The organism is Burkholderiaceae bacterium DAT-1 (genome assembly GCA_019084025.1).
Lineage (GTDB): Bacteria > Pseudomonadota > Gammaproteobacteria > Burkholderiales > Chitinimonadaceae > DAT-1.
The window spans coordinates 288,358-346,028 of record JAHRBI010000005.1; the positions used below are offsets into that span (position 1 = coordinate 288,358).

Below are 57,671 nucleotides of genomic sequence, written 5' to 3' on the forward strand. Positions count from 1 at the left end.
GTGCAGTTTTTCCGGCGAGTATGGTGTCTGGCGCTTCCCGGTCTCCGGCGAGGTGCCTGCTCAACAAATCACGATCGGCCATACCGGCCAGCCAGAACTGGCCGCGATCTCACCCGATGGTCGACAACTCGCTTACACAGATAACCTTGGTCGCCTCTTTCTGGTGGAGGTGCATGGTACTCAGCCTGTGCCGCCCCGCCAGATTCCGCTGGATGCGCTGTCATCCTCTCCCAGTGAGCTGACCTGGTCACCAGACAATGTGTCCCTGATTCTAACGGCACCGGGCGCTGTGCCAGAGCGTGCACGCCTCCTGCATGTGCAGACTGCGACAGGGCGCCAGACCTGGCTCACCACAAGTCGCTACGCCTCATGGCATCCAGTCTTTAGTGATGATGGCAGTCGCTTGCTCTATCGAACAGAACGCGACTTCGGCGCTAGCCAGCATGCCAATCAGGCAGCTGACCGAGCCTTGAATGCGGGCCTTCGCTCATATGAACGTATGCAGATGATGGCATCCAAACCCGATACGGTGACGGGTCTGAGCGATCCGATGCCTTTCCCCTATCCATTGGCAAAAGTGCATCTCGATGATCAGCGCGTCTGGTTTGTGGACAACAACATACTGCGCACTTTTGCGCTGAATGCACCCAGTGTGATGACCGATCTGGCGCATGATGTGCAGGACTACACTCTCTCCAACGATCACACTCGCGCACTGATCAAAACCAGAGATGGCCAGCACATTCGCTGGCGCATCGTCACGCTCAACAATCATCTACCGGGCGACAGCCACCCTATCCAATTCGCAGACTGGCATCCCCGTATCCAGCCCGCCCAGGAATGGCAGGAAATTTTTGTCGATGCCTGGCGGCAACTGCGCGATCGTTTCTTTGATGCCGGTATGCGCGGACTGGACTGGCAGGCCATCCGGCAGCAATTTGAACCAGAACTGGCACGCGTCTCCACCGCACAGGAGTTGTATGATCTGATCGGACGCATGTCGGCAACACTGGGTGCCGGACACAGCACTGTATCGCCACCTGCACCACAGTTTGCGGTCAGCCTCGCGACCCTGGGCGCCTGGGTTTCACCGGTGAAGGGCGGCTGGCGCATTGATTCGATGCTGATGCACGATCCCGAACTGCCCCATCTTGCGCCACCACTCAACGCCGCACGAGAAGACATTCGTGCGGGCGACATCATCACCGCCATCAACGAACAGCCGGTCTCCGGCAAACCGCATCTCAACGAAGCACTCAGAGGAACCGCCGGCCACTCAACCACACTGACACTCATGCGCGGAGAAGACACGATCCAGCGTAGCGTTACCCCCGTTGCCATTACCGAGGAGCAAGATCTGCGTTACGCGCACTGGCGTGTACAAAGGGCACGCCTGACTGACTCCCTATCCAAAGGACGCATTGGCTACGTACATGTTCGGGATATGGCTGGACAAGGACTAGCTGACTTTGCAGATGACTTTTTTGGCGCACTCGACAAGGACGGGATCGTGCTCGATCTCCGCTATAACCTTGGGGGCGGACTCGATAGCGTGATTCTCGACCGGCTCATGCGCCAAGCCTGGGCCTTCAAACGCGAACGACTCGCCTCGTTGGGGGCACCCGTCACCAAATCCAGCCAGGCGTATCGCGGAAAACTTGCGGTGCTCATCAATGAGCAAACCTACTCCAATGGAGAATCCACCGCCGAAGCCATTCAGCGCCTGAAGCTGGGCACTGTCATCGGCATGCCCATTAGTGGCGCGGGGATGTCTCCGATCACGTTGACCATGCTGGATGGTGGCCAGCTTACGCTACCCACAATGACCAAGACCACACTAGATGGTAAAGAGCTGATCGAGGGGCGCGGCGTTCAGCCGGATATACGCGTCGACAACCTGCCTCGTGCTACCTTCAATGGTGAGGATGCACAACTGTCCGCCGCTATTGCCCTTCTATCGAGAGAATTGGCAGCGCACCCCATTCCGTCCCTGAAGGCACCGCAGTATCAGCGCCCCACAGGTCCCTTGCCACACTAGTAGCTACTTGCCGTGATGTTGCATGAATCTCCACGTGAGCAACCATTTACCATGCTTCCTGACACGGCAGTATGCTTTTGGGATAAAGTCAATTTATATGCTTTTATTTGAATGACTTGCACAATGCCCGACCATCCTCCCGCATCCGCATCAGGCGTGCTATACAGTCCAGCCGAACTCTTCGATCGCCATGCCAAACGCTATGCAGATCACTACTTCGATCTGCACGAGTACGATCGCTATTACAGCAAGTGGCTTTCCCAGGTGCGAAAAGGTGGACAGGTGATTGATGTGGCGTGTGGCCCGGGCAATGTCAGCGCCTTTATTCGGTCGGTACGACCCGATTTGCAGGTCACGGGCATCGACATCGCACCCGGTATGATTGCTGAAGCGCAAAGGAGAGTGCCCGATGCCACTTTCCTGGTAAGTGACTGCCGAGATATACCTCTGCTCGGTCAAACTTTTGATGGTGCCGCATTCGCGTTTGGATTGAGCTATCTGGATGATCAGGCTGCAGCTGCCACATTGCAGGCCATATACGATGTTCTCAGCCCCAATGCACCGCTCTATCTATCAACACTTTCGGCCACAAAAACACACACGCTGGTTCAGTCGTCCAGCGCGGGGGAGCGTATGCTGATGCACTACCGAACGCCCGATGCAATACTGGCGCACATCAGTCGAGCAGGATTTATGCTGGTATTCGATACATTGGTAGCCAGCCCCAGTACCGCACGATTTGCGACTGATGACCTCATTGCACTAGCTAAACGCGTTTAAGTGCCATTGAGCAAGTCCAGCTCATCGCATGACGACGGTACTCGAACTGAACGCAGTGGATTAACGCGCCGCTTGTCGGTGAGCCTTTGACCAGACATGCGTATGATCATCGTCAGCATCATGGCGCCATGGCTTGTGCTCTAGATGCGCCAATGCCCCACCTCCAGCGGGCACTGCATGCAACCTAAAGCGCAGCACAGATTGACCGAACGCCTGCTGACCATGCTGCACTCTGCACAAATCTTCAGCTTCATTTGCGTAAATCGGTGAATGCGGATCATAAGCTGTCAGCTTAAGCGCGGCCAGCACGGCAATCGCAGCCGCCCCCGCAATCAGCACATCCAGACCGCCTAGCTCGCCCTCTACTCCGAATAAAAGATAGGCGGCCAGCGAGCCCGGTATAGTCAGGAGAAGCAGCGTCAGAAACGGCCTGAGCCAGTGCGTTTGCCCGACCGAACTGGCGTCGGGTACCCGTTGAACATGCACGGCTTTCAATGCAGCATTCATGATGTCTCCACTGGCGCTAGGGGCGCGCCTATCTAGGCAGATATAGCCAATATAGGCACAGCAGCAGAGCAGTCAACGCAAACTTGCCGGCTGGCAAGTGCCGTTTGTCAGATACGCATAAAATGCACAAGCCGTTTACGCTTGAGGCGCCGGATAAGGCCGGGTGGGTAGATAACGCCAAGGCTGGTGCTGCTGCCAGTCCCTCACCCATACAGGGAAGTCCTCGGCAGGCATGGGTCTGGCAATGCCAAATCCCTGCACCAAACGACATCCGAGGTGCATCAGCTCCAGTCCGTGATCCATGGTTTCCACGCCCTCGGCAATCACCTGCAGATTAAATGCATGCGCCAACTGAATCACGCCGGACACAATGCCCAAATCATCGCGGCTTTCCAGCATATCACGTACAAAACTCTGATCAATCTTGAGGGTATCCGCTGGTAAACGGCGCAAATGCGTCAGCGAGGAATAGCCCGTTCCAAAGTCATCCAGCGCAAATCGCACGCCAAGCTGACGGCAGCGGTTCAGAATCAGAATGGCTTGTTCCATGTCTCCAATCGCCGCAGACTCCAGTACTTCCAGCTCAAAGTAATGCGCGGTCAGATCGCGATTTCGCTCAAGCACTGCGGACAAATGATCATAAAAGCTGGATTGCAGTAAATGGTAGGCACTGACATTGGCACTGACATTACACTGCAGCCCCTCCTCATGCCAGACAGCAAGCTGGCGAACGGATTGATCAATGACCCATTCGCCAAACGTCCGATCGAGATCGCTCCCTTCGATATGGGGAAGAAACTCAGCGGGATGAATCACGCCTTTCTCGGGATGATGCCAGCGCAGTAACGCTTCGGCGCCGTACACTGTGCCATCCACCAGATCGACCTTGGGTTGGTAATACAGACAGAATTCGCCACGATCCAAGGCCATCTTTAACGTATCCTGCTGATGGCGTCTGCTTTGCGCCTGACGATCGTTTTCCAGATCAAAGAGCTGATAGCGGTTCTTACCGGATTCCTTTGCTGCATACATGGCCTGATCGGCGTGCCGCAGCAAGGTATCGGCATCGACATGATCATCCGGATACAAAGCCACGCCGATACTGATCGACACTTGCAGGGGTTGTCCTTCGCACATCATGGGCAAGGCGCCGGCCTGAACGATTCGATCCAGAATCGTGATGCACTCCTGATTGCTGGCCAGTTCCAGCAAGATAATGACGAACTCGTCTCCGCCTACACGTGCCAGCGTATCTTCTGCACGCAGCATCGCTTTGAGATTGTTGGCTAGTGTCACCAGCATCTGATCACCGGTCGCATGGCCGTACACATCATTCACCGATTTAAAGCCATCTACATCCAGATAACAGATGGCACAGGCTCGGTTCGTTCGCTCCGAACGTGCAATCGCCTGGGTCAGGCGATCAGACAGCAAACGTCTGTTAGGCAAGCCGGTCAGGGCATCGTAGTTGGCAACGCGATCAAGCTCTGCCTCGTGTGCCTTCAGTTTACTGATATCGGTGAATACGGCGATGTAGTATTGCGATTGTCCATTTGCGTCTCGCACCGACGAAATAGACAGCATTTCGGCAAACACTTCGCCATTTTTGCGTCGATTCCAGATTTCGCCCCGCCAGAAGCCATTTGCATGGATATCTCGCCACATCCCCTCATAAAAAGCAGGGCCTTGCCGGCCGGATGACAGGATGTGCGGATTTTTGCCCAAAACCTCATCAGCCGAATAGCCCGTAATTCGCGTAAAACTTGGATTTACGCGCCGAATTGCCATATCCGGCCCGACCACCATGATGCCCTCGTAACTGCTTTCAAAGACAACGCCCGCCTCTCTCAGGAGGATTTCGTGCTGCCGCTGCACCGTGACATCGGTAATTGTCCCGACAATACGTTCGGCATGTCCCTCGCTATTGCGGCGAATGGCGCGCCCGCATAATCGCATCCAGCGCGTCTCATCAACCGGATAGGCAAGACGAAAATCAATCTCCAGCGCATCGGACTCACCCGAGATATGCATATCCATTTTATGAAGGGCTGCAGCACGATCTTCTTCAAGGATCAGATCACTGATTAAGTGCCCGCAGTTTTCTGTTGTGCGCTGCAAACCGACAACTTCATAAAAGCGTGGGGATCGATACACCTGGTCAGAGCGTACATCCCAGTCCCAGAACCCATCACTGGTCACTTCGATCACGCGCTGCAGTCGCTCCTCACTTTCGCGCAATCGTGCTTCTGCAGCTCGCATAGCCGTGACATCCTGCAACGTGCCGCGCAACCCGATCATGTCGCCGTTCGGATGTCTGATCACCTCACACAGCGACACCACATGCCTGTGCTCTCCACCGGGCTGCACAATCTCGGCATTGCACTGAAAGGACTCGCCATCACTGACCGCGCGCTCAATTGCCTGCGATAATATGCCCCAGCTTTCGTCGGTATACAGATGGCTAAGGTCGGAGTAGGCACGCGCACCGGAATCGGGCGGCAATCCGTAGATTTCATAGACTTGCGCTGACCAGATATGTTTGCCAGTAGACAATTGCCATTCCCAGCTCCCCGTGAGAGAGAGCCGTTGCGCCTGGCGGAGGGCGTCTTCACTGGTGCGCAGCGCAAGCTCGGCCTGCTTTTGCGCTGTGATATCACGCGAAATGCCGAATAAGCCGCATACCTGTCCATCCGGATCACGCACAGGCCCTTTAGTTGACAGGAAAATCCGCTGTTCACCCCGGTGAGTACACACATCTTCCTCAGCCGTTCTCACCTCACCACCTGAGATAACCGCGTGATCACGCTGACGGATCAACTCGACTGACGGCGCATTGAAAAATGCAGCATCACTTAATCCGACCATCGTATCGGGTGGGACGCCGACAAAATCTGCCCCTGCCTGATTGGCCATCAGGTAGCGACCATGAATATCCTTGATAAAAATGGCATCCGATGTGCCGGAAATCACCGCCTTCAGTAGCTGGGCGCTTTGCTTTTGCCTGCGCAGCGCTTGGCGCATCGATTCGGACGTGATGCTCACAATCCACCCCACCACAAACAGCATGGCAAGCTGAAAATGCAGGCGTGACAGGGAGTCAGCAGAAAGCGATTCGGGGGAAGCAATCACATACGCCCCCGATACGGACACCAGTGTTGCGACCCCGCCAGGCCCCAAGCCCCCGATCAGGGCACAGATGGTGATGGGTACCATGTATAGAATCAGCAAGGGGTGATCATGCAGCGTCGCGAGCCCCTTGCTACGAAGCAGCAGCATTGCAAGCGGTAACACAATTGCGTAGAGGTACGTCCCCCAGCGGATGTGGCGATGTCCGCTTGTCTCGCCTGCCAGATGGCCACTGAGCACCACTGCTCCGCCATCGGGAACATGCGCGGGGACTGAACGCAGTGCCAGATAGAACCCTGCCGCCGTGACCAGAATAAAGAATAAGCCCTTATAGGTCGATATTTTGACCAGCGCTTCCTTGCTGAGCACATTGGACAACAGCTGGTCGGAGAGTACGATCCATAGGCAGGCAAACATCACATAGCCGCCCACCGCCAGCGCGATGTGGCGGGTGCGTCGTCTGTGTCGGAATCGCCTTCCCAGTCCGCGAAACATGCGGATCCCCCAAAAAATCGCCTCCGTCGACGCACGCCACATACCCTGAATCGTCGACCAGCCAATACCTTGTCACCTTCAGTTATAGGTCAAGTCCCTGCAGACGGATGGAAGAATGGCGCACCACCCAGAAAACACAATCAACATGAATGCAACAATAGTTGCAATTTATTGCAGTGCACATTGACGCATGCCGAGGTAAAAAATATCGTCTGACACACCACCAAACCGGTGGCACACCTGAAGCTGCAATTTCACCCTGACCAAAAGAAAGGTTGTAGAAATGAAGAATCAACAAGCATCCAAGCTGTTTGCGTTCAAGCTGGTGGACAAGAAGCAAGACAAGCAAGAAGCCCAATGGCAAGTTCGCAACAACGTCTCCACCGCCGGTTGCAGTGGTCCGGATGCTCGTGCGCCACGTCCTGGTAGCCGCACCGACAACGGAATCTGGTGCTAATTCAAGCATCTGCATCAATCGAAAGCCTTGCCTGACTGGCAGGGCTTTTTGATTCTTGAGGGTCTGGAACGGAATGAAAATGGATCGGCCGCATATTCTCATCATCTCCAATAGTATGGATCTGCATGCTGACCTGGTTGAGATTCGCCTCAATGCGCTGGGCGCCCCCACCTTCCGCATCAACCTCGATTGCTACCCACGCGACTATCGCCTGAATCATGCCTGGATGCAGCATGACATGCTGCGCACCATCCGGCATTTGCCCAGTGGCCACATGATCAATCTGGATGATGTCGGCGCAGTGTGGCTCAGAAAATCCGGCGAGTTTGCGTTTACCAGCGATGATTTGGGCGCTCAGGAAATCGCGTATGCACGTCAGGAAGCCGAACATGCCTTATTCGGGCTGCTCTACACGCTTGATTGTTACTGGATGAGCCATCCACTGGCACTACGCGGAGCCATGTGGAAAGGCGAACAATTACAGCGAGCCGTGCGCTTTGGCTTTCTGATTCCGGACACACTGGTGAGCAATCATCCGGAGGCGGTTGTCCAATTTCGCTCTGCCATCCGGGGAGACATGGTATTCAAGGCACTCTCGAGTCCGCATCTTGGCGCAGAGTCTGTCCCCGAAGACGTGCAGGTCAACACGGGAATTGGCACCACCGTGGTGGATGATGACATGATGACGCACATTGATGCCGTGGCAGAGCTACCGTGCCATTTTCAGGCATACATTCCCAAGGCGTATGAACTCCGTGTCACGGTAATCGGTCAGCATGTCTTTGCGGCCAAGATTCTTTCTCAGCAAGATGAACGGACGCGTATCGACTGTCGTGATATGCATGCCGAGATCCCCTACGAGGCCTATATATTGCCGCCTGCACTCGAGCAGCGCTGCCGCGATTTCGTTCATAGCTACAAGCTTCAGTATGGCGCAATCGACCTGATCGTGACGCCCGACGGCGAATGTGTTTTTCTCGAAAACAATCCGGTCGGGCAGTTTCTCTATATCGAGGAACTGATTCCCCAATTCCGTATGATCGACACCCTTGCACATACGCTGATGGATGCCAGTACATGCACGCAAACAATCTAGATGTAAGCGCAGCGATTCACGCAATCGAAACGGCTCGCGAAAGCAAGGTACTGGTATTGGCTGCCAGTCATCTTGAAATGGATTTACTACCCACGCTATACGATGTACTCAACTCGATCGGGCGCACCAAGCGTCTGGATGTGATTCTGCAGTCGCGGGGCGGCGAGGTGAATGCTGCGCGACGGATTGCCCTGTTGTTGCGCGAGTATTGCAAACATCTGTCCGTTCTCGTGCCATGGCGCTGCGAATCTGCCGCGACGATTCTGTCACTGGCTGCAAACGAGATCCTCGCAGGCCCGCTAGCGATCTTCTCGCCCATCGATCCGCACCTGCATGGCGGTGAAGACGGGCAGCAGGCGCTTTCCAGCGAAGACATCCGCCTGTTTGCCAGAATGAGTGAACACTGGTTCGGACAGGATAGCGTTACCGCGCACGCTCAGGCTTGGTCAACACTGTGCAATCAGATTTTTCCCACCTCACTCACCGCGTTTTACAGAGTCACAGAGGAAGTGCTGTCTATCAGCACCGAGCTGCTGCAGTTTCCGCTTGCGCATCTCGACAAGCAGCAACGCAGAGCGATTGCCCAGGCGCTTGCGCAGAGCTGGCATTCGCACGCCTATGCGCTCACTCTGGATGAGATGGCCAATATGGGGCTGAGCATCCGTCATCTGGGCGATCTCGAACAGGATACGTGGCAGATCTCGCGCGCACTGCAGCGCATGGTAGGCGGTGCCTGTCGCGCGTCCGAAACCGACAGCTGGATCGACACTGCACTGATCACCCGCACCCATATGCATACTCGCGTGCGCACGCCAGACGATATGCGCCCCAGCTGGCAAACCGAGGCAGTCCAATGAGCCTGTCCCCCATCGTCTACGATCTCATCCGTTCAACAACGGGCTGTCTGCTCCTTGCGGCCGCAGGCGGCAAACTCGCGACACTGACCCAGTTTCGTCATCATTTACACGAATCCTTCCATATTCCCCGGTACTTCACAGGGTATGTGGCGAGCATGCTTGTTGCTGTCGAAAGTATGCTGGCCTGCGCCTGCATCGGCATAAACACCTCGATAGCCGTGCCTGCCTGTCTAGCACTGTTCGTCGTACTCACTACCCTGCTGATCTGGCGCTATCTGACATCCAGCCTAGTGCGGTGCAGCTGTTTTGGAGAATCAGGCAGACCACTTTCACACTGGGATATTGGACGGAATCTACTGATAATCGGACTACTCGTTTGTGCAACGCTATTACAGGCACAAGGACAGCCCCCTCTGCATCCGCATCTACTTAGTCTCGCCCTGTCATTCCCCTTGGCGCTGCTGCTGATCCATCTCCATGATGTCGCGACGATTGTCCAGCAATATATTCAGGAAGCCCACGTATGAATGCCGTCTTTCTGCTTCAAGTTTCCGTGGCTGTACTGGCTTTGCTGCTTGCATTCAATCTGAAACTCTTGCTGATCCTGCACAGTAAGGTAAGCAAGCTAACAGATCGCGCCGCCATTGAAGATGCACCCGGCACTGGTGATGCACTCCCGCTGTTTGCAGGAACGCCACTCACCGCACCCCATACGCACAGAACAATCGATACCCCCGTTGCGCTCCTGTTTTTGAGCAGTGCCTGTCCCAAATGCGAGGCAAAACTCCCGAGCCTTGATGCCTTATTGCCATACGCACATGAAGCGGGGGTTGGCATCACCTTTGTCAGCCTTGAATCCACATGGCGCCTGAAACGATTTATTGGTCATACCGCGATGGCAGATCACACGCTGCAACTGACTGCTGCCGACTATCGCATCCTGAATCCCGCCCTGCTCTCGCCAGCCTACATATTTATCAATGGCGAAGGTCGGATCGAAGCGCGCGGAATGCTGGACGATGATAACTGGCACGCATTTGTACAGCAGTTGACACAGACCCGCACTGAACCCCAGCAGGTGATTTGATACCTATGCGTCCGGGCATTTCACACTCCCATTTGTCCCGCCTGCGTATTTTGCGTCCTGTGGCTGTCCGCTTAGGGCTTGGCGGTCTATTCATGCTGATCACCGTTGCAGTTCAGATGATCTACCCCAGGGCGCTATCGCATTTTATCGATCACTTGAACACGCTGATGACACCGGCGTCAGTCCAGCCTTACCTGATTCAAGGTGCGGCACTCCTGCTGTTTCAGGCGGTGATGATGGCGCTGCGATTTTACCTGTTCGACTCTGCAGGCCACATGATAGTCACTCAGGTTCGCGAACAGTTGTTCCGGGCGATGCTGAGCCAGCACATTGCATTTTTCGACAAGCATCATGCAGCAGAGTTAGGCAATCGACTTGCTGTTGATGTCGAGGTATTACAAGAAACACTGACGATGGAGTTAGCGATTTCATTACGATCGCTGTGTGTTTTTATCGGTGGCAGCATCATGCTGGTGTCTATTTCACCCACACTCAGTTTGGCGCTGCTCGCCTATATTCCGGTATCGGTCTGGCTAGGCCAGCACATCGGTAAGCAATATCGGGCACGCAGCAAACTCACCCAAGACCAGCTTGCCTACAGCGCACGAGTAGCACAGGAACATCTCACCCATATCCGGCAGGTGCAGGCCTTCAATCAACAAGCACTGGCGCAGTCTCGCTACGAAGCAGCCTGCCGCACTACACTGACGCAGTATTTATCAAACAGCCGCTTATTCTCGGTCTTTCGCAGCTTATATGCGTTGCTGACCTTTGCGGTATTGCTGTTTACCCTCTGGCTGGGCGCACGGCTGATTGGTGAGGGGGCACTGACCGTGGGCAGTCTGACTGCCTTCATCGTATACGGCGCAATGGTGACAGAGTCGTCCGATGCGATCGGTCAGTTCTGGAACAGCTGGATGCGAATGATGGGTGCAACCGAACATGTTTTTGAACTGATGAATGAATCGGCACCTGCACCCGTACAATCCGCCCTCCCCCCACTGATGGGACAGGTGACATTCGAGCATGTCTGGTTCGCCTACCCCGAGCGCCCACAGCACATTGCGCTACATGACGTAAGTTTTGATATTCGTGCAGGCGAAAAGATCGCGCTGGTTGGCGCATCGGGTGCGGGTAAATCTACGATTGCAAGTCTGCTACTCGGCCATTATCAGGCAGATCAAGGCTACATCCGTGTCGATGGTATGCCACTGTCGCCGGATGCAATCCCTGCCCTGCGCGCGCAGATTGCCATTGTCGAACAGGAGCCCTCGCTGTTCTCAGGCACGATCCACGACAATATTGCGTTTGGTGCAACGGGAACGACGGTGAGCCGCGAAGCGGTGATAGCCGTCGCACGCGAGGCCAATGCCGACGACTTTATCCGCCAGTTTCCCCACGGATACGATACCGAAGTCGGGGAACGTGGCGTTCAGCTTTCCGGCGGACAAAAGCAGCGCATAGCCATTGCCCGCGCCATGCTGCGCAATCCGCGCATTCTGATTCTGGATGAAGCAACCAGCGCGCTGGATGCTGCCAGCGAACATCAAGTGCAGCTCGCGCTGACACGTTTGATGCAGGGACGCACGGCCATCATCATTGCACACCGCTACTCCACCATCATGCATGCCGATCGCATTCTGGTGATGGAACACGGTAGCCTGCTTGAAAGCGGCCACCATGCGGAATTGATGCAGAACCCAGATGGACGGTACGCACGCCTTATTCATCTGCAACTTGCAGGGCTCGATCATGCCGCACAGCACACGTCGCCACATCAGATCGACGACAGGGCAATACACACCTTTCAGCACTAATATGTGTAATACCCCCATTGGACTCAGGGTTGTGCTACGTGTCCAAGCTCACTATGATCGCGTAGCTTGAACTCACCACCCCGGAAACACACATGTCCGACACCACGCCTAGCATCACGACCGAGCCAGTCTCACTTCGTATCCGCCGTCGTATCGAAGCTGCGGGCATGCGTTTTCATGCCAATGACAATATCTCCGCGTTCATTGAAGAGGGCGAACTGGGTGATTTGCAAGCTGAGGTTCAAAGCAAGCTGATGGGTGTACTGCAAAGTCTGGTGATTGATGTGGAAAACGACCACAACACCCAGGACACCGCCAAACGTGTGGCCAAAATGTTTGTGCGCGAGGTATTTCACGGTCGCTATGCGCCGATGCCACCGGTCACCGAATTCCCCAACGCCGAACGCCTGAACGAGCTGATGATTGTCGGCCCGATCCGTGTACGCAGCGCCTGTTCGCACCATCTGTGCCCGATTATTGGCCGAGTGTGGGTGGGTGTCATGCCGAATGAACACTCTAATCTGATCGGTCTGTCTAAATATGCCCGTCTGATCGAATGGGTGATGGCGCGTCCGCAGATTCAGGAAGAGGCCGTATCGCAGATCGCCGATCTGCTGATGACCAAGCTGCAACCCGATGGCCTTGCGCTTGTGATGGAAGCCGATCACTATTGCATGCACTGGCGCGGTGTGAAGGATATGGAATCCAAGATGGTGAACAGCGTGATGCGCGGCTCCTTCCTGCGTGATGCCAATCTGCGCCGCGAATTCCTGAGCCTGATGAACAAGTAGTCTCCACCAGACAATCGAGGGCAACATGCTGGTACGCTTGATCTATGCAAGTCGGTCGGTCACTCCTGTGACGCAGTCGCTGTCAGACGAAATTCTGCAGGCCGCACGGCGCTACAATCCCGAACACGGGATAACCGGCATCCTCTGCTTCAATGACAGCATTTTCGTACAGGCACTGGAAGGCAGTCGCGAAAAGGTCAATGAACTCTATGTCCGCATTGCCCGCGACGAGCGGCACCGTGATCTCATCCTGCTGGAATACAGCGAGATTACCGAGCGCAAGTATCCTTCGTGGAGCATGGCGCGCGTGAAGCTGGACAAGGTAAATCTGTCAGTGATCCTCAAACGGTCTACAGGCACCACGCTCGACCCCTACTCCATGCCAGGCTGTGCAACCGCAGCACTACTGGAAGAGCTGGCAGCCACTGCAATCTTCAACGGACGCGACTGAGTCATCATCGGGCGGCAAACATATGCCGCCCGTCATTCCTGATTGTGAGGCCGTAGCCGCCCAGCTATACCGCAAAGAGCAATGTCTGTTTGCGGAGTGTCCCATGCGTTTGCCCCTGCTGTTTTCCATCGCGTTTTGCATATCGGCCAGTGTGACTCAAGCGAGCGGCTGGAGCTACAAGAAGGGTCATCATGGCCCCGAGGAATGGGCAGGCAGTTGCCAGACCGGGCACGAACAATCACCGGTGAATATCGACACCAGCAAAGTGGTCAAAGGCGGCCTGCAAGCGCTTGAGTTCGATTACAAACCCAGTGCGTTTTCGGTGTGGAATAATGGCCATACCATTCAGTTCCCCTGGGAAGCCGGAAGCCGCCTGAAGATTGGCGATGATGTCTACTGGCTACTGCAATTTCATTTTCACACCCCCAGCGAAGAGCAGATTGATGGCAAGCCTGCTGATATGGTTGCGCATCTGGTGCACAAGAACGATGCAGGCCAGCTTGCCGTAGTCGCTCTGCTCTTCAAGGTCGGCGAAGAAAACGAGCCGCTTGCGGAACTCTTCGAGCATCTGCCCGGCATGGGGGCACGCTTTGAGGTGGGCGGTACACTGGATCTAAACGATGTGCTGCCATCCAATTACGCCTATTACACCCTGCCCGGCTCACTCACCACGCCACCGTGTACAGAAGGCGTGCGCTGGATCATCCTCAAGCGGCAGGTTACGATATCCAAAAAGCAGCTGGCCATGTTCCGCAAAGCCTATCCGATGAACGCCCGCCCGGTGCAGCCACTGCGCGAGCGCGTGGTGCAGTCTTCCAACTGAGACTGACTCGACAGATTGAGTTATTCAGCCGACGGGATTGCCTCACGCAAGGCAGCTTTACGCTCGCGCTCGGCACGCAACACACGCACATCCTCTTGCTGCCAGCTGACCAGAATATCCAGCTCGGCCTGCTCGAAGCCCGCTTTCAGACGGGCTTCCACATTCATGACGCCCGGATGGCGGGGCGCATCAAAATCCCGCAGCCGCTCGCGAAATGCAACGATCGGATCGAGTCCGCGCTCGGCACACAAGTAACGGAACCAGCGATTGCCTACCGTGACATGGCCGACCTCATCGCGGAAAATAATGTCGAGCAAGGCTGCTGCCTGCGCATCGCCATTGGCCAGCAAACGTGCCTGCATGCCGGGGGTCACATCCAGCCCGCGTGCCTCCATCAGGCGTGGCACCATGGCCATGCGATCCAGCACATCACCCTGTGTTTTCTCGGCCATATCCCACAGCCCGCGATGAGCCGGGAAATCACCATATTCAAAACCCAGCGAGCGCAGATGGTTCCGCATCATCGCAAAATGCGAGGCTTCTTCATCCGCCACGCGCAGCCAGTCATCCAGATAGGCCACAGGCATGAAGGGAAAACGGCACAGCGCATCGAGCGCCAGATTAATGGCATTGAACTCGATGTGACACACCGCATGAATCATCGCCGCACGGCCTTCCAGCGATCCCAGTTTGCGGGCGCGCAACTGGTCGGGCTCCACCAGCTCGGGGCGAGCCGGAAAACCCGCTCCCCCATGCATCACGGATGCCCCAACTGGCAGCATTCCTGCCTGCCAGTCCGCGTAGCAGGCGTGGACAGCATCGACTTTTGCATCGGGGTCACTTAGCGCCAGTGCCGCAGCAGCACGCACCAGCAGGGTCATGCCTTGCCTTCGCGGATACGGCGCTCGCGCTTGGCCTGGTTGACAGCCTCTTGCGCTGCCTCGCGATTGCCTTTGAGCGCCTGATCTACCTGCTCAGCAGAAATTTCGGTAAACCGCGAATGAAACTCGGCCGCAGCCCGAACCCACACACCCGGATTGAAGGGCCAGAGGTGCTCGTAGACGACGACATCAGACTGATCATCTGCATGTCGGGCAAGGCTGACGTAACGATAGTAGCCACCATCGATGTGGCGGAAAAAGCGGGACATATCGGGTACTCCTGAATCAATCAGAAATTGTACCCGACATTGAAATGCACCATGTGATTCTGGTTGGACCAGATATAGGCCACGCCACCTCGTAGCGTGAAATTTCCCGGTTTTGATAGCGAGGCGGGACTCACAAAATACATGCCCAGTTCGTCACGTACAATGGGTGAATTGAGATCGCTGCTATTCATCCGGCTATCCAGCACATAACAGGCAATATTCCAGTTTCTTCCGGCCAGATTCCAGGCATCCGTCGAGCGCAAGGTCAGACTGGTCTGCAAGCCGGAAAGATTGAGGGAGGAGGCATCACGAACAGTCCAAGGGGAGCGCGCCAGACTGAATTGCTGCTCGACAGCCGCCACTTGCGCACCCAATTCCCAATTGTGCGTACGTGCTTTGAAGCCTGCTGCCAATTGGGCGCGAATCTGCTGCACCGAAATGCCATTGCCAGCATCCGTATTGCTGGCCCCGAAATCCGCCGCCACCTCCAGCCCGTCCATCTTGGGCGGACGGTAGGCTAACTGGGTGTCAAAATCATAGCGCGGCAAACTGGTCGTCACATCGCTCACCCCCACCCAAGCGGCACGGCCTTCCGCCACACGCTGAATGCGCCCCAGCAATTCATCATGGGTGAGCAAGTAAGCACGCAACTGCTCGCGGCTGTCCTCGCGGCTCTTGCCTTGAAAACTGAGATTCACGCCCAGATCGGCAATCTGAAAGCGCAGTAGTGTGCCACCCGCCACAGGGTAGTCCAATTGAACAGGCAAACCACTCCAATTAAATCCGACACCCATCGCTTGTGAGCCATCGTAGCCGGACAGCTGACTTTCCAGCTCGCCCGCACCCAGCCAGTCAGCAAAACGCTGAGCAGGCGCCAGCGTGCCATGGCCTGCCGCATATGCAGCGGTCCCCAGTACCCACAGTAATAATCCGGTTACGACTTTTGACATGGCAGAACCCTCCGCACACGGCTGATATTGTCGTTATCAGATCAAACAGGTGTTTCAATCAAGATTGCAGGTGCACAGGCGGTGCAGGTAGGCATGCAAAACCACAACATGTTGTTTTGCAACAACTTCAAGGCGGAGTGATGAAAGGCGGGGGAAGTTCCCCCCGCCCGATAGCAGATGTGATTAGCTACGAAGTGTATCGAGCACCGCCAGCACTGGCTGCAACACGCTCGCACCCAGCTTGCGCGAACGCTCGCCGCTCCAGCCGTATTCTTCGTCTGGCAGATTGGCGTTGTCCTTGAACGGCATTTCGATGGTATAGGCCAGACAATCGAAGTGATCGCCTACCCAGTTGGTGCCCACGGTCATGTTGGCTGTACCGAAATGATCGCGCTCGTAGCCGTATTCTTTCTGGAATTCCGGCGTGGTGGCTAGCCAGGCAGCAGTAAAGGCATTTTCCAGCGCTTCCTGACGCGGGGTGTAGCTGGCATTGCCTTCGCAGCCCGCCACGAAGTTGTACGGCAGATTTTCGTCGCCGTGCGCATCGAGGAACAGATCCACGCCGATTTCCATCATCTTTTCACGCACCAGGAACACTTCCGGGCTGCGATCCATCGCCGGCGTCTGCCATTCGCGGTTCAGATTGGCACCTGCTGCATTGGTGCGCAGATTGCCGCGCACCGAACCATCCGGATTCATGTTCGGCACTACGTAGAACACGCAGCTTTCCAGCAGCTTGCGCGCCACGCCGTCATCGCCATCCAGCAGACGCTCAAGGAAGCCTTCGACAAACCACTCGGCCATGGTTTCACCCGGATGCTGGCGGGCAATCAGCCATACCTTGCGCTTCTGCTCGAAGGGCACCGGGCTGTCTTCATCATTGATGCGCAGGAGCGTCATATCGAGACCATCCAGTGTCTTGCCCAGATGCTCGACTTCCACCAGATCGCTCTGGATCACCGAACCGATCAGGTCCAGATGACGTTCGTAGCTGTAGGGCTCGAAGTAGGCGAAGTAGATGCTTTGCGCGGCGACCGTGGTCGTCGCAGTCATCACCTGACCATCGTAAGTAGTCGGAATGCGGAACCAGTGCTGACGATCATAGCTCGCCACCACACGGTAGTTTTCCCAGCCACCCGGATAGGCAGACTGTCCGGCATTCATAAAGCGCAGGTTCACCGGGAAGCCGGATGCACCATCCAGACGAAAATGGAACCACTGCGCAAATTCGGAGGCGTTGTCTGCACGAATCTTCAGTTGAATGTCCTTCGGATCATCCAGTTTCACAACTTCAATCGCACCCGCATCAAACGCGGTAGAGATATGCAACTTGGGCATGAGGGTTCCTTATGGGTGGGGTTCGGCAGCTGTTTCGAGCAGCATTCGCCTGTATTTTACAAAACCTTGCTTGCTGGCCTGATAGCCGCAGCGTTCAACATAAAAACTATGCGCCTGTTCGCGCTGATTGCCCGAGAGCAGCATCAGCTTCGATACACCACGCGCCAGCGCCAGACGGTCGATTTCTTTCATCAGCATGGTGCCCAGACCTTGATTCTGGCAAGCCGGATCGACCACGACGTTCTCGACCAAGGCAATATCCTGTTCACCGAACATGACATCGAGGCCGAACATCAACAAAGCCGTGGCCCGTACAACGCCATCCACACGCATCACCAGCACCGATTGCTCTGGATGATCGTGCAGGCGTGCGATCCGTTCCGGACTCACTTGCGGCGGCGACGACGGTCCAAGCACGCGGTACAGGGCTTCAATCGCCGCAGCATCATCAGCTCGGGCGCGCTCGATGACGATGTCAGGCATCCGCCTCGTCCTCGCCATCCACTACGCCGTCGAGATACACCCAGCGGCCCTTGAGGCGAGTAAAGGTGCTTTTCTCGTGAATTTTGGCAGCACGCCCGCCTATTTTATACTTGGCGATAAATTCTACGACGCCTTCGCCATCACCCGGCTGACCACCCTGAGTACCGATAATCTGCAATCCCACCCACTTGATCTTCTCATCTGAGAGATCAAGATCCTTCGGGCAGGTATCGGGATACCAGCTGAAACGCAGGTAATCGGATTTGCGCATCACATAGGCGCTGTAACGCGAACGCATCAGTGCTTCGGCAGTGGGCGGAAACTCCTTCTCCATGTGATACATGAAGCAGCATTCCTTATACAGCTTGCCGGAGCCGCAGGGGCAATCGACCGGGAAAGCATGTTTACTCATCGTGCGGATTCCTCGTCGGCAAACTCGCCGATCTGTACATAGCCAAAGTCATAACAGGTAAAGAGTGCGTCGATCACCGGCTGGCTATAGCGTGCCGGCGGTAGATGGCGCGCATTGGCAAGCGTACGCAGCACCTCGAACGATTCTGGCTCTGGCGTAAAATCGTCGCCATTGATATAGAACTTCACATCGTCGTAGAGCAGTACCGTTTTCAGATCGAGGCGTGCCCCGACCTGTTCGACACGTTTGGCGAACGAAGCATGATCGTGCTCTTCTTCCGGCATGTCGTAGAACACATGCTGTTTCGGCTCGCTGAAATAGCGTCCGGCAAACTCGGCGATCATGGCGTCGTCCCACTTCACCTGTTCCAGCATGGTTTTGATCTGCGCCACGAAGTCGGCCGGCATGCGCGCGGGCTCGCTCGTCGCTTTGAGATCGGGATCGGCATACATACCCGGCAGATCAGTGATCTTGTCCCGCAGATAATCCATGAACTGCGTAGCCACTTCCTGCGTCTTGGGTGCGCGGAAACCGATACTCCAGGTCATGCCCGCTTCGATGGACACACCATTGTGCGGAAAGCGCGGCGGCAGGTAGAGCATGTCACCATGTTCCAGCACCCACTCTTCGTCCGGCTCGAAATGCTTGAGAATCTTCAGCGGTGCGCCTTCCACCAGCTCCAGATCGGAGCTGTGGGAAATCTGCCAGCGCTTTTTGCCCCCCACCTGCAGCAGGAATACATCGTAGCTATCAAAGTGCGGACCCACGCCGCCACCGGGCGGTGCCCAGCTGATCATCAGATCATCCAGCCGCACCTTGGGGATAAAGTTGATCCGGTGCAGCAGTTCATCTGCAAATGGAATATGGTGATTCACATTCTGCACCAGCACGGTCCAGTCGGTCTCGCCCAGCTTTTTAAAGCGGGACGGTTTGAACGGACCGGTCTCGCAGTGCCATTGTTCTTTTTTGAATTCAACCAGACGCGATTCGACATCTTCGTCCTGAGCCAGTGCCAGCAAGTCTTGCAGCTGCGGCAGCCAGTCAAAATGAGACACTGCGTTGCGAATCAGCAATGGTTTCTTCTGCCAGTAGTCGGAAAGAAAGGTTTCCGGAGTAATGTTGCCAAGCATTGTGTGCGACATGTTTTCTATAGTGCCGAAAGGAAGCTGCCCGATTATCTCATGCCCGATGCTTGCGCGCAGGGATAACGTTGCACCCGGTCAGCAAGGAGACCCACATGATAGAACCCGGTACACCCGCGCCCGATTTCGAGCTGCCCGACGCCTCCATGGATATGGTGCGTCTCTCGGATTATCGCGGACAGAAAATCGTCGTGCTGTATTTTTACCATCACGACAATGCGCCCGGCTGTACGCGGGAAGCCATTGAATTCTCGGATCTGGCCGATCAGTTTGAAAAGGCCGGGTCGACCGTTGTCGGCGTGAGTCTCGACGATCCGCTCTGCCACGAAGATTTCCGTGACCAGCACGGGCTGCTGGTGAGGCTGCTATCCGATCCGGATTGCGTAGCCGCAAATCTTTATGATGCAGTACGCATACTGGAACGCGATGGCATGGTAAAATCGACCTTTATCCGTTCCACCTTTGTCATTGATCGTAACGGCATTGTCAGGCACGCCCTTTACAATGTCACACCACGCGGTCATGCTGCCGAAGTGTTGAAACTCATCTTGCAACTCAACGCGGAGGCGAATTCCCTCGCCCAAAGCGCCTGAACAGGACCCTCTCATGGAAATCACTAAAGACTCGGTCGTCTCCCTGCAATACGAAATGTTCGATGCACAAGGCGAACAGCTGGACAAGACCCCGGATGATGCACCGATGGTGTACCTGCACGGCGGTTACGACGGCATTTTCCCGCTGGTGGAAGAAGCCCTGCACGGCAAGAAGCTCGGCGACAAGATCGACGTCACCATGGAACCGGACGATGCATTCGGCGAATACGATTCCGAACTGGTCCGCATCGAAGCTCAGGATGTGTTCCCGCCGGAAGTGGAAGTCGGCATGATGTTTGAAGCTGACGATCCTGAAACCGGCGAAATCATGCTGTTCACCGTCACCGACATCGCCGACGGCAAGGTTGTGGTGGATGGCAACCACCCCTTCGCAGGTCGCACCATCCGCTTCCAGGCAACCGTCACTGAAGTACGCGCCGCCAGCAAGGAAGAAATTGCTCACGGTCATGCGCATCACCCGCACGACGGCCATCACCACTAAGCAGTCTGAAGTTCATGAAAACGGCGACGCTGACCCCGTCGCCGTTTTTTATTTTTAGTCCACGCCTACGCTTCTGCAGACCCTACTTTTAACAGGGATTTTCCTGATCACTAAAAACGTCTATCAGACTTTTCGTATGTGCCAGTTTGCGACAGTCGTACAACTTGCGGCAAAGCCTTGTAGGCACAGGATTTTACCGGTCATGCCCCCCGGAAAATGACACGCGCATGGACGAAAGAGTATTGCGTGACGCGCCAGTGATCACTAGAATTAGTGCCAGAAGTTAACCAAAACACTAGATATTGTGTTTTTGCACATTTAATACACAGACTTATGCACACACCGCTCCGCAATATGCGGGCGTTCCTTTTTTCCGTGTGCCAGGACGGATTTCAGCGATTGATGGGGCGTGAAAACCCTGTTGAAACAGCACCTGAAATCCACAGCAGCACGGCATCTGAACCAGATGCTCAAAGAAGTGAATGCAGCGCAAGGCCGCAGCAATGCGGCGGCAAACAAACAGACATACAGGGGATTTTGTCGATGCAAACAATGATGGACACCGCGAGCCCGGCTCAGTACACCCCCAAGGTGGACGTGGCTGTTGAAGCCCCGGCAGGCGCCGAATACAAAACCATTCGCCGTAACGGTGCAGTTGTGCCGTTCGAGCCCATGAAGATTTCGGTCGCCGTGACCAAGGCTTTCCTCGCAGTGCACGGTGCCTCTGCCGCGCAATCCGCGTCGGTACGTGAAACCGTGCAGCGCATCACTGATCAGGTTGTGAACGCACTCATGCGTCGCAAACCCGAAGGTGGTGCCATCCACATTGAAGACATTCAGGATCAGGTGGAACTGGCCTTGATGCGTTCCGGCGAGCACGATGTGGCACGTTCCTACGTGCTGTATCGCGAGCGTCGTACCCAGGAGCGGCTTGCTAAGGGAGAGGAAGCCACTCCGGCCACCACCGGCATCAGCATTGACGACAATGGCATCAAAAAGCCATTAGAAACCGGCAAGCTGAAGGCTTTGATCCAGTCTGCCTGCAAGGGTCTGGAAAGCGTGACCAGCGCTGACCAGATCCTCGGCGAAACCCTCAAGAATCTGTACGATGGTGTACCGGCTGAAGAAGTACGCAAGTCCGCCATCCTGTCTGCCCGTCAGCTGATTGAGAAGGAACCCGCTTATTCGCGCGTAACTGCTCGCTTGCTGATGCATAGCCTCCGTCGCGAAGTGCTCGGTGAAGAAGTGACCCATGAGGAGATGGAGACACGCTACGCCGAGTACTTCCCGACCTTTATCAAGCGCGGCATTGAAGCCGGACTGCTCAACGACGAACTGGCTCAGTTCGACCTCGAGCGCATGTCCAAGGCACTGAAGTTCGAACGCGATAACCAGTTCGATTACCTCGGCCTGCAAACCCTGTACGACCGCTATTTCCTGCACGTGCACGGCGAGCGCATCGAACTGCCACAGGCATTCTACATGCGCGTGGCCATGGGCCTGGCCCTGCGCGAAATCGACCGCGAAGCACGCGCCATCGAGTTCTACAATCTGCTGTCGACCTTCGACTTCATGTCGTCGACCCCGACCCTGTTCAACTCCGGTACGCATCACAGCCAGCTGTCCAGCTGCTACCTGACCACCATCGCCGATGACCTGGATGGCATCTACGAAGGTCTGAAGGAAAATGCCCTGCTGTCCAAGTTTGCTGGCGGTCTGGGTAACGACTGGACACCTGTCCGTGCACTGGGTTCGCATATCAAGGGTACCAATGGCAAGTCGCAAGGCGTGGTGCCGTTCCTGAAGGTGGTGAACGACACCGCCGTGGCCGTGAATCAGGGTGGCAAGCGCAAGGGCGCTGTCTGTGCCTACCTGGAAACCTGGCACGCCGATATCGAGGAATTCCTCGAACTGCGCAAAAACACCGGTGATGATCGCCGTCGTACCCACGACATGAACACCGCCAACTGGATTCCGGACTTGTTCATGAAGCGCGTGATGGAAGGCGCTGACTGGACCCTGTTTACTCCGTCCGAAGCACCGGATCTGCACGATCTGTACGGCAAGGCCTTCGAAGAAGCCTATGTGAAGTACGAAGCCAAGGCTGACCGTGGCGAAATGCGTGTGTGGAAGCGCATCCCTGCCCTGCAACTGTGGCGCAAGATGCTGACCATGCTGTTCGAAACCGGCCATCCATGGTTCACCTTCAAGGACCCGTGCAATATCCGCAGCCCGCAGCAGCACGTAGGCGTGGTGCACTCGTCCAACCTGTGTACCGAAATCACGCTGAACACCAACGCCAGCGAAATCGCCGTGTGTAACCTGGGTTCCATCAATCTGGTGAACCACATGGTTGAAGGCGAAGACGGTGTCTTCCGTCTGGACAGCGAGAAGCTGAAGCGCACCGCCAAGACCGCGATGCGTATGCTGGACAACGTGGTGGATATCAACTTCTACCCGGTGAAGAAGGCACGCAACGCCAATCTGCGCCACCGTCCAGTTGGTCTGGGCATCATGGGCTTCCAGGATTGCCTGCACCTGATGCGCGTACCGTACGCCAGCGAAGGCGCTGTGCAGTTCGCCGACGAATCGATGGAAGCCGTGGCTTACCACGCTTACTGGGCATCGACCGAGCTGGCCGAAGAGCGCGGCAAGTACCCGAGCTACGCCGGCAGCCTGTGGAGCAAGGGCATTCTGCCGCAAGACAGTATCGACATGCTGGCCGCCGAGCGCGGTGGGTATCTGGAGGTGGACCGCAGCAGCAAGCTGGACTGGACCCCGCTGCGCGAACGGATCGCCCGCTACGGTATGCGTAACTCCAACTGTCTGGCCATTGCACCGACCGCAACGATCTCCAATATCGTTGGCGTATCGGCCTCGATCGAGCCGAACTACCAGAACATCTTCGTGAAATCGAACCTCTCGGGCGAATTCACGGTGATCAACGAACATCTGGTGCACGACCTGAAGGCTCGCGGCCTGTGGGACGACGTGATGATCGGCGACATCAAGTACTTTGATGGTTCGCTGGCCCGCATCGACCGCATCCCGCAAGACATCAAGGAAGCCTACGCCACCGCCTTCGAGATCGACCCGATCTGGCTGGTGGAAGCAGCAGCCCGCCGTCAGAAGTGGATCGATCAGGCACAAAGTCTGAACATCTACATGGCTGGCGCAAGCGGCAAGCGTCTGGACGAGCTGTACAAGCATGCCTGGTTGCGTGGCCTGAAGACCACCTACTACCTCCGCACGCTGGCAGCCACCAGCGCCGAGAAGTCCACAGGCCGTGGCGGCGAACTGAACGCCGTGCCCGTCAGCGGCGGCATGAGCGCCATGGCAGCCGCCCCGGTGGCCGCTGCGCCGGAAATGCCGGCAGCTGAAGGTGCCGTGTGCATGCTGCGTCCGGGTGATGATGGCTTTGCTGAGTGCGAGGCTTGTCAGTAATCAGCATGGGTGAGCGGGGGGGGGCCCCCCTCCGCACTCACCGACCCGAATTTGGCGAGATACCTTCCCGCTGATCTCGCCGCACGCCACCACACACACAGATACATGCCCCTGAACACCGCATGTATCCAGTCGAATCAAACTGTTCAGGAGAAACACCATGTTGTCCTGGGATGAAACACCCGTTGCACCCCGCGCACCGCAAGCTGCACCTCAGCCTGCTGCTGCCGCTACCCCTGTCAGCGCACAGGTTGCCGCCGAACACGCCCACAGCGGTTCGATGTCTTCGCTGAATACCGGCCGCATTTCCGCCGTGGACAAGCGCATTATCAATGGCGCGACCGACGTTAACCAGCTGGTGCCGTTCAAGTACAAGTGGGCGTGGGAAAAGTACCTCGCCACTTGCGCAAACCACTGGATGCCGCAAGAAATCAATATGCAGCGCGATATCGAGCTGTGGAAGAGCCCGAACGGTCTGACCGATGACGAGCGTCGTATCGTCAAGCGCAATCTGGGCTTCTTCGTGACCGCCGATTCGCTGGCCGCCAACAATATCGTGCTGGGCACCTACCGCCACATCACCGCGCCGGAATGCCGTCAGTTCCTGCTGCGTCAGGCGTTTGAAGAAGCCATCCACACCCATGCTTACCAGTACATCGTGGAAAGCCTGGGTCTGGACGAAGGCGAAATTTTCAATGCCTACCATGAAGTGAAGTCGATCCGCGACAAGGACGATTTCCTGATCCCGTTCATCGACACGCTGACCGATCCGAACTTCAAGACCGGCACGCCGGAAGCTGACCAGCAACTGCTGAAGTCGCTGATTGTGTTTGCCTGCATGATGGAAGGTATCTTCTTCTACGTGGGCTTTGTGCAGATCCTGTCGCTGGGCCGTCAGAACAAGATGACCGGCGCCGCCGAGCAGTATCAGTACATTCTGCGCGATGAATCGATGCACTGTAATTTCGGCATCGATTTGATCAACTCGATCAAAATGGAAAACCCGCACCTGTGGACAGAATCATTCAAGGCCGAGCTCACCGAGCTGTTCAAGAAGGCTGTCGAGCTGGAATATGCCTACGCCGAAGACACTATGCCGCGCGGCGTTCTGGGCCTGAACGCCAACATGTTCAAGGACTACCTGCGCTTCATCTGCAATCGCCGCATGCAGCAGATTGGCCTGGAAGCCCTGTTCCCGGGAGCCACCAATCCCTTCCCGTGGATGAGTGAAATGATCGACCTGAAGAAGGAAAAGAACTTCTTCGAAACCCGCGTGATTGAATATCAATCGGGTGGGGCGTTGAGCTGGGAGTAATCACTCCCCGCCGGTGACGGACAGATAGGTTTGCTTGAATCACCGTCTAGCGTGAATATGAAACAGGCCTCCGTTTTTAACGGGGGCCTTTTTTTGTTTGTAGGAGACGTTGGGATTGGTGGGGAATTGGCTGGAAATGACCTGTTGCAGAAGTTCGAGCTTGGAAAAAGCAGAAGTTTAACGTTTAACGTGAGGGGCGGCCGGAATACCCCAAGCATCAAGGAAACCTAAAGCGCAGCTTTGGGTAGTCACGTTGACCGCCTAGTTAGGCGAAGCGACGTTTCAAGGTGCGGGTTCACAGTGTTTCGTACCCTTCCTGCCAGTGATCTTGATCGACGACGTACTCGTCAATATAGAAGCCATCGGGCTGTTCATCTGTGTCTGCGTTGACGATGCGCGGGAAGTCGCGAAAGCCAGACTGATTTCTCAGGCGCTCAACTGCAACTCGCGCAGCCTCTTTTGACGAATAAATTCCAATGACCTTCACGTCATCACAATGTGGCAATACGTGCAGATGTTGGAGTAGATAGGCTCGTTTCATGGTGGTGCCTAACTATTTACTAATGGGCAGGCACGAAGTGCCAGCCCCGCGGAGCCAGCATTTGCTGGCGTAGTAAACTTGAGCAACTTGTTAGGTACGCGCTTCAAGATTGTTTCTCCACTGCTTAGCCAACGAAAATGCCTTGTGTCTAATTGCTTGTGAATTGCGCTTTGTTGACGCAAAAGCTTCAAGCGCATCGGCAATTTCATTATCTAATTCAATACCTTCTTCAAGCCAATTTAAAGCCATTTTCGCCCAACCATCAGTTGGCCAAGTAAGAGCAGCAATAACAACTTGCTTGGCCGAGAACTCGGTGGTGTTCAGCTCTGACAATGGTCTTGTAAGCTGCGATACAAGTTGGCTCGGATTCACCTTTAGCACCTAACTTTGAATACCCTGACCCATTAGTCAGTCATAAAATTATTATAATGGCATAGGATTATGCCCTTAAAGCCCGCGCCACGCTTTTATAATTCCAAAGTTTCGTCAGTATAACAATAGACGCAGGTGAATAATAAATGACTGCACAATTGGGCTGATATTCTGCAGGCATGTTGGCCCTGAATGACTACTATGCAGCGCATCCATCTATCGTCCGCTACTGGCCGATTTCTGCCTTCACACCCCAAATCGAAGTTAGCTCCCTACCGAAAATCAAATTCCAATCACTTGACCGGAATTGACCCCGAACAAACATCACCCTCCGGCGTGCCATCTATCCACTTGCGAAGCTGCTTAATTCGCTCTTCTGTAATAACTGCCAACTGGCTGCTCCAGCACATTGGAAAGACACTGCCATATGCATTGGGGTCGTCTTTATCGGGATAGATCGCTTCCATTTCAGCATCGCGCCACTTTAACCATGCCCTTTGCGCAATTTGAAGTTTCTTTATAAATGCTGCATCAGCATGATGCTTTTTAATGACGGCTTGGTACACAGCATTGATCTCATCATCAGCCCGCTTCTGGTCCATACCCCCGCAACGATTCAACTCGCTTTGTGTTTTAGCGCTGTCATAGCAGGCTTGAACAGCATCCGCAGCTTGGACATGAATGACCGAAATCATGACTGATAACACCATACAGGTGAATTTCATTTGCATATCTATTTAGTGATTTTAATGACTTATCCTGACCAGCTTGACCTATCTGTCAGGATAAAGATGCTATTCAAAAGTAAAAATGTACCACCACAACCCGCATGGAGCCACAGCCGAGCATGTCAGCCCCTACTCGCCCCATCAGTCGCCAGAATACTCAACCTCACCCACCTCAATGCTTCCTCTGCGGCATATCCAGCCGGCATCACATCACAGGTAGCACTTGCCAGCTGGTAAGCGCCCTCCATCATGGCCGTCAGCGCCGCGGCCAAATTCCGAGCCCCCGTTGTGGCGCGCTGCTGCGCCAATCGAACAATGTGCTCGCGCAATTCGACATTGCGATCTGCACGCGGCCGGTAACGAAGTGGACTGGCACTCATATTGACCACGCGGAGCGACTGGCGCTCACTCATGCCACCTGCAATCAGATGCCGCACCAGCTCACGTCTCGCCGGTGCGGTCACCACTTTTTTTGCAAGGCTTCCTTGGTGACTTCGTTTTCAAGCAACGCATTGGCCAGCATTCGTTTGAGCCGAGCGTTCTCCGCTTCAAGTTCTTTGAGGCGTTTCGCATCTGATACGTTCATGCCGCCGAACTTGCTTCGCCTCAGATAAAAGCTTGCCTCGGAAAAGCCGTGCATCCGGCACAGCTCCTTGATTGGCAAGCCTGCTTCTGCTTCGCGCAAAAAACCGATGATCTGTTCTTCACTGAAACGCTTCTTCATGTCCAATCTCCTTCTCTGGGTATGATTGGACTCTAAATCGGCGTGCTACTCAAATCCGGGGGGACGTCGACTCCACTGGACGTCCGCTTCATCATTCCGTCTTTCATCCGTAATTCACAACCATGAGTAGCTATAGAGGGGACAAGGAATCAGACAGTCAACCTAGGGTTTCGCATGGGTGCCTCAAATGTTTGGCCTGAACGCAATTGGCCTGCCAACCTTTCTGGAGACTAATTGGACCAACTCGGACACAGTGTGCGTTCGTTCTGCCTCGGCATCTTCAATTTTGATTTGAAAGTGATCCTCGATGGCGAGTACGATTTCGACATTGGCCAATGAGTCAAAGTGCCAGAAGAAACTCAGATTCTTTGAAAAGTCATCTTCCGCTTGAAGGCGCGACATATCAGCAGCAAGCTGTTCCTCTAAGATTTTTCGTATACCAGAGACAATCTCCGGCGCGACCCCCAAGCCGAGAAAGTAACGATCAAAGAATGCCTCCGGAGTAAGCGACTCGCGACCGGCGAATGCCTCCTGGACTTTCAACGCCTTCGCGCGAGACTCGCGCCTCGCCAACCATACGATAAAGGCAACTACTGCAATACCTGCCAGGATACCTTGAACCATCGGTGTATATAAAATCAATTATTAATGCACCAGACTATACCACCACAGCAACATCCAACTACGAATGCATCTGTTTAGCAATACGCCCTATTTTGCTTTGCGCCAAGGGCTGCAATTGACCAGCCTCTGATCTACCGTCCCACCCCATCAGCCCCCGCAACACTCAACCTCACCCACTTAAGCGCTTCCTCGGCAGCATATCCAGCAGGCATCACATCACAGGTAGCACTTGCCAGCTGGTAGGCCCCCTCCATCATGGCCATCAGCGCCGCCGCCAGAGTGCGAGCCCCCGTTGTGACGCGCTGCTGTTCATGCAGGCAGTTTTCAAGCAGCATCGTCAGCAAATCCAGCTCTTGTGATATTGCGCGCTGATAGACCTCTCTGACCTCAGCCTGCCGCACGGCTTCCGCGCCGATCATCACCCATGCAGCCACAACATCTGGTGCAGCGCCATCACCCAGCCCCAACCGCGCTTCCAGATAGGCAGCCAGCTTATCCATAGGTGACACGGCCGCGCCCGCGATCTGCACAAAACGTTGCTGTCCGTAATCGGCAAGCGTGCTGACCAGACAAACCAGCATCTCCCGCTTGCTCTTGAAATGGTAATGCAGGAGGCCGGGGGCAAGCCCCGCCTCCTTGGCAATGGCCTGGATCGTGGCCTTTTCGTATCCCTGTGTTGCCATCACGGTTTGCAGAGCGCGAACAATTTCAGCTCGCCGGGCTTCTGTGTTGGACTTTCTGGACAAGTTGGTCACCATATATTGGTTGATCAACCAAATAATACTTGCATTTGCGCGTTGCGTGGCGATAAAGTGCACTTATATTGGTTATTCAACCAAATTAAGGATCATAGCGATGTTCAACTTCTGCACCGCATGGCAAGCAACTTGGTCCAGCCTCGGCTTGATTCCAAATCCCGACTGTTTCGACGAACTGATCGCCCGTTATTCAGCGCCGCATCGCCATTACCATGGACTGCAGCATCTCGCTGAATGCCTGCAATTATTCCGGGCGTTTGCTGCATCGGCGGAACACCCCTCAGAGGTGGAAATAGCCCTTTGGTTTCACGATGCGATTTACGAACCGCTCCGGCACGATAATGAGCAGCGCAGTGCTGATTGGGCGCACGATGTATTACTCACTGCTGGAGCAGCGCACCCCATTGCAGATCGTGTACATGCATTGATTATGGCGACCCGGCATACAGCTGAGCCTGAGGGGCTCGATGCACAGCTAGTGGTCGATATTGATCTGGCCATTCTGGGCGCCGCACCCGAGCGATTTGCCGAATATGAGCGGCAAGTGCGTGCGGAATATGGTCATGTGCCGGGCTTTCTATTCCGGCGTAAGCGGCAGGCAATTCTGAAGCAATTCCTGTCGCGCCCCGCGCTTTACGGCACTGCCAGCATGCGAGATCGATTTGAATTGCGCGCTAGGGAAAACCTGATTGCAACAATCAGCTAAATATTCACGACAGTCTAAATTCATTGTCCATCAGGACGAAGTAAGCCGAGAGGCAGTCAGGGAGCCACGTTGCCCGCAAACAGCGCATGACGAGCCTGCTCACTCACCGCCAGAACAGCCGGATGACGAATCTGCCGTTCAACCGATATGGCATAGAACTGCTCGCTTAGGCCAGTTAGTTCGCCAATGGCGGTAACAGCGTAATCCGCAGCAACTTCTTCCTTCAGCACAGTCGGCGCAATGAAAAAGCCAGCGCCTGCCTTGCCAAATGCTTTGAGCAAGGCACCGTCATCACATTCGGCCACCACTCTGAGTTTGATCTGCCGCTGCGCAAGCCAGGACAGCAAACGTGGCCGGATGGCCGAATCCGGCCCCGGCAGCATGAATGGTGCGCCATGCAAACAGGCGGGAAACGTGCCTGCATACTGCTGGCATAGTGCCGGGGTACCCATCACGGTCAGGCTGCTCTCACCCAGCAGATGATTGAAACCCTTGATATTGGCTTCGGCAGTGAGTGGCCGATCGGCAATCACCAGATCGAGCCGGTGCATCGCTAATTCGCCCAGCAGCGCCAGCATCTGGCCTTCCCGACAAATCAGGCGCTGCGGCGGATTAAGCTGCAAGGCGGGCTGCAGAAGATGAAATGCCACCGTCTTGGGCACCATATCCCCAATGCCAACGCGAAACTCTCGCGGTACCCCTGCCGGACCGATGCTGACGGCCTCCTTGAGCTCCTCGCCCAGACTGAAGATTTCGTCGGCATAGCTCAGCACCAGTCGCCCCATATCCGTGAGTTCCAGTCCCCGCCCCTGCTTTTGCAGCAGGGTGGCACCGAGCGATTCTTCAAGAAGACGCAGCTGCCCGCTGATAGCCTGAGGGGTGACATGCAGCTGTTCGCTGGCACGCATCACCCCGCCTGCTCTTGCAACCATCCAGAAATATTGAAGGTGCTTGAAGTTCAGCGTGTGCATGAATAATTACTTCAGTTTTTGTGAAATATCATCAAAGTTTATTCGATTATTATTGATTATTCCATCGCCCTATACTGGCCTTGTTGTTAACCCAGCCACAAGGACGACGCGATGAAAACCGACATCAAAGCACGCAATTTTCCGCTTACCGAAGCCCTGTTGCAGCACGTTGAACGACGACTCAATTTTGCCCTGGGCCGGCTTGATACCCATATTCACAAAGTCACAGTCAGGCTGTCCGATATCAATGGCCCTCGTGGCGGCATCGATAAGCACTGCCATATTCAGGTCTCGTTGCATCACCTTCCGGATGTGATCATCGAGGATCGCGAGGCGGACCTTTTCAACGCGATCAACCGGGCGAGTGAACGCGCCAGCCGCACCGTTAAGCGCAAGCTAGGACGCCAGCGCCAGTTTGATGCCAGCGATGCGTGGCTGGGGACGCTTGGTGGTGGCGACAGCCCTGCAAACCAGCAAGCCACTCACAGCACAACTGAACAAATGAGTCATTAGGAGGTGCATCATGCGTCACTATCCAAGCAATGGCCCCGAAGCCATGTCCCGTTTGCTCGCCCTTGCGCTTCTGGTTGACGGTGGCCTTGATCGTTCCGAGCTCCTTGCCCTGCAGCGCAGTCAGGTACTGGATCAGCTGGGCATAGAAGACTCCGTGTTTCATCAGGTGACTCAGGCGCTATGCGACGACCTGCTGCAGTGCGTCAGTACGAATTGTTCGACTCAGCTCGAGCTTGGACACGAGCTCATCGACCAGCTACTCGGAGATGTCAGCAATCCGGCGCTGCAAGTCCCGCTTCTGCGTGCAATGGTCGACATTGTCTATGCCGATGGCTTTCTGGCAGATGGCGAAGCCGTGCTGGTGGCACGTGCCATGGCATTGTGGATGTACGATCAAAAGCAGATGTCACCGCCCGGTTTGGCACAGGACAGCGCATCTCGCCGGTCATTTGCCGCTAATTGAGTCGTCACGACTGATCCGCAGCCGGTTCATATCGGCTGCGGCAAGGAAATATCATCATGGAAATTTTCAATGCTGCCTGGCTGGGCAAGCCCGTCTGGATGTGGCTCACCTTTCTGGGCATCGTACTCAGCTTGCTGGTACTTGATCTGGGATTACTGAACAAGAAACAACGCGAAATCGGCGTAGCGCAAAGCTTGAAACTGTCTGCCTTCTATATTGCGGCGGGCATCACATTTGGAGGATGGGTCTGGTATTACCTTGGCGCAGCTGCCGGGATGAACTTCTATACAGGCTTCGTGATTGAAAAGAGCCTGTCGCTGGACAATATTTTTGTGATCTCGCTGATTTTCAGCTTTCTGGCAATTCCGCGCGAATACCAGCACCGCGTATTGCTGTGGGGCATTCTTGGCGTCATCGTGCTGCGGGCGCTGATGATTGGAGTCGGTACCAGCCTGGTCGCTCAGTATCACGGGTTGCTGTATGTATTCGGCGTCTTTCTGGTGTTTACCGGTATCAAGATGCTGTTTGCCAAAAACGAACCCGCCAACATGAGTACCAATCCGGTGCTGCGCTTTCTGCGACGGCACCTGCGCATCACCCCGCAATTGCATGGACAACACTTCTTTGTGCGCCAGGCTGCTGACGGGAATCATGGTAAAGCAGTCTGGTGGGTCACCCCCTTGTTTCTGGCGCTGGTGATGATTGAAACCATAGATCTGGTGTTTGCGATTGACAGTGTCCCAGCCATCCTGGCGATCACCACAGACCCCTTCATCGTGTATACATCGAACATTTTCGCGATTCTCGGCCTGCGCGCCCTGTACTTTGCGCTGGCGGCGATCCTGCATCGTTTCCACTACCTGAAGTACGCGCTGGCCCTGATTCTGGTATTCATCGGCAGCAAGATTTTTCTGGCGGAATGGCTATTCGACGGCAAAGTGCCCGCGCTGGTGTCGCTGGGAATAACGTTCGGGCTGCTAGCGGGTGGCATTGCCGTATCCATTTACAAGACGCGAACCGTAAAGCAAATGCTACCCGGCATCTAGTACCGACAGGAAAGATGCAATAGCTCTAGGAGATCGTGAAATCATGCGGAAATATCTGCGTCGCTGGCTTCCAAAGCAGGAAACGCTGGCCGGGAATCGTATCCTGGCGCGCTGTGCGCCATGGCTGCAGGCGCCTGAGCTGTGGCAGCTGAATCGCCACGCGGTAGCAGGTGGCGCAGCCATCGGCCTTGCATGCGCCATGATTCCCGGGCCGCTGCAGCTACTAGGGGCAACGCTGGCCTGCTGCCTGTTCCGCGTCAATCTGCCTGTGGCTGCACTGGGCACGCTGGTCAGCAATCCGCTAACCATCCTGCCGCTATATGTGCTCGCCTACCATCTTGGGGGGCTACTGGCCGGATCGGATTTAGCTTCCGCCACCATGCCTCCCCCCGACATTCGCTGGAGCGAGCTGTTTGCTAGCGGCGCATCCTGGCTTAACTGGTTGCACACTCAAGCGAGTTCCCTGCTGATCGGGCTGCCCGCACTGGCACTGGTCATGGCTGGCCTCGCGTATGCGCTGGTTCATCTTGCCTGGCATCTGTCTACCTTGAGCCGGATCAGACGTCGGCGCAGACGCATGCATGCTGATTAGGCTGTACTACGCATCTATCCATCATCGCAAGCCGGTGTACTCTACCCTAGCTACTCAATCGACAATCACACATTCTTAATTTCGTTGCCTGGCACGGTACTCAACAGTATTATGCCAATGTATTTTTTTACAAATCCCTATACTAGTCCATTGTATGTGATTGAAAATTCATTGCCCTAGCATGATGAGCGGCAACATCAGAAAGGATCGTTCATGAAGATGAAACAGCTTACCTTGATCGCCAGTACATTTATTTTTGCTTCGCATACTCAGGCAGAAATCCTGTACGTCAAAATTGCGCCCGGCCTTTGGGAACACACCAGCAAAACACTGCTCAATGGCAGAAATCTCGAGTCGGCAGTCGATGAACTGCAAGCACACTTGCTGGCCAATGCAAGCCCTGAGGAACGGGAAATCTTGCTGGAGGGCATGAAGGAGCAAGGGGGCAATGCAGGCAAGTACCTTGAATGCATAACGCCTGTTGCTGTGGCCAAAGGATTGGATACCGAGAAAGTACGCCAGCAGATTCAGAACGCCCAGCCTAATTGCCAGGCCCGTTTACTCAATGCGACCGCTCACGGTGCAAAGTTCGAACTATCCTGCGCCCTGCCTAACGGCGGCTCGCAAAAAGGCGTAGGCGAATACGTACTGAAGAACGAAAAGGAATGGACCTTCCACGCTGTTTCGTCTGGCGATATACAAGGCGCACCAGCAGGTGCCGGCAAGTATCAGGCCACCGTTGACGTCAATGCGGTCTGGAAAGGCAGCAGCTGCGGCAATGTCCGCCCTGAAGTAGATTAAGCCTGTTTAGCAGCGCCCATGCTCTCCATTCCCGGTGTGGTCGATTCACACCCAATATCGAACGCAGACGGCAGCATCGGTGCCGGATGACATTCAGCCGGCATCTTACACAATGAATCGCGCCAGCCAGGGCGCAAGCACGGTTGTAACGATGCCGGCCAACACCATGGTCAGACTGGACACAACACCTTCCTCTTGCCCCAGCTCCCGCGCTTTCACCGTCCCGACGGCGTGCGCGGCCGCCCCCAGTCCGGCGCCACGCGCCACGCTGGAGCGAACGCCTATCCAGCGCATCCAGATTTCGCCGACAATCATGCCGATAATGCCGGTCACTATGACAAATAAGGTGGCCAGCTCTTGCGAGCCACCAAAAGCTGGACTCGCGCTGATCGCAAACGGCGTAGAAATCGACCGGGTCAACAAGCTACTAGCCACATCCGCAGGCAAATGAAATGCGCGGCCCAAGACCCACGAACTCCCAACACCCAGCACTACACCCGTAAAAACGCCTGCCGTAATCGTCAGCGGATAGCGTCGCAACAGCGCTCGTTGCCGATAAATCGGAATTGCAAAGGCAACCGTTGCTGGGCCAAGCATCCACATCAGCCAGCGCGTATCTTGCTGATACACGGGCAAGGGAATGCGAAACAGCATTACCAGACTCATCAACAAGAGCGGCGCGACCAGAATCGGGGCAGCCCAGAATCGCTTGATGCGGGCGTGAATACGCTTGGACAATACATACACAGCAACCGTTGCTAACAGGGAAATAGCCGCCAGAAGCGTTGTACTCATTTGCCCCTGCCCTCCGCATCCCGGCTTGCATGGAGTCGCTGTTCATAATGGAAAAGGTGATCAACCACCCAGGCTGTCCCGGCCATCACCACCAAGCATCCAATCAGAAGGACGGCTAGCAGTTCCCAGCCTTGCTGTGCAAACAGCGGACCAAACCGGGTCAGACCGACCATGGCGGGTACAAAAAACAGCATCATCTCTGCGAGTAACAGTTCTGCACCCAGCTCGACCACATCGAGCGGTAACCAACCCAGCAGCAACAGAAGCACCAGCATGCCCAATCCGAGTACACCCGCGGGAATCGGTAAGGCGCTTGAACGCACAACCCAGTCAGCCGTGAGCCAGAGGCATACCAGCAGAATGACTTGCGCCACGACACGAAGGAGGCGCAATGATCGTAATCGAAATACAGACATCGGAAAGCAATACAGGCATGAGCACAGAGGGATGCTACCCCATGCCGGCCTTCCTGTCGTGCAATGAACTGTATCGGTAGCACAAGGTCGGCATTGCAACTATACCGAGAGGAGTGCCTCCATCAATCAAACATTCTACATTCATGCACCGTGCTCGCCTGTTCATGCGGATGCTGTATACAGTATTGACGATGCTGTCCGCCGCAGTCCCCCACGCCTCGACTGCCACTTACCCGCAGACAATTGCCGGGTATGCCCATATCCATTTCCAGGAAATTCCGCTGGAGATTTCGGCGTTTGGCAATGGCTTCATGGTGGATCGATACGGCTTTGTATGGCTGGGGCTACAGTCGGGTCTCGCCAAATGGGATGGGCGCAAGGTCACGCTTTTCGATACGCGAAATAGCGCGCTCTCATCCATCACCATTACAGGCGTACTCGAGGCTGCATCGGGGGCGATTTGGATCATGACACAAGGTGGTGGCCTGAATCGCTACGATCGCCAGACCAACCACTTCACAACCTGGCGGATGGATCCGGCAAATCCGCATAGCCTCAGCACCAATAACCTCGGTTCGACCTTACTGCATACCGCCATGGCCGCAGATGTGCATGGCAATCTATGGATGGCGTCATCCGCAGGCTTGATTCGCTTCGATCCGCGCAAGCAGACATTCACGCGCTTTCTGCACGATAAACACAAGCCGGATAGTGTGTCCTCCAATGATGTAACCAGCGTCATTGCCCTACCCGATGGCACCCTCTGGGTTGGCACCACCAATGGGCTGAACGTGCTTGCTACAGGCCAAACCCGGTTCAAGCGCATCTTGCATGAAGACAATAATCCTGCCAGCCTCAGTGACAATCAGATCAATGCCCTGCTACCGGGTCGCAATGGCACAATCTGGGTTGCAACCCGTAAGGGCCTGGACGCCATTGAGGCGTCATCCGGAAAGATTCGCCATTTTGAACATTCTGCGGGCAACTGGCGAACACTGGCCTTTGCATCGGTCACCTCCCTGGCCGAAGATCCGAATGGCCGGATCTGGATTGCCTACGCAAAAAACGTCGTCACCATTCTGGATCCGCAGACCGGAGAGCTGGTACATCACGTCTCTGCCGAAAACAGTCCGGGTCGACTCAGAGGTGAAAATATCGAACACCTCGTCGCAGGGCCGCGCGGAGAAATGTGGATCATCGACCATGCAGCGCGGATCAGTAAATACGATCCAGCTACCGTGAAATTCGCGCTTTACCAAGCAGAAGAAGGTAATCCAGATAGTCTGGTATCCAGCATCGTCCAGTATGTGTATTGCGCCAAAGATGGTCAGGTCTGGCTGGATGGCGGTCATGGCTATCTGCAGCGTTACGACCCCCATTCGGATGGATTTAAGCGCTTTGCACTCTATGGCAAATCTCACTACCCGATGCTGGAGGACCGGCAAGGTCGAATGTGGATTGGCGGCCGGACGGCAGATGATACGCAGGGTGCCATTCATTTACTGGATCCGCGAAATGGCAGATATCTGGCCGAATATGTCATGCCCCGCGGTTTCCCAACGACACGCATGATTGAGGACCCGAATCGACCGGGATTGTTATGGTTTACCACCACCGACCAGGGTTTAGTGAGCTTTGATAGTTCGACGCACGCTTTCCGCTATTTTGTGCATGATGCGGCAAACCCCTCCAGCATTGGCGGCAATTCATTGTGGGATCTGGCGGTCGATCGCGATGATCCATTTGTATTCTGGATTGGATCATCAGGCGGAGGGTTGAATCGCTTTGATACCCGAACCGAATCCTTTACCCGCTATCTCCATCGCACCGATCAACCTGACTCGATCGCAAGCGATACGGTTTTCTCATTTCGACAAACCCGGGCGGGTGACTTCTGGGTAATGGCCAAAGGAGGTGGACTCGACAAATTCGACCGTCATTCCGGGACATTTGAGCATTTCAGTCAAACAAATCATCGCTTTCCGAATGATAAGGCGGTCAATATTGCCGAAGATCGAAACGGCAATTTATGGCTGAATGCACCGGGCGGTCATCTCATCCGCTTTCAGCCAGGCACAGGCGCATGGCGTGATTACCATTCAAGTGACGGCGTGCAGCCCAGCGCCGCATGGGGCGGTGCGCACGCTACCTGCGAAGATGGGCGCATCTGGTTTGGCGGCGGACGTGGGCTCAATGCCTTTTATCCTGACACCATTCGCGATAGTCAGTTCAACCCACCAGTAGTGCTGACCTCCCTCACGCAAGGCGGGGAGCCTTTCATCCGCAATCGCGCACCAGAACTGATCGATCACATCACACTGGACTGGAGAAATAACTTCTTTGAATTTGAAGTGGCCGCACTTGATCTCACCCATCCTGAGCAAAATCAATATCAGTACAAACTGGATGGTTGGGACAATGACTGGTATCTGGCGGGCAACCGAAATGGCGGTCGCTATTCTGGCTTGCCGGGTGGCCAATACGTATTGCATGTCCGAGGCAGCAATGGCGATGGTCAGTGGAGCTCCCATGAGGTTCGTCTGGATGTCACGGTCACCCCGCCCTTTTGGCGAACATGGTGGTTTATCAGTCTGGCAATTGTCTTGCTCTGCATGATGGTGGCAGGCATCTTCTGGCGACGGACAGCCTCCATTCGTGCACATAACTTCCGATTGCAGCAGCACAGAGACGAACTGGAGCAAGCAGTGCAAGCGCGCACCAATGAGCTGCGCCAAGCCATGGATAAACTGGTGCAATCGGAAAAACTCTCCGCACTTGGTCACCTTGTTTCAGGTGTCGCCCATGAACTGAACACGCCACTTGGCACCACAAAAATGGTTGGCAGTATTCTCGCGGAGCGGCTTGAAGCATTAGACAAGGCGCTTAAAGCCGACGAGTTAGATCAGGCAGGACTGGAAGACTATATTCAGTCCGGCCGCGAGTCGATCAGGCTGCTTGAACGCAATACGATACGGGCTGCGAATCTCGTCAGTCATTTCAAGCAAATTGCAGTCGATCGCGCCAGCTCCCAGCGCCGCAGCTTCTACCTGCGTCAGGTGGCCGACGAAGTCCTGACGCTCATGCAGAGTCGGCTCAAAGGGAAGCCCGTCACCGTCGAGATCGATATCGCGCCGGACATCGAGATGGAAGGTTTTCCCGGCCCCTTAACTCAGGTGCTGGACAATATGATGGCAAATTCACTGATTCACGCTTTTGACGGCAGTACGGAGGGTCATATTCGATTGAGTGCCGCCATTGAGGGCGATACTGTCCGCCTGATTTACGAAGATGATGGCAAGGGCATGGACGAAACCGTTCAAAAACGGATTTTCGACCCCTTTTTCACGACCCAGCTAGGTCAGGGCGGTAGCGGACTCGGTATGTATATGGTGTACAACCTGATCAATGGCATGCTCGGAGGCAGCATCGAATTGCGCAGTCAGCCGGGTAAAGGGGTCAGCTTTACGATTATATTGCCGCGTACTGCGCCAGAAGCAGGCAGCCCGGCCACACCATAAACGCATACGCACATGGCGGTGGCGGGGGTACCTCGCTTGCTACCTACTGTCTGGGATGTGCCTTGGCGTAGTCTTGCCAGATCTGGCGGATCTCGCCGCTATCCTGCATCTTTTGCAATTGCTTGCTGAGCTTAGGAATCAGATCGGCATTGCGCTCATGCACATAATGGTACATGCCCGCCATGCCCCCAAGCGGACGCTTAACAAACTGATCCGGATCAATCCCGGCCGCTTTGGTGGCAGCCAGTGCGCCATCCAGTTCTTTGGACGACATCACGACGACATCGACCTGATCACGCCACAGTAGCACCAACCCGGAATGTCCATCTGCAACCGGCTTGGTAATGGCCTCTCCCAGTGTTTTTTCTGCATAACGTGAGCCAAACGGTGCAGCAATGCGCAAACGTGAATAAAACAGCTTTTCCCAGTCCGATACGTCCTGCTTGAGCTTTTTCGAGGTGAACATGAAATAGCCGTATTCACCTAGGGATACTGGCACCTTGCGCAAATGGCGAAAGCGCGGATCGATTTGCTCATTGCGCACCAGCTCGCCATCATAAATGCCATGTTCAGCATCATGCAGAGAGCGCCAGCCCGGCCAGGCGACAACCGAAATCTCAATTCCCAGCGCACGATAGGCCCGGCTGAGAATGATTTTGGCAGGAACGGTCGTCGACTCGCCATTTGTAAAGGTTGTGAGCTTGAGTGTCCGCTTATCCTCTGCGCAGACTGATTGCCCTAACCCAAGCAGCAGACAGGCCATCAGCATGCACTGCCAGGCATTGGCACCCGGCCAGCCGTTCCATCTATTCCGCATTTCACTCCACCCCTAGCCGGCACATCCGGCCTTCCGGCGGCGATTTTAGAGCAATATGCCGCCAGACGGCAGTCCGATCATGCACTCAGGCGCTGTCCGGCATTGCTGTCTGGTCGCACATTGCCTAAAAAGGGTCATGGTTCACTCAGGTGCATTCGAATCCTGCGGGATCTATCTGCCCGTCATATGGAGTCTGCTCGTCTTGTGAGCGCGTTATCCATTCTCGCTATTTCCATCCATCTCCTAGTGGGGCTTGCCCTGGTGATGACATGGAATCGTCGCCGACAACAGCGTTTTACACTCACGCTGGGGATATCCTATTGCCTGGTTGCACTCTCTTCTTCCGTTGAGTTTCTAGATGATCCCAACCTGGAATTCACGTTTACCGGGGTCATTTTTGTCCCCATCCTGTTTACCGCCAATGTGTGTCTGCTGATCAGTGGTATACATTCCCTGATCGGACAGACGCTCAAGAAGACTCACCTATTTTTATTTGCCATCAGCCTGTTTACTTGCGTGCAAGTGGTCATCGGTCACGGTAACCAGTTCCTGACACAGTTACTGGTCTCCCTGGCTTACCTCTACATTGCCGTGCGAGCATGCATGGGCTTCCGCGTGCAAACACCAGCCGAACGCTATGTCGGCGTGCTGCTGTGCCTGCTCGCGCTGCACCCCCTAATCAGCATGACCTTCAGCTGGCATGCCGCAGAAATGCAAATGATGGTCGGCGCGCTCATTCGCACTGCGCTCGGGTTTACCGTCCTCTACATTGCGCTGGATAGAACCTTGCAGGAAGCCGTGCGCCTCAGCCAGCGCTTTCAGATGATGATCGAGCACTCGCAACAAGGTGTACTCATTGCCACCCCGGAGCATGCGCTGTATGCAAATGCCGAAGCGCTGAAAATCTATGGCGCCAGAGAGTCTGCTGCGCTTGATACCCGGTTTCGCGACATCACCATGCCGGCTGCAGAACAAGCCATGCTGCTGACCGAATATCAGAAAGTGATCAATGGTGAGCGCGAGCAATTCTCATGGGAAGGTCCGCGACGGCGCATCGATGGCTCGGTTCGCTACTTGCATTTTTTTGCCTATCCGATTGAATGGGACGGTATACAGGCTGGATGTATTCTGATCACAGATGAAACAGAACGTCTGGAGCAATCCCGTGCGCTTTTACATCGCGCTACTCACGACTCCCTGACCGGCCTGCCTAATCGCAGTGCGCTCATGGAAACGCTGCACGCCCATTGCCGCTCTCCAGACTGGGCCTTTGCCTTGTTTATGATCAATATCGATCGTTTCAAACTCTTTAATGCGGCACACGGCTATGGTGTCGGTGACGAGATTCTGCAGGCATTTTCGAGGGTACTGGCAACCACCGTCCCGATTGGCGGGGTACTGTATCGAGTCGGTGTAGATGAATTTGCACTGTTTGCACAACCACTTGATCATGACCCGGCGTTGCTGGGATTAGAGCAGATTTTATTGCGCCAACTTGCCCAGCCGATTGATGTGTCTGGCGGCGCGTTTTACGTAGATGCATCCATCGGCCGCGCAGATTTTCCAGCACACGGAGAAGATGCCGATGTGATCATTCGTGCGGCAAATGCCGCCATGCATCAGTCAAAGAACAAGCCCGGCAGCGTCATCACCCGTGCGGAATCACGCTTCGAGCAAGGCTCAACCGATATGCTGACACTGGAACAGGCGTTGCGCATCGGCATCCGCCAGCGTGAGGTCTACCTGTGTTACCAGCCCAAGGTCAACTCGGAAACGGGGGAGATCATCGGCTTCGAGGCGCTTGCTCGCTGGAACCGTCCGGGCATCGGTATGATTAGTCCGCAGGAATTCATCCGCGCGGCCGAAACCACCGGCCTGATTGTCGAACTCGGCTCGATGCTCTTGCTGCATGCCTGCGAGCAGCTTGCCACCTGGATCAAGACCGGGCATGAGTGCGTGCCGGTCGCCGTCAATGTATCGCCGCTGCAGTTGTTAAATCCGCACTTTCCCAGTCAGGTGATGGATATTCTCAAGAGCACACAGGTAGCGCCCGAATTCCTGACGCTGGAAATTACCGAAAGCGCCGCCGTTGAAAATCTGGAACAAACTCGTGTTCAACTCGCCCAGCTTCAGGAAATGGGCATCCATGTTGCCATGGACGACTTTGGTACCGGCTTTTCATCGCTGGGCATGCTGCGCAACCTGCCACTCAGCACCGTGAAGATCGACAAAGCCCTGATCGACCCGCTTCCCTCCGAAGAAGGTAAGGCCGTGGTGCAGGCCATCTGCCAACTTGCAGCCGCACTGGGCTTGAAAGTGGTAGCTGAAGGCGTTGAAACGGAAGAACAGGCCCGTGCCGCTCGCGAGGCAGGCTGCGACGAGCTGCAGGGCTATTTTTACAGTAAACCGCTCAGCACAGAAGACGCTAGCCGCATGCTGAGCGGCACCCAGTCAGATGCCTAGCACAGCACACAGCCCACTTACTGGCCCTGCAGCATCTGGATAATGGACGAGAAATCCAGCCCACCCTGCCCTTGGCTGCTATGCAGTTGATACAGCTGCTGAGCGGCTGCACCAAGCGGCACAGCCTGTTTCGCCTGCTTGGCGGCCGCCACCGCCAGCGACAAATCCTTCAGCATCAGGTCAGTCCCGAACCCGCCGGTATAGCCACGCGCAGCTGGCGCAGTCTCCAGCACGCCCGGCATGGGGTTATAGGTATCCGAACTCCAGCAACGGCCGCTTGAGGTGTTGATCACCCCAGCCAGTGTCGCGGCATCCATGCCCAGTTTGGTGCCGAGCGACATGGCTTCCGCTACGCCGATCATGGAAATCGCCAGCAGCATATTATTGGCGAGCTTGGCCACTTGCCCATTACCCACGTCGCCGCAGTGAACAATATTCTTGCCCATTGCTGCTAGCACCGGACGCGCGGATTCCACCATATCAGCCGGGCCGCCCACCATAAAGGTCAGCGTGCCCGCCTCCGCGCCGCCCGTACCACCGGATACCGGTGCATCGAGGAAACGATGCCCGGCTTTGGCAGCCGCATCGGCCAGATCGCGTGCGGTTTGCGGATCGATGGTCGAGGAATCGATGATAAGCGTACTGGCTGCAGCCGCAGCAAACACGCCCGCCTCACCCAGACACACGCGGCGCACCAGCTCTGGCGTCGGGAGCATGGTCAGGATGAGCGCGCACCCTGCTGCCGCAACATGTTGCGGCGATTCTCCCCGGATGGCACCTGCCTCGACTACCTTGTCGAGCGCAGCAGCGGATACGTCGAACGCCACCACTTCATGACCTGCCTTAAGCAGATTGCGCGCCATCGGCCCGCCCATATTGCCCGTACCGATAAATCCGATTTTCATGGTCGTCCCCTTAGCGCAGCGAGATCGTGGTGTTGACGCCAGTATTTACCGACGCATCATCGAACCAGCGGGCGGTTACCGTCTTGGTTTGCGTATAGAACTGCACCACCTGCTTGCCATAGGGGCCAAGATCGCCGAGCTTGGAGCCACGCGAGCCGGTAAAGCTGAAGAACGGCACCGGTACCGGAATCGGCACATTGATGCCCACCTGCCCCACGTCAATCTCGTTCTGGAATTTGCGGGCGCTGGCACCCGATTGCGTAAAGATGCCTGTGCCGTTGCCATACGGGTTGGCATTGGTCAGCGCGATGGCTTCGTCGAGTGTGTCGACTTCGACAATCACCAGCACTGGCCCGAAGATTTCCTGATCGTACACATCCATGCCCGGCTTCACGCCTGCAAAGATGGTCGGCCCAACAAAATTGCCTGATTCGAAGCCCGGTACACGCACGGTACGGCCATCCAGCTCCAGGCGTGCGCCTTGCGCGGCGCCGGTTTCGATCAATTTGTGGATACGGCTCAACGCGGTTCTGGAGATCACCGGACCGACATCGGTGCCAGCGATGTGGCCGGCATTTACCTTCAGCAGCTTCGCGCGCGCCACGATGTCCGGAATCCAGTTGCGCGCCTCGCCCACCAGCACCGCCACCGAAGTCGCCATACAGCGTTGCCCTGCCGCGCCAAATGCCGCGCCCACCAGCGCGTTCAGGCTTTGCTCCTTGTTGGCGTCCGGCATGATCACTGCGTGATTCTTGGCGCCCATCATGGATTGCACGCGCTTGCCGTGATCGCTAGCTAGCTTGTAGACGTGCTCGCCGACATGGCAGGAGCCCACAAACGACACGGCTTTGATGTCGGGATGGGTGCACAGACCATCCACCATCTCCTTGCCGCCATGCACGATATTGAGCACACCCGCCGGCACCCCCGCCTCAATGGCCAGCTCGGCCAGCAGCATGGGGGTCAGCGGGTCTTGCTCGCTCGGTTTCAATACAAAGGTATTACCGCAGGCAATCGCCATGGGGAACATCCACAGTGGAATCATCGCCGGGAAATTGAAAGGCGTAATGCCCGCGCACACGCCAATCGGCTGGCGGATGGCATAGGTATCCACGCCACTGGCGACATTTTCGGCAAATTCGCCCATCTGCAGCGTGCCGATGGAGCAGGCATGCTCGACCACTTCCAGTCCACGGAACACATCGCCCTTGGCATCTTCCAGTGTCTTGCCCTGTTCACTGGTCAGCGTGGCGGCAAGGCGGTCGAGATTGTCGCGAATCAGTTGCTGCAGCTTCAGCATCACGCGCATGCGTGCGCCAATCGGTACATTGCGCCAGGTCTTGAATGCAGCTTGTGCAGCTGCGATTGCCTGATCCAGCTCTGCACGGGTGGCCATCGGCACACGGGCCAGCACGTCCTGCGTGGCGGGATTGACGACATCGCGCCAGTCCTGGGTAGCCGAATCAACAAACTCGCCATTGATCAGCAGCTTGACGGTAGGGGTATGAGACACGGTGTTGCTCCTTCTTGTGGCAGCAGGCGTCCTTCTGAACGAGTGCATCGAACGGGACCACTCTGCGGGATGTGCCATGCTAGGCGCAGATTGACGTTAACGTAAAGTACAAGCGCAAACTGCGCGGACAAGTGTGCGGAAAATACGAAATAACCTGCATGACCATTCGCGTTTTGCCTCTTCAGCCCTAAGTATGCAAAGATGCTTATTTACTGCTAGTCACAGGCCGAGCGCGCCTAATCTGATGAGCAGGCTGCCCCAGTATCGAATCAGTCAATGCATATCCCTGAATTTTCCGCCTTATCTCCTGATGTTCAGCATTCACTCGCCGTGCTGTCCTATTGCACACCTGATTTCGACGAGGCCATGTTTGATGTGCTGGCTGGATTTGGGCTGACGCCGCTTGCTGCACTGCATGCACAGGGCGTTATAGCGACTAAACATGGTCGATTTGCCATTGCGGCACCGCTTCAAATTCCGGCAGCCCTGGCTCGAATACAGTCTCCTCTGGGCAGTGATGTCGCAGCACTCCATGCGACACATATTACGACAGTATGCGAACAAGCCGCCTGCAACTGGCATAGTCCCGATGAACCGCAATGGACACATCATCTGGATACGGAGCAGGACAATATCCATCTGGCACTTGGCTGGGCGTGCGATACGACACATACCCAGATAGCGCTGCGGCTAGTCGCAACACTGGCACCTTACTGGATTTCTCGCGGGAAATTGCCTGAGGGACGCAATTGGGTGCAACGTACCTTGCAGCTTCCCCGTGCGGAACAGTCTTCCTATTACGCCGCTGCACAGGTTGCGATGGGTAAACTGCTGTTCTGGCTAGGCGATCTGGATCGCAGCATCGACCATTTTGAACGGGCGCTGAGCGATGTACGTGCGCCCAACAAGGCCTTTATTGTCACCACCTGCCATGCGTGGATGGCAGGTGCACATTATCGTTTTGGCCGTCAGGCGATCGCGGAACAATACGCCGAGCGCGCACTCACTGCGGCCAGACGACAGGCACAGTATGGAGAAGAGGCACTCGCGCAGTTAGTACTGGGCGGGGTGTACCTTGAGAAAGAACGATTTACCGAGGCGGAATCCGTCCTTTTGCAGTGTCAGTCCACTTTTCAGCGTCAGGGCGATTATCGACGCCGCGTGCTGGCACTGAATTTTCTATCATTGCTCAACCACTACGTGCAGCGCCCTGCAGTCGGCCATACCTGGTCCTGTGAGGCAATCGCACTCTGTCAGGCAGCCGGCGATCTGGCTAATCTGGCCTACTCACTAACTAATCTGGGCATTGTGCTGGCTGACATGGGCGACCTGCATCACGCACATCAAAAGCTGTCGGAAGCTACGCAGATGCTCGCCAGAATTGGCGCAACTGATTGGGCGTCCCGTGCGCATGCCATGTTATTTTCTGTCTGCATGCGCCGCCAAGACGACCTTGGTGCGCAGCAGGCGTTACATGCCGCCATTGAACTGGCTATTCAGGCTAATTCCGCCCGAAGGCAACTGCTCGCTCTCTCCTGCATTTGCGTGTGGCGCTGTCATCAGAACAATCTGCCACAGGCAACGGCTTGTGCCCGGATGATTCTGCAGCACGAACAATCCGGAACAGAAGCCAGGCAGATGATCCAGGCGTGTCTCCCCTGTCTGGCTGAAGGACTGAGCACAGAAACCGGGAATCCATATGCCGGATACACCCTGCCTGCATTACTAAATCTGCTCGTCTCGTCGTGCCAATCGGTCGAAGACAAGGTGCCGGTCGGCGACTGATCTTGCATGCCAGCCATCTAAGCCCTATTCCTAAAGAACCAATCCAAACAAGGATTCATGCGGCATGTTCGCTGCATTGACATCATTTCTCCGTGCCCGGCTGGAAAAGTCACCCTTTTCCATTCTGGCATTCGCCTTGTCCGCTATCATCTGTTTAGCAGGCTCGGGGGGGGCTGTGTCTGCTGAACCTATCCCATCCACAGTCGCCGCGATGGATAACCCTTCCCTGTTCAAGCAACTGGAAGATGGTCAAAATCAGGCCAACGTCCGTGACAAAGATCTGCTGGCAGAGCTATCCCGCCGCATCAAACCGAGCGATACCGCAAATCTGCGCCGGCTTTGGCGGGCATGGTGCTGGCGACACGATTTCAGCGTCGCACAAGAGGCGATTGATTACGCAACGACTCGCTTAAAAGACGTCCCGCCAGAAGATCTTCTGACACGATCGGATCTGATCTTATGCCGCGCATCCTATCTGGAGGCCAGGGGAGAACTTGAGAGTGCGCTCAAGGAAGATGAATTATCGGTCGAGCTCGCCAGGCGAGCAGGTGCAACCCGAATTCTGGGCGACGCACTGACCCAGCGCGGTCAATTACGATCCTATCTCGGGCAAACCGCAGGTGCGGTTGCCGACCTGATCGAGAGTCATCGCATCTACACCTCGCTGGGGCTCAACTACTGGGCGATGTCCAACCTCCTGCATATTGCCGACAGCTATCGGCGAACCGAAGACTATGAACGTGCGCTTGAGTACTATCAGCAGGTCATCAACAGCAGCAAGGATTTCGATGATATCGGCCTGAAATCGACGGCAATCGGCGGTATGGGGCGTGTGTACCTCTCGAACAACGAATTCAACAAAGCAGAAAAGATGTTCCTGCAGTCGATGGAAATTGACCGCACCAACCGTGAAGCCAGTGAAGCCATTCGCCAGGGTAACCTAAGTATTTTGCGATCAGGTTTGGCTACTGTGTATGTCGAGCGAGGCGAATATGATCGAGCACTCGATATGCTCAAGCTGGCCAAAACCGGTTTAAGTGAAGAGCAGGGACGAGGGTTGGTCTCCGAGATTTATTTGCAGGAAGGCCGAGCCTGGTTAGGCAAGCGTGAATTTGCCAAGAGTCTGCTTGCGCTGGATCAGGCTGAAAAACTACTCAAGGAAGAAAAAAATCCCAGACTCTACGCACGTTTCCTGAGAGTCAAGGCTGAAATTCTAGGCAAGAAAGGTGATTTCAATCATGCCTATCACACGCTGGAAGACTATTTCGAAGTCCGCCGGGTACTCGATCTGGAAGTCAGAGAAGAGGCAACCGCCCATCTAAAAATCGAATTTGAAACAGAACGGCGAGATGCGCAGAATCGACAGTTACTTGCTGAAAAAACCATGAAGGATCAGGAGCTGCAGACCCTCAATCAGGTGCAACTCTATCAGCGTTACATCATCATGCTGGGATCACTTTTGCTGGCAATTCTGGGTGGCATTGGCTGGCAATATCTCCGTGATGCCAGACGCATGCAGATTCTGGCTCATACCGATGAACTCACTGGCGTAGCAAACCGGCGTCAGATCATGGCGGGGGCAGAACAGCACTTCCGACGCGCGCGCGAACATCGCGAGCAGCTATCCCTGCTCATGCTGGATGTCGACTTCTTCAAGCAGATCAATGACCAGTTTGGCCATGAAAGTGGAGATCAGGCACTCATAAGTGTGGCACAAACAGCTCAAGCAGCGCTCAGACATGGTGATTTGCTCGGGCGCACGGGGGGCGAAGAATTTCTGGTCATCCTGCCGCTTGCAGATACCCGACAAGCCGCCAGCGTCGCAGAGCGCATTCGCAGCATCATCGCCCGCACACCACTCAAGATCGGCGAAGAAGCACATCAAGTGACGATCAGTATTGGCGTGGCTAGCCTCGAGATTGATGATCACTCGGTGACCGATATTGTCCGCCGCGCCGACCATGCCCTGTATCGTGCCAAAAACAGTGGCCGCAATCGCATCGAACTCGCCAGCGAAAATCCGGATATCGCACTTTGATACCCGGATTCCTCTTGCCGATCTATTCCTATTGCCGATCAGTACCCTGACACGCCACCATCACTACTGCGCGGATCCGCAAAGCCGCTAAAGCCATCCTTTTCGACGCGCAGTGTTTGTACCCTCGCCATGGCGGGACGTACCACGACAGTATGACCTTTGGCTTCCAGCATCTTGCGGGTATCCGGATTGATGCCTTTCTCGACACGCAGTTCATCTGGCAGCCATTGATGGTGTATGCGCGGTGCCACCGCAGCTTCGGCTACATTCATATCGAAATCGACCGCGTTGATAATGGTTTGCAGCGTAGAACTGATAATGCGGCTCCCCCCTGCTGCGCCGGTCACTAGCCAGGGTTTGCCATCTTTCAGGACAATCGTCGGCGACATGGACGACAATGGTCGCTTGCCGCCCTGAATCGCATTGGCATCCCCACCCACGAGTCCGAAGGCATTGGGCACGCCCGCCTTGGCCGAGAAATCATCCATCTGGTTGTTCAGCAGCATGCCAGTACCTGCGGCCACAATCCCGCTACCAAAATTCAGGTTCAGGGTATAAGTCAGGCTCACAACATTGCCTGACTTGTCGGCTACAGCGAAATGCGTCGTCTGATTGCTTTCGTAGGGCTCGGGCTTGCCTGCGCGAATACTGGATGATGGCGTTGCATGTGCGAGGACGATCTTTTTCGTGAGCTCATCCGCATAAGCGGGCGAACTGAGTCCTCTGACCGGCACTTTCACAAAGTCGCTGTCGCCCAGAAATTCGGCGCGATCCGCATAAGCGAGTTTCATGGCCTCTGCTTGTGCATGAATGGTCTGCGCACTGCCAAAACCCCATTCCTTCAGCGGATAGTGCGACAGCATGTTCAGGATTTGCACGATATGCACCCCGCCCGAGCTGGGTGGTGGCATGGAGATCACGTGATAGCCGTGGTAATCGCCTTCCACCGGTTTGCGCTCCACCACATGGTAGCGTTTCAGATCATCCAGCGAAATCAAACCATCATGTGCCTGCATTTCGGCAACCAGCTTTCTGGCAATCGCACCTTCGTAGAAGGCCTTGCTGCCTTGCTTGGCAATGAGCTCCAGCGTATTGGCGAGATCTTTCTGTACCAACCGGTCACCTGCTTTCAGGGGCATGTCGCCCTTGAAAAAGATGGCGCGCGTGGCAGGCCAGCGTGACAGCACATCCTTTTCCGTGGCCATGGTTTCGCCCAGCTCCGGCCCGATCATGAAGCCCTCGCGCGCCAGCTTGATAGCGGGTGCCAGCAACTTGGCAAAGGGCATCGTACCGTAACGCTTCCAGGCGGCTTCCAGCCCCATCACGGTGCCGGGTACACCCACTGCCTGATGGGTATAGGTGGACTTGCCCGCCACCACATTGCCTGCAGCGTCCAGATACATATCCCGGGTGGAACGGGATGGTGCCATTTCGCGGAAATCAATCGCGATCTGCTTACCAGTCTTGGCATCGTGGACCAGCATGAATCCGCCACCAGCAAGATTACCGGCGCTCGGTAACACCACCGCCAGCGCAAATCCCGTGGCCACCGCTGCGTCCACTGCATTACCGCCTTGCTTCAGGATGCTTGCGCCCACATCACTTGCCAGTTTCTGCGCACTGACCACCATGCCGTGACGGGTATGAACCGGGGAGATGATGTCGTAGCCATCAATATCGTAGTTAATGGCGGGCAGAGGATTTGCAGCGCCAGCCCACACTGCCGGCAATACACCGGCGGTCAGGCTAAGCGACAGCGTGATAGAAAGCGTCAGACGGCCAAGCGGAAACATGCACTCACCTCGTTCATTAGGAATGGTGGCGAGTGTACGTGAGTCAGACAGGGTTTTCACGCACCCGACGATCCATCACTTTGTAAAAACGACAGGTCTTTACGCGGATGGTACCAGGCAGCCTGAAACGCCGCCCAGGCAAGCTGGGTATCGGGATGACGATATGCTGTCTCCCTGCGCTCGAGTGGCAATCCGATGGGATAGCCATCACCGTCATATCCCCAGGTCAGTTGTCCGGCCCATTGCTCGAAAGCCTGCAGGCACCGCTCATCCATCACCCTCTCCTCATCCCTCTGCAACTGGAGGAATAGAACGAACTGTTCATTGCTTCATTCCTAAAAGTGCGATAGGCTCGCGTCCCTTGAATGTTATATTGTAACAATCCAGTCATAGACTAGTGACCATGTCGAACCAGCGTCTTCCTTACACTCTACCGACCGCAGGACGAGCTCGCCTCGCCATGTGGCGCTGGTGTATTACGCTGTTTGCAGCCCTGTCTCTGCTCAGTATCAGCTCGACTGTCCACGCTCACGGACACAAAGCGGCACTGGTCAAGGATAGCTGTGCGGTGTGTTCGCTGGTACAACTGCAAACGCCCACCCCCAAGGCCGATGCACGTGTCACCAGCGTTCAGCGCGTACTGCACTATCTTCCGAACACGATTGTGTGCTCGCAAGTCGTGCCGGTACAGCCGCTCTTCCTACCACCGAGCTGCGGCCCGCCTGTCCTTGCATGATCGTTCCCCTGTAGGGGGTCATTTTCAGCACCGTCCCGCAATCTAGACAAGACACCACATGAGGCAGAGTCCCTCATGGCTGTTGGATGCCTATTGCCGGACACATAAACGATCCGACGACTCGTGATTCGAGTCGCACCATGCACGTCAGGAATACCCATGTCCCGCACTTTTGTCATGCGGCAATTGCCCTTTGCCATCGCTACCCTGCTGGCAACTTCCACCTCTTTCGTCCATGCCGATGCTCAGGCAACCGCAGATACCGCATCTGACGCTCAATCTGAAGCACAAGCCAATGCGCATGCGGGCATCTCCCGCGTCGAAAAAATCGAGCTGGTGTCCAAACGGCTCAAATCTGCGCAGAACGATCTCTCCCCAAAGGTGGGTACAACCGTTTATACCGTCGACAAACACATGATCGAGCAAATGGGTCAGGGTGAATCGACACCATTTAATGAAGTACTGGCACGGTTACCCGGCATCGATCAGGACTCGAAAGCATCCGGCTCGGTGCATGTCCGCGATGATCACGGCAATGTTCAATATCGTCTGGATGGCATTTTGCTGCCGGAAAATATCAGCGGATTTGGCCAGGCAATTGATACCCGGCTGGTCGAACGCTTCGACTTCTTGACCGGTGCCCTACCCGCGCAATATGGGCTGCGTGCAGCGGGCGTAGTCGACATTCAGACCAAAGCCGGCAGTTTTGTCCCCGGTGGTCAGGTCGGCATGCAATTCGGCAGCCATGGTTACACTGAGCCTTCGGTTGAGATGTTCGGTGGCGGTGAGCAATATCGCTATTTCCTCTCCGCAAGTCGCATGCAAAGTGACCTCGGCATCGAAAATCCGCAGCCAACCCGCAGCGCACTCCACGATCGCACGGTACAGAACAAAGTATTCGGCAACGCATCCTGGTTTGTAGATGAATCCACCCGTGTCGGGCTGATGTTTGGTAGCTATAACGGTCGCTTCCAGATCCCTAACAATCCGGGTCAGGAGGCTGCATGGCAGGTCAGCGGCGCTGCCGTTCCCGCATCCTCGGCGCTGGATCAGAACCAGTTTGAGCGCAACCGCTATGTTCTGGCATCACTGCAACAACAGCTGAACGGCGTAGACTATCAACTGGCAGCCTTCTCGCAGTTTTCCGACTTGCATTATGTCCCGGATGCCGTGGGCGATCTGGCCTACACCGGCGTTGCCTCGGACTCAACGCGTTCAAACAGCGCCAGCGGCCTGCAATTCGACATGAGCACGCCACTCAATGAACAGCACACCTTGCGTGCTGGTTTGGTTTATACGCGCCAGTACACCAAAAGTGACAATACGGTACGCGTGTTCGCGGTCGACGAAAGTGGTGCGCAATCGTCATCTACTCCACTCACCATCATCGACAACACCAGTAAAACTGGCACGCTGGGCAGCCTTTACGTTCAAGATGAGTGGCATGTTCTGGAACCGCTGACGATTAACTACGGTCTGCGCTTCGATCGCGTATCGGCCTTTATTCAAGAACAGCAATTGAGCCCGCGTCTGAATGCAGCGTGGAAGTTTTCGGACAGCACCAGCATACACGCCGGCTATGCCCGCTACTTTACGCCACCCGCCCAACAACTGGCAGCGCAAAGCAGTATCGACAAATTTGTTGGAACCTCCAATGCACCTGAGGCGCCGCATTCAGATCAGGTCAAGGCAGAACGCACCCATTACTACGACATCGGGATCAGCCATCACTTCAATGATGCGTTCTCGGTCAGTGTGGATGGCTATTACAAGGACATACGCAATCTGCTAGATGAGGGGCAGTTTGGTCAGGCGCTGATTCTGTCGCCCTTCAACTTTGAAAAGGGTAGCGCCAAGGGGATTGAGACCGCCTTCCTGTACGAGCAAAAGAACTGGGGTGGCTACCTGAATCTATCGTGGCAGAAGGCCACCGCACGCAACATTATCTCGGGACAGGCGCTGATTGAAGCGGAGGAACTTGAGTATATTGCCCATCACGATGTCTTCCTCGATCACGATCAGACCTGGACGGTGTCGACCGGCGCACATTACCGCATGGGTGATGCACTGTTCAGTATGGATATACTGCATGGCAGTGGCCTGCGTCGCACACCAGAGGGCGGCACCCCGAATTCATCGACTCTTCCGGCCTACACTACAGCCAATTTTGCATCTGCATGGCATTGGCACAATGTATCCGGCATCAAGGAAATTGAAGCACGCGTCGCCCTGATCAATGCGTTCGACAAACGCTATTTGCTGCGTGACGGAACAGGCGTAGGCGTTGGAGCGCCACAGCATGGTACGCCGCGCACGGTGTTCGCAGGCATCAGCATGCGTTTCTGATCCGGGGATCAGTAACGCGATAGACAAAGGGAGGCATTTGGCCTCCCTTATTCATTGATACCACGAAACTCAGTAGTGATAAGGCGTCGCGCGCGCCCATTCACTCTTGGGCCATTTGCTGTGCAGCAATCTGAACGCTTTCTTTGATACTTCACCGCCATTCACACAGCTTGGCCGGGTCGCACCAACCAGCGCATGCAGCACGCGTGGCGCGTCAGGGTCATCCAGATGCGTTCCAGCCCAATTGATGACCGCGCCCCCCAGATGTACGGCACGCGCGGGAAGCGCACTCAGGAGATCCACTTCCTTGACCGCAGCCGTACGCTCATCAGCACTCAAAAACGCCGGTGCGAGCGCCTGCATCCCCGCTTCCGGATCCACTGGAACATCGTTACTGGCCCACTCTGCGGGATAGCATAGATAGCTGCCAAGTTGACCCGATGCTTTGTAGGGCGCAGGATCAAGGTCGCGGGTTTCCACCAGAATAAGCGTTGCCACCAGCTTTCGACCCGCATCGTCAGGCGCGGCCGCGTAGCGTTGCCACAGGGCTGGCCGCACCTTATTGTCCGGCTGCTGACTGACAATACCGGCAAAGCGTCGGGCAATGTCATGTGCATCCAGTAATACGGCGCGCACCCAGATTTTCTGAGCCAGATCCTGCTTCATCTGGGCGGGCAGAATCGCGGCATCATGAATAGCAACCAGACGACTGAGCGGCATGGTACGGTACAGCTGGAAACGCCCATCGATATCCATCACCAGATCGGGCTGCCCTTTTCCCTCATCCGGAATAGGTTCGGCCTCCGGGAGCTCGGCCACTTTCCGTTTCAGACTGCTCGCCCACGCTTCAACCGTCGCTGCACTCAGGGTTTTCAGATGTAACCAGCGATTCCGTGTGGAGGGACTCGTTGTCTGATCTGCAAGTGCTGCGTCAACAATCCTGTCGGCGCGCGCAGGATCTCCCTTCATCAGCTGAACACGCGCCCGGTGCCATGCGATTGAATGCCACAGTGGCGATGTCTGCGGGATCTGTTCGGCGGCTGCAAGCTCGTCGGCGCGGATCTCATCGGCGTGCGCACTACTCAACATCGCCAGCAACCATGCACCATCTCCTGTTCGCTTCCATTCGCTACGCGCTGTGGCCAGTGCCTGCTGCAAATCTGCCTTATCACTCTCCGGTACATCACCGTAATAACGCATCAAGGCAGGATTGAGCTTGGCAGACTGCGACATCACATTTATCCAGCGGGTCATTTCTCCTGCAGCGCCTGCCTCTGTCGGAATTGAATCCAGCAAGCTCAAATAATCGGCCAGATCCTGTGGGTTGATAGTGCGCTGTTTGGGATCGCTCAATACCTGATCAAGCTGGCGCAGACGTTTGGCCGGTTCCAGCCAGGTATCAACCAGATTCACCATCCTGGCGGCAGGTGAATACACTGCTGCGATTGCTGCAAACTCCTGACGCGCACGCTGTAACAGAGTGACACGCTGCTCCGACTTGGGATCAGTACCGAGACTTGCCTGCCTGAGGAGACTCCGCGCCGCCAGATACTTGCCCAGCGGCCGCCAGGGCGATGTCGCATCTGCCGCAATCGCCAGAAAGCGCTGACGCGCATCCGCAAAATTGCCTTCATAGAACAACGCAGCAGCCTGCTGATATTGATAATCAGCCTTCAGCCAAGCCGATGCAGTGGCAGGCAATACCGGAAGGGCGCGATTTTCAGGCGTATCCTGATTCCATGCCGATCCGCATCGACTGAACACGGCATCCTGCGCCTTTACCCAGAATGAAACTTCATCCGGACGCCCGGTTTTCAGGCGAGCCGCCAGCGTAGCCGATGCCGTTTTAAAGGTATCCCTGGGACAATTGCGGAAACTGTCGTAGTTCGGCAGGCGCTTGTCGATGAATAGCTTATCCAGTGCAGGCGCATCTTTTACCTGTGTGCGCTGTTTCAGCCATTCATCAACCGCAAGCTGGGTTTCATCGCTATTCCAAACGGTATCGTAGCCATTCATGAACCAGCTACGAATGCCCAGTGAGTGAAGTGTTTGCGCATCAATCGGCATACCGTGAGCATTGCGCCAGGCCAGATAGAGATACACGTGCCAGAAGCTACCGGGCACAATCCCTAACCTACCTGCTGCATAATCCTGCAGTTCATTCGCAGGCACATGGTTTTCCGGCATAAACCGGCTTTCCATGAAGCCGTCCCCCCCACTGGCGAGCGCACACATGCTCGACAGTGCGAGACTCACTGCCACCCAGACAGATCGACGTAAACGCATACCCTACTCCTGCCTTGAAATTAAACCTGTCAGCGTGCTTGGACAATTGCACGGTTGGGAACATTGCCCCGGTGCCAGCTGACAGGCGAAAAATAGTAAATTCGACCCGTTTGAAGTGGCACGGGTGGCTCGTCAGTGGCAATACCCATTGCCAGCCTGCAGCGCGGATCTGAAAATTGCCGGTTTTGCACCAGCCTCTGCCGGATCAAGCGATCATCACTCGCCATGCGAAACGCCATCGGGACAATTTCGTCCGCAGGCACATCACTCAGCCAGCGATCTCCCTCGCACCAGGATGCCAGCGCAGTCATCGATAGCGCGACTTGCTGAGGCAAGCTCGCACGAGCTGCCTGTACAACCGACTGCAGAAACGCCCGCTGCGATCGCCGCACCTCAAAATCCAGCTGGACGACAGGTACGCTGCTCACTGCAGCCGTTTGCACCAGGGCATCTACGATGGCTTGTTTCTGGACATCATTCAGGACAGGGGGACGACGTGTCGATGCATCCACATGCACCACCGCGATCCCGACCGTATGCGCGGACATCTGCAAAGGCTGACGGCGATAGACCATATTGACATGATCCCCCATCAGCAAAATACGCATCGCAACCCAGGCGACGCCGATATCCGGTGGCACGTCGCGCAGATCTTCAGGACGCTCCCACGCCCACAGCATCTTTCCTGGCAAGGCCGACAAAGCCGGATGAGGTAAGGCCTGATCATCCAGGCACACTCCAACGACCGGCAAGCACGCACACAGGCAGATCAACAGCCACTTTCCCGCAATCAGCCTCATGGTTTCCGCATCATTGTCCAATCGGCCTCATCTTGATGCAAGGGCAGCAGGCATGCAAGCTGGCAATGCTTGCCGCTCTGCCAGCACCCTTGGCACGGATTGCCGCCGGTATCACTTGCCATGTTGGGAAACACGGCCGTATCGCCGCCTTTGCCGTATCGCTCGGCCTCCTGTCGTGGTCGTCGCTGGAGAACAATATCGCCGCAAATCCGCTTGCGCCCTAGCTGACACAGAATGCCGCCCGGTACATTCGCCGTCTGTCATCAGATATGCCGGACAGATCCGATTTCTGGCACAGCGTGCACGGTTCTTGCTCCCTATCCGGCATCGCTCAACCTGCTAACGGAGTTGATATGGCAGCCGCTCAATCGGTCGCAGCCCTGCTGCGCGAACATCTTTACCGCTCATCAATCGATCTGGGCGCCCCGCTGCTGGATTCAGCACGGTACGATGCAGACGATGCAAACACAGGACAGGACCGTGCCGATCTGCACGTGCAACTGATCAATATCATTGATCAACTGCAAGCCGGCCGCCCGCAGGAGGCCTGCAGACAGCTGGCTATCCTGTTCGAGCTTCACCCCAATCATGTCGATGTACAGCAGGTGTACGCTATTGCGCTGGCACGCATCGGCGAATCAGAGCGCGCATTCGAGCTCTTCGAGGATTTGCTCAGCCGCTATGATCGTCATATGTATGCACCGCGCATCCGCAGCCATTATGCAGCTGCGCTCCGCGATGCGGGACACTGGCAGGAAGCGCTGCTCCACTATCAACGCGCGCTTGAAGTGTGCCCGGGTGACGTTCCGATCCTGAATGGCTTGGGCAATACACTGCGCGATCTAGGACGCTGGAAAGAGGCGGAGGAAGCCTTTAGTGCAGCACTGAAAAGCCAACCGAATAGCAGTGTGCTGCTTAACAACCTCGGCACCTGCCTGCAGCATGCAGGCAAAGCGCGACGCGCACG

General features: G+C 55.6%; 53 protein-coding genes and 1 pseudogene (2 of these 54 only partly in view). 29 read left to right on the top strand and 25 right to left on the bottom strand.

The window, feature by feature from the left end; all coding sequences use genetic code 11:
* A protein-coding gene (locus tag KSF73_12240; GenBank protein MBV1776478.1) for a PDZ domain-containing protein crosses the window boundary here: on the top strand, window positions 1–2,038 show its 3' portion. 1,091 nt of this gene lie to the left of the window's left edge; the window shows 2,038 of its 3,129 coding nt (coding positions 1,092–3,129); the start codon falls outside the window, past its left edge; it ends in the stop codon at window positions 2,036–2,038.
* A gap of 123 nt (window positions 2,039–2,161) precedes the next feature.
* A complete protein-coding gene (locus tag KSF73_12245; GenBank protein MBV1776479.1) occupies window positions 2,162–2,818 on the top strand; it encodes a class I SAM-dependent methyltransferase in 657 nt (218 codons plus the stop codon).
* Window positions 2,819–2,878: 60 nt separating this feature from the next.
* Here the strand turns inward: KSF73_12245 and KSF73_12250 are convergent, their stop codons facing one another.
* Both KSF73_12250 and KSF73_12255 read right to left on the bottom strand, forming a co-directional pair.
* The gene (locus KSF73_12250; GenBank protein ID MBV1776480.1) at window positions 2,879–3,325 is read right to left on the bottom strand and encodes a hypothetical protein; all 447 of its coding nucleotides are present in this window, start codon (window positions 3,323–3,325) and stop codon (window positions 2,879–2,881) included.
* 135 nt (window positions 3,326–3,460) lie between these two features.
* Window positions 3,461–6,946 (bottom strand): EAL domain-containing protein, encoded by a 3,486-nt coding sequence (locus KSF73_12255; protein MBV1776481.1) that lies wholly within the window; start codon window positions 6,944–6,946, stop codon window positions 3,461–3,463.
* Between the two features lie 283 nt (window positions 6,947–7,229).
* Between KSF73_12255 and KSF73_12260 the strand changes: the two genes are divergently transcribed.
* From KSF73_12260 to KSF73_12300, 9 genes are all read left to right on the top strand, one after another.
* Complete coding sequence (locus KSF73_12260; protein ID MBV1776482.1) at window positions 7,230–7,403, top strand: hypothetical protein; 174 nt, start codon at window positions 7,230–7,232, stop codon at window positions 7,401–7,403.
* 79 nt (window positions 7,404–7,482) lie between these two features.
* Window positions 7,483–8,499 carry a hypothetical protein gene (locus KSF73_12265; GenBank protein ID MBV1776483.1) on the top strand — a complete coding sequence of 339 codons (1,017 nt, stop codon included), beginning with the start codon at window positions 7,483–7,485 and terminating at the stop codon, window positions 8,497–8,499.
* A complete protein-coding gene (locus KSF73_12270) occupies window positions 8,481–9,356 on the top strand; it encodes a hypothetical protein (protein ID MBV1776484.1) in 876 nt (291 codons plus the stop codon). The genes KSF73_12265 and KSF73_12270 overlap by 19 nt, the downstream gene beginning before the upstream one ends.
* On the top strand, window positions 9,353–9,883 hold the full coding sequence (locus KSF73_12275; protein ID MBV1776485.1) for a hypothetical protein: 531 nt from the start codon (window positions 9,353–9,355) through the stop codon (window positions 9,881–9,883). Before KSF73_12270 ends, KSF73_12275 begins: the two co-directional genes overlap by 4 nt.
* A complete protein-coding gene (locus KSF73_12280; GenBank protein ID MBV1776486.1) occupies window positions 9,880–10,443 on the top strand; it encodes a redoxin domain-containing protein in 564 nt (187 codons plus the stop codon). The genes KSF73_12275 and KSF73_12280 overlap by 4 nt, the downstream gene beginning before the upstream one ends.
* Window positions 10,444–10,460: 17 nt before the next feature.
* Complete coding sequence (locus KSF73_12285) at window positions 10,461–12,260, top strand: ATP-binding cassette domain-containing protein (GenBank protein MBV1776487.1); 1,800 nt, start codon at window positions 10,461–10,463, stop codon at window positions 12,258–12,260.
* 92 nt (window positions 12,261–12,352) lie between these two features.
* Complete coding sequence (locus KSF73_12290) at window positions 12,353–13,051, top strand: GTP cyclohydrolase I (GenBank protein ID MBV1776488.1); 699 nt, start codon at window positions 12,353–12,355, stop codon at window positions 13,049–13,051.
* A 25-nt stretch (window positions 13,052–13,076) separates the two neighbouring features.
* A complete protein-coding gene (locus KSF73_12295) occupies window positions 13,077–13,502 on the top strand; it encodes a BLUF domain-containing protein (GenBank protein MBV1776489.1) in 426 nt (141 codons plus the stop codon).
* Between the two features lie 103 nt (window positions 13,503–13,605).
* The gene (locus KSF73_12300; GenBank protein ID MBV1776490.1) at window positions 13,606–14,325 is read left to right on the top strand and encodes a carbonic anhydrase family protein; all 720 of its coding nucleotides are present in this window, start codon (window positions 13,606–13,608) and stop codon (window positions 14,323–14,325) included.
* A gap of 20 nt (window positions 14,326–14,345) precedes the next feature.
* On the opposite strand, the gene KSF73_12305 is transcribed toward KSF73_12300, so the two are convergent.
* From KSF73_12305 to KSF73_12335, 7 genes are all read right to left on the bottom strand, one after another.
* Window positions 14,346–15,206: a ferritin-like domain-containing protein gene (locus KSF73_12305; GenBank protein MBV1776491.1), complete on the bottom strand. Its 861-nt coding sequence runs from the start codon at window positions 15,204–15,206 to the stop codon at window positions 14,346–14,348.
* Window positions 15,203–15,475, bottom strand: a complete 273-nt coding sequence (locus KSF73_12310; protein MBV1776492.1) for a DUF1653 domain-containing protein — start codon at window positions 15,473–15,475, stop codon at window positions 15,203–15,205. Before KSF73_12310 ends, KSF73_12305 begins: the two co-directional genes overlap by 4 nt.
* 20 nt (window positions 15,476–15,495) lie before the next feature.
* A complete protein-coding gene (locus KSF73_12315) occupies window positions 15,496–16,425 on the bottom strand; it encodes a hypothetical protein (protein MBV1776493.1) in 930 nt (309 codons plus the stop codon).
* Between the two features lie 183 nt (window positions 16,426–16,608).
* Window positions 16,609–17,763, bottom strand: coding sequence for a hypothetical protein (locus KSF73_12320; GenBank protein ID MBV1776494.1), 1,155 nt, complete (start codon window positions 17,761–17,763; stop codon window positions 16,609–16,611).
* Window positions 17,764–17,772: 9 nt separating this feature from the next.
* On the bottom strand, window positions 17,773–18,246 hold the full coding sequence (locus tag KSF73_12325) for a GNAT family N-acetyltransferase (protein ID MBV1776495.1): 474 nt from the start codon (window positions 18,244–18,246) through the stop codon (window positions 17,773–17,775).
* Window positions 18,239–18,658: an SEC-C domain-containing protein gene (locus tag KSF73_12330; GenBank protein MBV1776496.1), complete on the bottom strand. Its 420-nt coding sequence runs from the start codon at window positions 18,656–18,658 to the stop codon at window positions 18,239–18,241. The genes KSF73_12325 and KSF73_12330 overlap by 8 nt, the downstream gene beginning before the upstream one ends.
* Complete coding sequence (locus KSF73_12335) at window positions 18,655–19,800, bottom strand: cupin domain-containing protein (GenBank protein MBV1776497.1); 1,146 nt, start codon at window positions 19,798–19,800, stop codon at window positions 18,655–18,657. Before KSF73_12335 ends, KSF73_12330 begins: the two co-directional genes overlap by 4 nt.
* Window positions 19,801–19,895: 95 nt before the next feature.
* On the opposite strand from KSF73_12335, the gene KSF73_12340 reads away from it, so the two are divergent.
* From KSF73_12340 to KSF73_12355, 4 genes are all read left to right on the top strand, one after another.
* Entirely contained in the window at window positions 19,896–20,393 is a 498-nt protein-coding gene (locus KSF73_12340) for a peroxiredoxin (protein ID MBV1776498.1), read from the top strand.
* Window positions 20,394–20,406: 13 nt separating this feature from the next.
* Entirely contained in the window at window positions 20,407–20,895 is a 489-nt protein-coding gene (locus KSF73_12345) for a peptidylprolyl isomerase (protein ID MBV1776499.1), read from the top strand.
* 543 nt (window positions 20,896–21,438) lie between these two features.
* Window positions 21,439–24,339: a ribonucleoside-diphosphate reductase subunit alpha gene (locus tag KSF73_12350; GenBank protein ID MBV1776500.1), complete on the top strand. Its 2,901-nt coding sequence runs from the start codon at window positions 21,439–21,441 to the stop codon at window positions 24,337–24,339.
* Between the two features lie 160 nt (window positions 24,340–24,499).
* Entirely contained in the window at window positions 24,500–25,654 is a 1,155-nt protein-coding gene (locus KSF73_12355; protein MBV1776501.1) for a ribonucleotide-diphosphate reductase subunit beta, read from the top strand.
* A gap of 295 nt (window positions 25,655–25,949) precedes the next feature.
* On the opposite strand, the gene KSF73_12360 is transcribed toward KSF73_12355, so the two are convergent.
* The 6 genes and pseudogenes from KSF73_12360 to KSF73_12385 form a co-directional block, all read right to left on the bottom strand.
* Window positions 25,950–26,195 carry a hypothetical protein gene (locus KSF73_12360; GenBank protein ID MBV1776502.1) on the bottom strand — a complete coding sequence of 82 codons (246 nt, stop codon included), beginning with the start codon at window positions 26,193–26,195 and terminating at the stop codon, window positions 25,950–25,952.
* A 90-nt stretch (window positions 26,196–26,285) separates the two neighbouring features.
* Window positions 26,286–26,567 (bottom strand): hypothetical protein, encoded by a 282-nt coding sequence (locus tag KSF73_12365; protein MBV1776503.1) that lies wholly within the window; start codon window positions 26,565–26,567, stop codon window positions 26,286–26,288.
* A 293-nt stretch (window positions 26,568–26,860) separates the two neighbouring features.
* Window positions 26,861–27,298 (bottom strand): DUF1311 domain-containing protein, encoded by a 438-nt coding sequence (locus tag KSF73_12370; protein MBV1776504.1) that lies wholly within the window; start codon window positions 27,296–27,298, stop codon window positions 26,861–26,863.
* Between the two features lie 293 nt (window positions 27,299–27,591).
* Window positions 27,592–28,019 (bottom strand): annotated as a pseudogene (locus KSF73_12375) (transposase).
* A gap of 183 nt (window positions 28,020–28,202) precedes the next feature.
* A complete protein-coding gene (locus KSF73_12380; protein ID MBV1776505.1) occupies window positions 28,203–28,643 on the bottom strand; it encodes a hypothetical protein in 441 nt (146 codons plus the stop codon).
* Window positions 28,644–28,774: 131 nt separating this feature from the next.
* The gene (locus KSF73_12385; protein MBV1776506.1) at window positions 28,775–29,401 is read right to left on the bottom strand and encodes a TetR family transcriptional regulator; all 627 of its coding nucleotides are present in this window, start codon (window positions 29,399–29,401) and stop codon (window positions 28,775–28,777) included.
* A 97-nt stretch (window positions 29,402–29,498) separates the two neighbouring features.
* On the opposite strand from KSF73_12385, the gene KSF73_12390 reads away from it, so the two are divergent.
* Window positions 29,499–30,107: an N-methyl-D-aspartate receptor NMDAR2C subunit gene (locus KSF73_12390; GenBank protein MBV1776507.1), complete on the top strand. Its 609-nt coding sequence runs from the start codon at window positions 29,499–29,501 to the stop codon at window positions 30,105–30,107.
* Between the two features lie 56 nt (window positions 30,108–30,163).
* On the opposite strand, the gene nhaR is transcribed toward KSF73_12390, so the two are convergent.
* Entirely contained in the window at window positions 30,164–31,078 is a 915-nt protein-coding gene (gene nhaR / locus KSF73_12395) for a transcriptional activator NhaR (GenBank protein ID MBV1776508.1), read from the bottom strand.
* A gap of 111 nt (window positions 31,079–31,189) precedes the next feature.
* Here nhaR and KSF73_12400 point away from each other — a divergent pair, with 111 nt between their 5' ends.
* The 5 genes from KSF73_12400 (at window position 31,190) to KSF73_12420 (ending at window position 34,493) form a co-directional block, all read left to right on the top strand.
* A complete protein-coding gene (locus KSF73_12400; GenBank protein MBV1776509.1) occupies window positions 31,190–31,591 on the top strand; it encodes an HPF/RaiA family ribosome-associated protein in 402 nt (133 codons plus the stop codon).
* A 10-nt stretch (window positions 31,592–31,601) separates the two neighbouring features.
* Complete coding sequence (locus KSF73_12405; protein ID MBV1776510.1) at window positions 31,602–32,054, top strand: TerB family tellurite resistance protein; 453 nt, start codon at window positions 31,602–31,604, stop codon at window positions 32,052–32,054.
* A 56-nt stretch (window positions 32,055–32,110) separates the two neighbouring features.
* Window positions 32,111–33,100 carry a TerC family protein gene (locus KSF73_12410; GenBank protein ID MBV1776511.1) on the top strand — a complete coding sequence of 330 codons (990 nt, stop codon included), beginning with the start codon at window positions 32,111–32,113 and terminating at the stop codon, window positions 33,098–33,100.
* A 43-nt stretch (window positions 33,101–33,143) separates the two neighbouring features.
* On the top strand, window positions 33,144–33,692 hold the full coding sequence (locus tag KSF73_12415; protein ID MBV1776512.1) for a DUF2062 domain-containing protein: 549 nt from the start codon (window positions 33,144–33,146) through the stop codon (window positions 33,690–33,692).
* Window positions 33,693–33,905: 213 nt separating this feature from the next.
* Window positions 33,906–34,493: a DUF3617 domain-containing protein gene (locus KSF73_12420; GenBank protein ID MBV1776513.1), complete on the top strand. Its 588-nt coding sequence runs from the start codon at window positions 33,906–33,908 to the stop codon at window positions 34,491–34,493.
* A gap of 105 nt (window positions 34,494–34,598) precedes the next feature.
* Here KSF73_12420 and KSF73_12425 read toward each other — a convergent pair whose 3' ends face one another.
* A complete protein-coding gene (locus tag KSF73_12425; GenBank protein ID MBV1776514.1) occupies window positions 34,599–35,288 on the bottom strand; it encodes an LrgB family protein in 690 nt (229 codons plus the stop codon).
* On the bottom strand, window positions 35,285–35,680 hold the full coding sequence (locus tag KSF73_12430; protein ID MBV1776515.1) for a CidA/LrgA family protein: 396 nt from the start codon (window positions 35,678–35,680) through the stop codon (window positions 35,285–35,287). The genes KSF73_12425 and KSF73_12430 overlap by 4 nt, the downstream gene beginning before the upstream one ends.
* A gap of 167 nt (window positions 35,681–35,847) precedes the next feature.
* Here KSF73_12430 and KSF73_12435 point away from each other — a divergent pair, with 167 nt between their 5' ends.
* Window positions 35,848–39,222 carry an SMP-30/gluconolactonase/LRE family protein gene (locus KSF73_12435; GenBank protein MBV1776516.1) on the top strand — a complete coding sequence of 1,125 codons (3,375 nt, stop codon included), beginning with the start codon at window positions 35,848–35,850 and terminating at the stop codon, window positions 39,220–39,222.
* A gap of 43 nt (window positions 39,223–39,265) precedes the next feature.
* On the opposite strand, the gene KSF73_12440 is transcribed toward KSF73_12435, so the two are convergent.
* Complete coding sequence (locus KSF73_12440) at window positions 39,266–40,039, bottom strand: hypothetical protein (GenBank protein ID MBV1776517.1); 774 nt, start codon at window positions 40,037–40,039, stop codon at window positions 39,266–39,268.
* 204 nt (window positions 40,040–40,243) lie between these two features.
* On the opposite strand from KSF73_12440, the gene KSF73_12445 reads away from it, so the two are divergent.
* Window positions 40,244–42,502 carry an EAL domain-containing protein gene (locus tag KSF73_12445; protein MBV1776518.1) on the top strand — a complete coding sequence of 753 codons (2,259 nt, stop codon included), beginning with the start codon at window positions 40,244–40,246 and terminating at the stop codon, window positions 42,500–42,502.
* Window positions 42,503–42,519: 17 nt separating this feature from the next.
* Here the strand turns inward: KSF73_12445 and mmsB are convergent, their stop codons facing one another.
* Window positions 42,520–43,407 (bottom strand): 3-hydroxyisobutyrate dehydrogenase, encoded by an 888-nt coding sequence (gene mmsB / locus KSF73_12450; protein MBV1776519.1) that lies wholly within the window; start codon window positions 43,405–43,407, stop codon window positions 42,520–42,522.
* 10 nt (window positions 43,408–43,417) lie between these two features.
* Entirely contained in the window at window positions 43,418–44,968 is a 1,551-nt protein-coding gene (locus KSF73_12455; protein MBV1776520.1) for a CoA-acylating methylmalonate-semialdehyde dehydrogenase, read from the bottom strand.
* Window positions 44,969–45,196: 228 nt separating this feature from the next.
* Here KSF73_12455 and KSF73_12460 point away from each other — a divergent pair, with 228 nt between their 5' ends.
* Window positions 45,197–46,705, top strand: a complete 1,509-nt coding sequence (locus tag KSF73_12460; GenBank protein MBV1776521.1) for a tetratricopeptide repeat protein — start codon at window positions 45,197–45,199, stop codon at window positions 46,703–46,705.
* Between the two features lie 211 nt (window positions 46,706–46,916).
* Window positions 46,917–48,743 carry a diguanylate cyclase gene (locus KSF73_12465; GenBank protein ID MBV1776522.1) on the top strand — a complete coding sequence of 609 codons (1,827 nt, stop codon included), beginning with the start codon at window positions 46,917–46,919 and terminating at the stop codon, window positions 48,741–48,743.
* 38 nt (window positions 48,744–48,781) lie between these two features.
* Here the strand turns inward: KSF73_12465 and ggt are convergent, their stop codons facing one another.
* Together ggt and KSF73_12475 are read right to left on the bottom strand one after the other, a co-directional pair.
* Entirely contained in the window at window positions 48,782–50,536 is a 1,755-nt protein-coding gene (ggt, locus tag KSF73_12470; GenBank protein ID MBV1776523.1) for a gamma-glutamyltransferase, read from the bottom strand.
* Window positions 50,537–50,592: 56 nt separating this feature from the next.
* Window positions 50,593–50,811, bottom strand: coding sequence for a hypothetical protein (locus tag KSF73_12475; protein ID MBV1776524.1), 219 nt, complete (start codon window positions 50,809–50,811; stop codon window positions 50,593–50,595).
* Window positions 50,812–50,939: 128 nt separating this feature from the next.
* On the opposite strand from KSF73_12475, the gene KSF73_12480 reads away from it, so the two are divergent.
* On the top strand, window positions 50,940–51,272 hold the full coding sequence (locus tag KSF73_12480) for a hypothetical protein (GenBank protein ID MBV1776525.1): 333 nt from the start codon (window positions 50,940–50,942) through the stop codon (window positions 51,270–51,272).
* A gap of 159 nt (window positions 51,273–51,431) precedes the next feature.
* The gene (locus tag KSF73_12485) at window positions 51,432–53,618 is read left to right on the top strand and encodes a TonB-dependent receptor (protein MBV1776526.1); all 2,187 of its coding nucleotides are present in this window, start codon (window positions 51,432–51,434) and stop codon (window positions 53,616–53,618) included.
* Between the two features lie 69 nt (window positions 53,619–53,687).
* Here the strand turns inward: KSF73_12485 and KSF73_12490 are convergent, their stop codons facing one another.
* Window positions 53,688–55,904 (bottom strand): hypothetical protein, encoded by a 2,217-nt coding sequence (locus tag KSF73_12490; GenBank protein MBV1776527.1) that lies wholly within the window; start codon window positions 55,902–55,904, stop codon window positions 53,688–53,690.
* Window positions 55,905–55,933: 29 nt separating this feature from the next.
* Window positions 55,934–56,704: a hypothetical protein gene (locus KSF73_12495; GenBank protein ID MBV1776528.1), complete on the bottom strand. Its 771-nt coding sequence runs from the start codon at window positions 56,702–56,704 to the stop codon at window positions 55,934–55,936.
* 65 nt (window positions 56,705–56,769) lie between these two features.
* Here KSF73_12495 and KSF73_12500 point away from each other — a divergent pair, with 65 nt between their 5' ends.
* Both KSF73_12500 and KSF73_12505 read left to right on the top strand, forming a co-directional pair.
* A complete protein-coding gene (locus KSF73_12500) occupies window positions 56,770–56,928 on the top strand; it encodes a hypothetical protein (protein MBV1776529.1) in 159 nt (52 codons plus the stop codon).
* A 129-nt stretch (window positions 56,929–57,057) separates the two neighbouring features.
* Window positions 57,058–57,671 carry the start of a tetratricopeptide repeat protein gene (locus KSF73_12505; protein ID MBV1776530.1) on the top strand. It continues 1,564 nt past the right edge of the window, so the window shows 614 of its 2,178 coding nt (coding positions 1–614); it begins with the start codon at window positions 57,058–57,060; the stop codon falls past the right edge of the window.

Bases quoted from the DNA above. Each gene is read 5' to 3' on its own strand.
- KSF73_12245 (MBV1776479.1), top strand. From the start codon at position 2,162: ATGCCCGACCATCCTCCCGCATCCGCATCAGGCGTGCTATACAGTCCA.
- KSF73_12250 (MBV1776480.1), bottom strand. From the start codon at position 3,325: ATGAATGCTGCATTGAAAGCCGTGCATGTTCAACGGGTACCCGACGCC.
- KSF73_12255 (MBV1776481.1), bottom strand. From the start codon at position 6,946: ATGTTTCGCGGACTGGGAAGGCGATTCCGACACAGACGACGCACCCGC.
- KSF73_12260 (MBV1776482.1), top strand. From the start codon at position 7,230: ATGAAGAATCAACAAGCATCCAAGCTGTTTGCGTTCAAGCTGGTGGAC.
- KSF73_12265 (MBV1776483.1), top strand. From the start codon at position 7,483: ATGGATCGGCCGCATATTCTCATCATCTCCAATAGTATGGATCTGCAT.
- KSF73_12270 (MBV1776484.1), top strand. From the start codon at position 8,481: ATGCACGCAAACAATCTAGATGTAAGCGCAGCGATTCACGCAATCGAA.
- KSF73_12275 (MBV1776485.1), top strand. From the start codon at position 9,353: ATGAGCCTGTCCCCCATCGTCTACGATCTCATCCGTTCAACAACGGGC.
- KSF73_12280 (MBV1776486.1), top strand. From the start codon at position 9,880: ATGAATGCCGTCTTTCTGCTTCAAGTTTCCGTGGCTGTACTGGCTTTG.
- KSF73_12290 (MBV1776488.1), top strand. From the start codon at position 12,353: ATGTCCGACACCACGCCTAGCATCACGACCGAGCCAGTCTCACTTCGT.
- KSF73_12295 (MBV1776489.1), top strand. From the start codon at position 13,077: ATGCTGGTACGCTTGATCTATGCAAGTCGGTCGGTCACTCCTGTGACG.
- KSF73_12300 (MBV1776490.1), top strand. From the start codon at position 13,606: ATGCGTTTGCCCCTGCTGTTTTCCATCGCGTTTTGCATATCGGCCAGT.
- KSF73_12305 (MBV1776491.1), bottom strand. From the start codon at position 15,206: ATGACCCTGCTGGTGCGTGCTGCTGCGGCACTGGCGCTAAGTGACCCC.
- KSF73_12310 (MBV1776492.1), bottom strand. From the start codon at position 15,475: ATGTCCCGCTTTTTCCGCCACATCGATGGTGGCTACTATCGTTACGTC.
- KSF73_12315 (MBV1776493.1), bottom strand. From the start codon at position 16,425: ATGTCAAAAGTCGTAACCGGATTATTACTGTGGGTACTGGGGACCGCT.
- KSF73_12320 (MBV1776494.1), bottom strand. From the start codon at position 17,763: ATGCCCAAGTTGCATATCTCTACCGCGTTTGATGCGGGTGCGATTGAA.
- KSF73_12325 (MBV1776495.1), bottom strand. From the start codon at position 18,246: ATGCCTGACATCGTCATCGAGCGCGCCCGAGCTGATGATGCTGCGGCG.
- KSF73_12330 (MBV1776496.1), bottom strand. From the start codon at position 18,658: ATGAGTAAACATGCTTTCCCGGTCGATTGCCCCTGCGGCTCCGGCAAG.
- KSF73_12335 (MBV1776497.1), bottom strand. From the start codon at position 19,800: ATGTCGCACACAATGCTTGGCAACATTACTCCGGAAACCTTTCTTTCC.
- KSF73_12340 (MBV1776498.1), top strand. From the start codon at position 19,896: ATGATAGAACCCGGTACACCCGCGCCCGATTTCGAGCTGCCCGACGCC.
- KSF73_12345 (MBV1776499.1), top strand. From the start codon at position 20,407: ATGGAAATCACTAAAGACTCGGTCGTCTCCCTGCAATACGAAATGTTC.
- KSF73_12350 (MBV1776500.1), top strand. From the start codon at position 21,439: ATGCAAACAATGATGGACACCGCGAGCCCGGCTCAGTACACCCCCAAG.
- KSF73_12355 (MBV1776501.1), top strand. From the start codon at position 24,500: ATGTTGTCCTGGGATGAAACACCCGTTGCACCCCGCGCACCGCAAGCT.
- KSF73_12360 (MBV1776502.1), bottom strand. From the start codon at position 26,195: ATGAAACGAGCCTATCTACTCCAACATCTGCACGTATTGCCACATTGT.
- KSF73_12370 (MBV1776504.1), bottom strand. From the start codon at position 27,298: ATGCAAATGAAATTCACCTGTATGGTGTTATCAGTCATGATTTCGGTC.
- KSF73_12380 (MBV1776505.1), bottom strand. From the start codon at position 28,643: ATGGTTCAAGGTATCCTGGCAGGTATTGCAGTAGTTGCCTTTATCGTA.
- KSF73_12385 (MBV1776506.1), bottom strand. From the start codon at position 29,401: ATGGTGACCAACTTGTCCAGAAAGTCCAACACAGAAGCCCGGCGAGCT.
- KSF73_12390 (MBV1776507.1), top strand. From the start codon at position 29,499: ATGTTCAACTTCTGCACCGCATGGCAAGCAACTTGGTCCAGCCTCGGC.
- nhaR (MBV1776508.1), bottom strand. From the start codon at position 31,078: ATGCACACGCTGAACTTCAAGCACCTTCAATATTTCTGGATGGTTGCA.
- KSF73_12400 (MBV1776509.1), top strand. From the start codon at position 31,190: ATGAAAACCGACATCAAAGCACGCAATTTTCCGCTTACCGAAGCCCTG.
- KSF73_12405 (MBV1776510.1), top strand. From the start codon at position 31,602: ATGCGTCACTATCCAAGCAATGGCCCCGAAGCCATGTCCCGTTTGCTC.
- KSF73_12410 (MBV1776511.1), top strand. From the start codon at position 32,111: ATGGAAATTTTCAATGCTGCCTGGCTGGGCAAGCCCGTCTGGATGTGG.
- KSF73_12415 (MBV1776512.1), top strand. From the start codon at position 33,144: ATGCGGAAATATCTGCGTCGCTGGCTTCCAAAGCAGGAAACGCTGGCC.
- KSF73_12420 (MBV1776513.1), top strand. From the start codon at position 33,906: ATGAAGATGAAACAGCTTACCTTGATCGCCAGTACATTTATTTTTGCT.
- KSF73_12425 (MBV1776514.1), bottom strand. From the start codon at position 35,288: ATGAGTACAACGCTTCTGGCGGCTATTTCCCTGTTAGCAACGGTTGCT.
- KSF73_12435 (MBV1776516.1), top strand. From the start codon at position 35,848: ATGCACCGTGCTCGCCTGTTCATGCGGATGCTGTATACAGTATTGACG.
- KSF73_12440 (MBV1776517.1), bottom strand. From the start codon at position 40,039: ATGCGGAATAGATGGAACGGCTGGCCGGGTGCCAATGCCTGGCAGTGC.
- mmsB (MBV1776519.1), bottom strand. From the start codon at position 43,407: ATGAAAATCGGATTTATCGGTACGGGCAATATGGGCGGGCCGATGGCG.
- KSF73_12455 (MBV1776520.1), bottom strand. From the start codon at position 44,968: ATGCACTCGTTCAGAAGGACGCCTGCTGCCACAAGAAGGAGCAACACC.
- KSF73_12460 (MBV1776521.1), top strand. From the start codon at position 45,197: ATGCATATCCCTGAATTTTCCGCCTTATCTCCTGATGTTCAGCATTCA.
- KSF73_12465 (MBV1776522.1), top strand. From the start codon at position 46,917: ATGGATAACCCTTCCCTGTTCAAGCAACTGGAAGATGGTCAAAATCAG.
- ggt (MBV1776523.1), bottom strand. From the start codon at position 50,536: ATGTTTCCGCTTGGCCGTCTGACGCTTTCTATCACGCTGTCGCTTAGC.
- KSF73_12475 (MBV1776524.1), bottom strand. From the start codon at position 50,811: ATGGATGAGCGGTGCCTGCAGGCTTTCGAGCAATGGGCCGGACAACTG.
- KSF73_12480 (MBV1776525.1), top strand. From the start codon at position 50,940: ATGTCGAACCAGCGTCTTCCTTACACTCTACCGACCGCAGGACGAGCT.
- KSF73_12485 (MBV1776526.1), top strand. From the start codon at position 51,432: ATGTCCCGCACTTTTGTCATGCGGCAATTGCCCTTTGCCATCGCTACC.
- KSF73_12490 (MBV1776527.1), bottom strand. From the start codon at position 55,904: ATGCGTTTACGTCGATCTGTCTGGGTGGCAGTGAGTCTCGCACTGTCG.
- KSF73_12495 (MBV1776528.1), bottom strand. From the start codon at position 56,704: ATGAGGCTGATTGCGGGAAAGTGGCTGTTGATCTGCCTGTGTGCGTGC.
- KSF73_12500 (MBV1776529.1), top strand. From the start codon at position 56,770: ATGCTTGCCGCTCTGCCAGCACCCTTGGCACGGATTGCCGCCGGTATC.